Annotated in this window: 55 protein-coding genes (2 of these 55 running past the window's edge); 28 read left to right on the plus strand and 27 right to left on the minus strand. The window is 70.5% G+C overall.

All coding sequences use genetic code 11. The annotated features are described in order from the left end of the window. On the minus strand, positions 1-1,185 hold the 5' portion of the coding sequence (locus tag ACQEU1_RS43060) for a YbfB/YjiJ family MFS transporter (RefSeq protein ID WP_433215950.1). The gene continues 282 nt to the left of window position 1, outside the view; 1,185 of the gene's 1,467 nt are visible here — the first part of the coding sequence; its start codon is at positions 1,183-1,185; the stop codon falls past the left edge of the window. Next, positions 1,182-1,469: a muconolactone Delta-isomerase family protein gene (locus ACQEU1_RS43065; RefSeq protein ID WP_433215953.1), complete on the minus strand. Its 288-nt coding sequence runs from the start codon at positions 1,467-1,469 to the stop codon at positions 1,182-1,184. Before ACQEU1_RS43065 ends, ACQEU1_RS43060 begins: the two co-directional genes overlap by 4 nt. A gap of 85 nt (positions 1,470-1,554) precedes the next feature. Here ACQEU1_RS43065 and ACQEU1_RS43070 point away from each other — a divergent pair, with 85 nt between their 5' ends. The 3 genes from ACQEU1_RS43070 (at position 1,555) to ACQEU1_RS43080 (ending at position 3,605) form a co-directional block, all read left to right on the plus strand. Further along, complete coding sequence (locus tag ACQEU1_RS43070; RefSeq protein ID WP_433215956.1) at positions 1,555-2,466, plus strand: LysR family transcriptional regulator; 912 nt, start codon at positions 1,555-1,557, stop codon at positions 2,464-2,466. Between the two features lie 102 nt (positions 2,467-2,568). Continuing rightward, positions 2,569-3,267, plus strand: a complete 699-nt coding sequence (locus tag ACQEU1_RS43075; RefSeq protein WP_433215959.1) for an SDR family NAD(P)-dependent oxidoreductase — start codon at positions 2,569-2,571, stop codon at positions 3,265-3,267. Between the two features lie 2 nt (positions 3,268-3,269). Next, positions 3,270-3,605 (plus strand): SgcJ/EcaC family oxidoreductase, encoded by a 336-nt coding sequence (locus ACQEU1_RS43080; protein ID WP_433215962.1) that lies wholly within the window; start codon positions 3,270-3,272, stop codon positions 3,603-3,605. Here ACQEU1_RS43080 and ACQEU1_RS43085 read toward each other — a convergent pair. From ACQEU1_RS43085 to ACQEU1_RS43100, 4 genes are read right to left on the minus strand one after another with little or no spacing between them, the layout of a single operon-like run. Beyond that, positions 3,602-5,935: a glycoside hydrolase family 65 protein gene (locus ACQEU1_RS43085; RefSeq protein WP_433215965.1), complete on the minus strand. Its 2,334-nt coding sequence runs from the start codon at positions 5,933-5,935 to the stop codon at positions 3,602-3,604. The genes ACQEU1_RS43080 and ACQEU1_RS43085 overlap by 4 nt on opposite strands. Continuing rightward, the gene (locus ACQEU1_RS43090) at positions 5,932-6,609 is read right to left on the minus strand and encodes an HAD family hydrolase (RefSeq protein WP_433215968.1); all 678 of its coding nucleotides are present in this window, start codon (positions 6,607-6,609) and stop codon (positions 5,932-5,934) included. The genes ACQEU1_RS43085 and ACQEU1_RS43090 overlap by 4 nt, the downstream gene beginning before the upstream one ends. Before the next feature lie 7 nt (positions 6,610-6,616). After that, a complete protein-coding gene (locus ACQEU1_RS43095) occupies positions 6,617-6,835 on the minus strand; it encodes a hypothetical protein (RefSeq protein ID WP_433215971.1) in 219 nt (72 codons plus the stop codon). Between the two features lie 24 nt (positions 6,836-6,859). Next, entirely contained in the window at positions 6,860-7,561 is a 702-nt protein-coding gene (locus tag ACQEU1_RS43100; protein WP_433215974.1) for a VIT1/CCC1 transporter family protein, read from the minus strand. 177 nt (positions 7,562-7,738) lie between these two features. On the opposite strand from ACQEU1_RS43100, the gene ACQEU1_RS43105 reads away from it, so the two are divergent. Further along, positions 7,739-8,383, plus strand: a complete 645-nt coding sequence (locus ACQEU1_RS43105) for a hypothetical protein (RefSeq protein ID WP_433215977.1) — start codon at positions 7,739-7,741, stop codon at positions 8,381-8,383. Between the two features lie 591 nt (positions 8,384-8,974). Beyond that, a complete protein-coding gene (locus ACQEU1_RS43110; protein ID WP_433215980.1) occupies positions 8,975-9,277 on the plus strand; it encodes an iron-sulfur cluster biosynthesis protein in 303 nt (100 codons plus the stop codon). A gap of 80 nt (positions 9,278-9,357) precedes the next feature. On the opposite strand, the gene ACQEU1_RS43115 is transcribed toward ACQEU1_RS43110, so the two are convergent. The 8 genes from ACQEU1_RS43115 to ACQEU1_RS43150 form a co-directional block, all read right to left on the minus strand. Next, complete coding sequence (locus ACQEU1_RS43115; protein ID WP_433215983.1) at positions 9,358-9,921, minus strand: LysM peptidoglycan-binding domain-containing protein; 564 nt, start codon at positions 9,919-9,921, stop codon at positions 9,358-9,360. Between the two features lie 167 nt (positions 9,922-10,088). Beyond that, entirely contained in the window at positions 10,089-11,072 is a 984-nt protein-coding gene (locus ACQEU1_RS43120; RefSeq protein WP_433215985.1) for an NlpC/P60 family protein, read from the minus strand. A gap of 224 nt (positions 11,073-11,296) precedes the next feature. Further along, the gene (locus ACQEU1_RS43125; protein WP_433215988.1) at positions 11,297-12,265 is read right to left on the minus strand and encodes a C40 family peptidase; all 969 of its coding nucleotides are present in this window, start codon (positions 12,263-12,265) and stop codon (positions 11,297-11,299) included. Between the two features lie 63 nt (positions 12,266-12,328). Beyond that, complete coding sequence (locus tag ACQEU1_RS43130) at positions 12,329-12,481, minus strand: hypothetical protein (protein ID WP_433215991.1); 153 nt, start codon at positions 12,479-12,481, stop codon at positions 12,329-12,331. A 51-nt stretch (positions 12,482-12,532) separates the two neighbouring features. After that, positions 12,533-12,850, minus strand: coding sequence for a hypothetical protein (locus tag ACQEU1_RS43135; RefSeq protein WP_433215994.1), 318 nt, complete (start codon positions 12,848-12,850; stop codon positions 12,533-12,535). 28 nt (positions 12,851-12,878) lie between these two features. Then, positions 12,879-14,108 (minus strand): MFS transporter, encoded by a 1,230-nt coding sequence (locus tag ACQEU1_RS43140; RefSeq protein WP_433215997.1) that lies wholly within the window; start codon positions 14,106-14,108, stop codon positions 12,879-12,881. Continuing rightward, positions 14,060-15,100: a PLP-dependent cysteine synthase family protein gene (locus tag ACQEU1_RS43145; RefSeq protein WP_433216000.1), complete on the minus strand. Its 1,041-nt coding sequence runs from the start codon at positions 15,098-15,100 to the stop codon at positions 14,060-14,062. Before ACQEU1_RS43145 ends, ACQEU1_RS43140 begins: the two co-directional genes overlap by 49 nt. A 56-nt stretch (positions 15,101-15,156) precedes the next feature. Then, on the minus strand, positions 15,157-15,498 hold the full coding sequence (locus ACQEU1_RS43150) for a hypothetical protein (RefSeq protein WP_433216003.1): 342 nt from the start codon (positions 15,496-15,498) through the stop codon (positions 15,157-15,159). An 80-nt stretch (positions 15,499-15,578) separates the two neighbouring features. On the opposite strand from ACQEU1_RS43150, the gene ACQEU1_RS43155 reads away from it, so the two are divergent. The 5 genes from ACQEU1_RS43155 to ACQEU1_RS43175 all read left to right on the plus strand — a co-directional run bounded on the left by ACQEU1_RS43155 (position 15,579) and on the right by ACQEU1_RS43175 (position 20,132). Further along, complete coding sequence (locus ACQEU1_RS43155) at positions 15,579-16,571, plus strand: ABC transporter substrate-binding protein (protein WP_433216006.1); 993 nt, start codon at positions 15,579-15,581, stop codon at positions 16,569-16,571. A 4-nt stretch (positions 16,572-16,575) separates the two neighbouring features. After that, positions 16,576-17,775 (plus strand): MFS transporter, encoded by a 1,200-nt coding sequence (locus tag ACQEU1_RS43160; protein WP_433216009.1) that lies wholly within the window; start codon positions 16,576-16,578, stop codon positions 17,773-17,775. 63 nt (positions 17,776-17,838) lie between these two features. Next, the gene (locus ACQEU1_RS43165; RefSeq protein ID WP_433216012.1) at positions 17,839-18,792 is read left to right on the plus strand and encodes a hypothetical protein; all 954 of its coding nucleotides are present in this window, start codon (positions 17,839-17,841) and stop codon (positions 18,790-18,792) included. 18 nt (positions 18,793-18,810) lie between these two features. Then, a complete protein-coding gene (gene pip / locus ACQEU1_RS43170) occupies positions 18,811-19,728 on the plus strand; it encodes a prolyl aminopeptidase (protein ID WP_433216014.1) in 918 nt (305 codons plus the stop codon). Beyond that, positions 19,725-20,132: a DUF1992 domain-containing protein gene (locus ACQEU1_RS43175; protein WP_433216017.1), complete on the plus strand. Its 408-nt coding sequence runs from the start codon at positions 19,725-19,727 to the stop codon at positions 20,130-20,132. The genes pip and ACQEU1_RS43175 overlap by 4 nt, the downstream gene beginning before the upstream one ends. A 667-nt stretch (positions 20,133-20,799) precedes the next feature. On the opposite strand, the gene ACQEU1_RS43180 is transcribed toward ACQEU1_RS43175, so the two are convergent. After that, complete coding sequence (locus tag ACQEU1_RS43180) at positions 20,800-21,315, minus strand: lytic polysaccharide monooxygenase auxiliary activity family 9 protein (protein WP_433216020.1); 516 nt, start codon at positions 21,313-21,315, stop codon at positions 20,800-20,802. Positions 21,316-21,764: 449 nt separating this feature from the next. Between ACQEU1_RS43180 and ACQEU1_RS43185 the strand changes: the two genes are divergently transcribed. Then, positions 21,765-23,789 carry an ATP-binding protein gene (locus ACQEU1_RS43185; protein ID WP_433216023.1) on the plus strand — a complete coding sequence of 675 codons (2,025 nt, stop codon included), beginning with the start codon at positions 21,765-21,767 and terminating at the stop codon, positions 23,787-23,789. After that, positions 23,786-24,904, plus strand: coding sequence for a helix-turn-helix transcriptional regulator (locus tag ACQEU1_RS43190; protein ID WP_433216026.1), 1,119 nt, complete (start codon positions 23,786-23,788; stop codon positions 24,902-24,904). The genes ACQEU1_RS43185 and ACQEU1_RS43190 overlap by 4 nt, the downstream gene beginning before the upstream one ends. Here ACQEU1_RS43190 and ACQEU1_RS43195 read toward each other — a convergent pair. Beyond that, positions 24,891-25,523 carry a DedA family protein gene (locus tag ACQEU1_RS43195; protein ID WP_433216029.1) on the minus strand — a complete coding sequence of 211 codons (633 nt, stop codon included), beginning with the start codon at positions 25,521-25,523 and terminating at the stop codon, positions 24,891-24,893. The two genes, ACQEU1_RS43190 and ACQEU1_RS43195, sit on opposite strands and share 14 nt — an antisense overlap. A 56-nt stretch (positions 25,524-25,579) precedes the next feature. Here ACQEU1_RS43195 and ACQEU1_RS43200 point away from each other — a divergent pair, with 56 nt between their 5' ends. From ACQEU1_RS43200 to ACQEU1_RS43210, 3 genes are all read left to right on the plus strand, one after another. After that, a complete protein-coding gene (locus ACQEU1_RS43200) occupies positions 25,580-26,338 on the plus strand; it encodes a cytochrome c biogenesis CcdA family protein (protein ID WP_433217083.1) in 759 nt (252 codons plus the stop codon). Between the two features lie 8 nt (positions 26,339-26,346). Next, positions 26,347-26,820 (plus strand): redoxin domain-containing protein, encoded by a 474-nt coding sequence (locus ACQEU1_RS43205; protein WP_433216032.1) that lies wholly within the window; start codon positions 26,347-26,349, stop codon positions 26,818-26,820. A gap of 156 nt (positions 26,821-26,976) precedes the next feature. Beyond that, positions 26,977-27,267, plus strand: coding sequence for an HPF/RaiA family ribosome-associated protein (locus ACQEU1_RS43210; RefSeq protein WP_433216035.1), 291 nt, complete (start codon positions 26,977-26,979; stop codon positions 27,265-27,267). A gap of 46 nt (positions 27,268-27,313) precedes the next feature. Here the strand turns inward: ACQEU1_RS43210 and ACQEU1_RS43215 are convergent, their stop codons facing one another. Then, positions 27,314-29,542, minus strand: a complete 2,229-nt coding sequence (locus ACQEU1_RS43215; RefSeq protein WP_433216038.1) for a PEP/pyruvate-binding domain-containing protein — start codon at positions 29,540-29,542, stop codon at positions 27,314-27,316. Between ACQEU1_RS43215 and ACQEU1_RS43220 the strand changes: the two genes are divergently transcribed. Genes ACQEU1_RS43220 through ACQEU1_RS43230 form a run of 3 tightly spaced genes read left to right on the plus strand, consistent with a single transcriptional unit; the run spans position 29,541 to position 31,227 of the window. Further along, the gene (locus ACQEU1_RS43220; protein WP_433216041.1) at positions 29,541-29,693 is read left to right on the plus strand and encodes a hypothetical protein; all 153 of its coding nucleotides are present in this window, start codon (positions 29,541-29,543) and stop codon (positions 29,691-29,693) included. The two genes, ACQEU1_RS43215 and ACQEU1_RS43220, sit on opposite strands and share 2 nt — an antisense overlap. Beyond that, entirely contained in the window at positions 29,690-30,034 is a 345-nt protein-coding gene (locus tag ACQEU1_RS43225; protein ID WP_433216044.1) for a YciI family protein, read from the plus strand. The genes ACQEU1_RS43220 and ACQEU1_RS43225 overlap by 4 nt, the downstream gene beginning before the upstream one ends. Then, complete coding sequence (locus ACQEU1_RS43230) at positions 30,034-31,227, plus strand: RNA polymerase sigma factor (RefSeq protein ID WP_433216047.1); 1,194 nt, start codon at positions 30,034-30,036, stop codon at positions 31,225-31,227. The genes ACQEU1_RS43225 and ACQEU1_RS43230 overlap by 1 nt, the downstream gene beginning before the upstream one ends. On the opposite strand, the gene ACQEU1_RS43235 is transcribed toward ACQEU1_RS43230, so the two are convergent. Genes ACQEU1_RS43235 through ACQEU1_RS43245 form a run of 3 tightly spaced genes read right to left on the minus strand, consistent with a single transcriptional unit; the run spans position 31,168 to position 33,420 of the window. Beyond that, the gene (locus ACQEU1_RS43235; RefSeq protein ID WP_433216050.1) at positions 31,168-31,725 is read right to left on the minus strand and encodes a copper resistance CopC family protein; all 558 of its coding nucleotides are present in this window, start codon (positions 31,723-31,725) and stop codon (positions 31,168-31,170) included. The genes ACQEU1_RS43230 and ACQEU1_RS43235 overlap by 60 nt on opposite strands. A 25-nt stretch (positions 31,726-31,750) precedes the next feature. Further along, positions 31,751-32,251, minus strand: coding sequence for a 2'-5' RNA ligase family protein (locus ACQEU1_RS43240; RefSeq protein ID WP_433216053.1), 501 nt, complete (start codon positions 32,249-32,251; stop codon positions 31,751-31,753). Further along, entirely contained in the window at positions 32,248-33,420 is a 1,173-nt protein-coding gene (locus ACQEU1_RS43245; protein ID WP_433216056.1) for an MFS transporter, read from the minus strand. Before ACQEU1_RS43245 ends, ACQEU1_RS43240 begins: the two co-directional genes overlap by 4 nt. Positions 33,421-33,546: 126 nt before the next feature. On the opposite strand from ACQEU1_RS43245, the gene ACQEU1_RS43250 reads away from it, so the two are divergent. Together ACQEU1_RS43250 and ACQEU1_RS43255 are read left to right on the plus strand one after the other, a co-directional pair. After that, a complete protein-coding gene (locus tag ACQEU1_RS43250; protein WP_433216059.1) occupies positions 33,547-33,942 on the plus strand; it encodes an ATP-binding protein in 396 nt (131 codons plus the stop codon). Positions 33,943-34,024: 82 nt separating this feature from the next. Further along, positions 34,025-34,426 carry an ATP-binding protein gene (locus ACQEU1_RS43255; RefSeq protein WP_433216062.1) on the plus strand — a complete coding sequence of 134 codons (402 nt, stop codon included), beginning with the start codon at positions 34,025-34,027 and terminating at the stop codon, positions 34,424-34,426. Here the strand turns inward: ACQEU1_RS43255 and bla are convergent. Genes bla through ACQEU1_RS43280 form a run of 5 tightly spaced genes read right to left on the minus strand, consistent with a single transcriptional unit; the run spans position 34,419 to position 43,300 of the window. Further along, on the minus strand, positions 34,419-35,318 hold the full coding sequence (gene bla, locus ACQEU1_RS43260; RefSeq protein ID WP_433216065.1) for a class A beta-lactamase: 900 nt from the start codon (positions 35,316-35,318) through the stop codon (positions 34,419-34,421). The genes ACQEU1_RS43255 and bla overlap by 8 nt on opposite strands. Positions 35,319-35,327: 9 nt before the next feature. Next, complete coding sequence (locus ACQEU1_RS43265) at positions 35,328-38,018, minus strand: non-ribosomal peptide synthetase (RefSeq protein WP_433216068.1); 2,691 nt, start codon at positions 38,016-38,018, stop codon at positions 35,328-35,330. 32 nt (positions 38,019-38,050) lie between these two features. Next, complete coding sequence (locus ACQEU1_RS43270) at positions 38,051-38,644, minus strand: GntR family transcriptional regulator (RefSeq protein ID WP_433216071.1); 594 nt, start codon at positions 38,642-38,644, stop codon at positions 38,051-38,053. 11 nt (positions 38,645-38,655) lie between these two features. Then, positions 38,656-42,129 (minus strand): BTAD domain-containing putative transcriptional regulator, encoded by a 3,474-nt coding sequence (locus ACQEU1_RS43275; RefSeq protein WP_433216074.1) that lies wholly within the window; start codon positions 42,127-42,129, stop codon positions 38,656-38,658. Between the two features lie 40 nt (positions 42,130-42,169). Continuing rightward, positions 42,170-43,300 (minus strand): mandelate racemase/muconate lactonizing enzyme family protein, encoded by a 1,131-nt coding sequence (locus tag ACQEU1_RS43280; RefSeq protein WP_433216077.1) that lies wholly within the window; start codon positions 43,298-43,300, stop codon positions 42,170-42,172. A gap of 74 nt (positions 43,301-43,374) precedes the next feature. Between ACQEU1_RS43280 and ACQEU1_RS43285 the strand changes: the two genes are divergently transcribed. The 6 genes from ACQEU1_RS43285 to ACQEU1_RS43310 all read left to right on the plus strand — a co-directional run bounded on the left by ACQEU1_RS43285 (position 43,375) and on the right by ACQEU1_RS43310 (position 52,024). Next, a complete protein-coding gene (locus tag ACQEU1_RS43285; protein WP_433216080.1) occupies positions 43,375-44,190 on the plus strand; it encodes an ABC transporter permease in 816 nt (271 codons plus the stop codon). A 2-nt stretch (positions 44,191-44,192) separates the two neighbouring features. Continuing rightward, on the plus strand, positions 44,193-45,200 hold the full coding sequence (locus ACQEU1_RS43290; protein WP_433216083.1) for an ABC transporter substrate-binding protein: 1,008 nt from the start codon (positions 44,193-44,195) through the stop codon (positions 45,198-45,200). 11 nt (positions 45,201-45,211) lie between these two features. After that, on the plus strand, positions 45,212-46,009 hold the full coding sequence (locus ACQEU1_RS43295) for an ABC transporter ATP-binding protein (protein WP_433216086.1): 798 nt from the start codon (positions 45,212-45,214) through the stop codon (positions 46,007-46,009). 68 nt (positions 46,010-46,077) lie between these two features. Continuing rightward, entirely contained in the window at positions 46,078-48,945 is a 2,868-nt protein-coding gene (locus tag ACQEU1_RS43300) for a PQQ-dependent sugar dehydrogenase (RefSeq protein ID WP_433216089.1), read from the plus strand. Positions 48,946-49,070: 125 nt separating this feature from the next. Then, the gene (locus tag ACQEU1_RS43305; protein ID WP_433216092.1) at positions 49,071-51,104 is read left to right on the plus strand and encodes a PQQ-dependent sugar dehydrogenase; all 2,034 of its coding nucleotides are present in this window, start codon (positions 49,071-49,073) and stop codon (positions 51,102-51,104) included. After that, a complete protein-coding gene (locus ACQEU1_RS43310; RefSeq protein WP_433216095.1) occupies positions 51,104-52,024 on the plus strand; it encodes a LamG-like jellyroll fold domain-containing protein in 921 nt (306 codons plus the stop codon). The genes ACQEU1_RS43305 and ACQEU1_RS43310 overlap by 1 nt, the downstream gene beginning before the upstream one ends. On the opposite strand, the gene ACQEU1_RS43315 is transcribed toward ACQEU1_RS43310, so the two are convergent. Both ACQEU1_RS43315 and ACQEU1_RS43320 read right to left on the minus strand, forming a co-directional pair. After that, positions 52,021-52,584, minus strand: coding sequence for a DUF4232 domain-containing protein (locus ACQEU1_RS43315; protein ID WP_433216097.1), 564 nt, complete (start codon positions 52,582-52,584; stop codon positions 52,021-52,023). The two genes, ACQEU1_RS43310 and ACQEU1_RS43315, sit on opposite strands and share 4 nt — an antisense overlap. A gap of 89 nt (positions 52,585-52,673) precedes the next feature. Beyond that, entirely contained in the window at positions 52,674-53,849 is a 1,176-nt protein-coding gene (locus ACQEU1_RS43320) for an SGNH/GDSL hydrolase family protein (protein WP_433216100.1), read from the minus strand. A gap of 55 nt (positions 53,850-53,904) precedes the next feature. Here ACQEU1_RS43320 and ACQEU1_RS43325 point away from each other — a divergent pair, with 55 nt between their 5' ends. Both ACQEU1_RS43325 and ACQEU1_RS43330 read left to right on the plus strand, forming a co-directional pair. Next, positions 53,905-54,456, plus strand: coding sequence for a class I SAM-dependent methyltransferase (locus tag ACQEU1_RS43325; protein WP_433216103.1), 552 nt, complete (start codon positions 53,905-53,907; stop codon positions 54,454-54,456). Between the two features lie 61 nt (positions 54,457-54,517). Then, positions 54,518-55,737: the 5' portion of a hypothetical protein gene (locus ACQEU1_RS43330; RefSeq protein WP_433216106.1), read on the plus strand. 478 nt of this gene lie beyond the right edge of the window; only the first 1,220 of its 1,698 coding nucleotides appear in the window; its start codon is at positions 54,518-54,520; its stop codon lies off the right edge, out of view.

Genomic DNA, 55,737 nt, shown 5'->3' on the forward strand with positions numbered 1-55,737 from the left:
CAGGAGCGTGGCGAGGAGGGCGGAACCCGGTGCGAGGGCCGCCAGGGCGATGCCCGCTGCCTGGACGGCCAGTGCCGCGGGAAGGGCGTGGCGGCGTGGCTTGATCAGCACGGGGGAGAGGGCGGCGGACAGGCCGACGAGGACCCACGCGCTGGTGCCGTGCGGGCCGCTGATGGCGGCCACGAGGAAGGTGGCCGCGATGATGTAGCCGACGCCTTCGAGGGAGTAGGCGGCGAAGAGGAACCCGAACGCCCGTCGCGGTCCCCGGATCGATGCAGACTTACCGGCCCCCAGGGGGCGCCGGGTCCCCACTCCTATCGTCTCAGGCAGGTCTGACACCTTCGGCGCCTCGGCCAGGTCCGACGCCTTCGGCGCTTCCGGCCGCAGCCGCCAGGTGGCGACCCCGAGCGCCGCGGCGAGACCCGTTGCCATCCGCCAGGCCGCCTGCCACGAGCCGCGCAGCCTGCGCAACACCATCGAACTGCTCATCTCCGGCGGCTCAGCCGCGCCCGGCACTGTCGACGCTTCCGGCCGCCGCCCCCACACGGCGAGCCCCAGCATCGCGGCGAGGCCCGCTGCCGCCCGCCGGGCCGCCTGCCACGAGCCGCGCACGCCGTTCACCAGCCTGCGCAACACCATCGAACTGCTCGTCTCCGGCGGGTCCGACGCCTTCGGAGCCTCTGCCACGCCCGACGCCTTCGGCGGTTCCGGCCGCAGCCCCCACGCCGCGACCCCCAGCACCGCGGCCAGGCCCGCCGCCACCCACCAGGCCGCCTGCCACTGCCCCAACCCGAGCACCACCAGCCCGGCCAGCGCGATTCCCAAGCCGACGCCGCTCATGCCCCACCCCGGCCGCGCGTTCACCGCCGCCACGAACACCACCGCGCTCGCCACGCCGGCGACCAGCCTCAACGCGAACCACACCGCCATCGAGTGCGTGAGTGGCATTCCGGCGAGCGTCGCCACGAGCAGCACGAGTGCGACACGGTTCGCCAGCAGCGACGGCGCGCGCACGACTGTGGCGAGTGCACCGACGAAGTAGCCCAGGTAGTTGGCCGTGGCCAGGGACGCGGCAGAAGCAGCGGACAGGCCTGCCTGTGCCGTCATCAACGGCAGGATCGGGGTGTACGCGAACCGGCCGATGCCCATGCCCGCCGCCAGGGCCGCGGCGGCGCGGACGCTCACCTGCCCGGGTCGTTCGGGTGCGGGTCCAGAGCGGTGACGGCGATCGCGGTCATGTACGGGCGGAACGGGAGCGAGCCGAGCACGGTGTCCCTCAGGTCGTCCTCGTCGGTCGCGCTCCAGATGCCGACGCTGCGCTTCTCGCCGGTCGGGCGCCACAGGCGGACGAGGTTGCCGGAGGCCGCGAGTTCCGCGGCCCGCGCAGCTTCCAGAGCGCGTAGCGCGTCCACTTCGGACTCGGGGAGGCCGGGGAACGCCGTGGTGATCTCGACCAGGAACTCTCTCATGCCGTCCATCGTGCGACCGGCTCCGCCGCAGGGCCACGACCGGCTTGCTCCTGCGTGGGAGGCTGAGCCTCCTAAGATGCGTAGCGTGGAACTGCGTCAACTCAGGTACTTCCTCGCGGTCGCGGACGAGCTCCACTTCGGCAGGGCTGCGGCGCGGCTGCTGATCGCGGGGCCATCGTTGTCGCAGCAGATCAAGGCGCTCGAACGTGACCTCGGGGTGGCCCTGTTCGCCCGCGACCGGCGCACCGTGGCGCTCACGGCCGCCGGCGCCGCCCTGGTGCCCGAGGTGCGGGCGTTGCTGGAGCGGGCCGACGAGCTGCGGCGGCACGCCCGGCAGCTGTCCGGGTCGCGGCCGGTGCGGATCGGGTACGTCAACTGGCTGCCGCCGGACCTCACGACTCGGGTGGCGGGGGTCGCGCAGCTCTACGTCGACGCGTGGGTCGTGCCGTCGCACCAGCAGGCGGCGCGGGTGGCGGACGGGAGCCTGGACCTGGCCGTGTGCTGGATTCGCCGGGCGGACGCGGCTCAGCTCGGGTTGAAGGCGCAGCTACTGGGCGCCGACCGGCTGTACGCGGTAGGGGTCGGATCGGACGCGAGTCCTGTGCGGGCCGAGGACATCGCGGTGCTGGTGGACGACGACGTGACGTCGTGGCAGTCCTGGAACGACTACGCGGAGGAGTTCGCCCGCGACACCGGCTGCAAGGTGCGGCGCATCCACAACGGCGCGATCACCGGGCCCGCGTTCTTCGACCACGTGCGGGTGTGCACGACACCGGTGCTCAACTCGCCGAAGGGGCAGACCACGCCGTTGCCGCCGGACCTGGTGGCACGGCCGGTGATCGAGCCCGAGCCGCTGTGGACGTGGTCGCTGGTGCGGCGGGAGGACGAGGAACGCGCGGACGTCGTCGCGGCCGCCGACGCGATCGTGCGGGACGTGGGCGACCTCGGGCGCGGCTGGCTGCCCGCCGACGACCCCTACCGGGCCGTGGGAGGCTGAGCCTCTCACGAGGGAGGAAACGGGTCGCAATTCCGCGAAATCAACCGGGTTCGCGGGCGGTTGTGGCTGTCAGTTGCTTCTCCTCCCGAAAGTGAGCAGGAAATGTCCAGCAAGGTCGTCATCGTCACGGGTGCGTCGCAGGGAATCGGTGAGGCGCTCGTTCCCGCCTATCGCAAGCTCGGTTATTCGGTCGTCGCGGTGTCGCGTTCCGTTCAGGATTCGGACGACCCCGGTGTGCTGGCGATTCGCGCCGACCTCTCGCGGCCGGGCGAGGGTGCCCGGGTCGTCGAGGAGGCGCTGCGCCGGTTCGGCCGGGTCGACTCGCTCGTGAACAACGCCGGCATCTTCGTCGCCAAGCCGTTCACCGAGTACACCGACGAAGACTACGCCGCCGTCACCGGCACGAACCTGACCGGGTTCTTCGACATCACGCGCGCCGCCGTCGGTGCGATGACCGGGCCCGGTCACGTCGTCAGCGTGTCCACGACGCTGGTCGAGCACGCGCTGTCCGCCGTGCCGTCCGCGCTCGCGTCGCTGACCAAGGGCGGTCTGAACGCCGTCACGAAGTCGCTGGCCATCGAGTACGCGGCCCGCGGCATCCGCTTCAACACCGTCGCGCTCGGCATCGTCCGCACGCCGATGCACGCCCCGGAGACGCACGAGGCGCTGGCCGGGCTGCACCCCGTCGGCCGCATCGGCGAGATCTCCGACGTGGTCGACGCGATCACGTTCCTGGAGCAGGCGGGCTTCGTCACCGGCGAGATCCTGCACGTCGACGGCGGCCAGAGCGCGGGGCACTGACCATGGCCGTCGAAGAGGTCCTGGACCGCTGGAAGGCCGGAATCGCCGCGCACGCCCCCGAGGCCGTGGCCGCGAACTTCACCGAGGACGCCATTTTCCAGGGTCTCAAACCATATGGGGTGGGCAGAGCCGCGGTGGCCGCCTACTACGATTCCCAGCCCGCCGGAATGACGGTGGAATACGAGGTGCTCGAAACGCGGAAACTGGCCGAAGATCTGGTTCTCGTCTATTCGAAGGTCGATTTCTCGTTCGTCGACCGGCCGACGTTGACGTTGTACCTGAGCGTGCTGGTGAAGGGAGACCTGATAGCGCACTACCAGGTCTCCCGGCTCGCCTAGCGCCTGCGCGGCTCCCGCCCGAACGGTCCCTTCGGCCGTTCGAGGTCGGGGGCCTCCGGGATCGGCACGGTCACCGGTGCGTCCGCCGTGATCGTGATGGCCTCGCCGTGGTGCCTCGTGGACAGCTCGGTGCCGTCCACGATCCGGTAGGTGGCCTCGGTCGCGCTGACCTCGACGGAGATCCTGGTGCCCTGGAACGACATCCGGAACGAGAAGCGGGTCAGCGCGTCCGGCAGCCGCGGTGCGAACGTCAGCTCGCCGCCGTGGTCGCGCATGCCGCCGAACCCCGCCACCAACGCCGTCCACGCGCCCGCGAGCGACGCCATGTGCAGGCCGTTGTCGACGTTGTCGTGCAGGTCGTGCAGGTCGGTGAACGCGGCCTCGACCAGGTAGTCGTACGCCAGCCCGAGGTGCCCGACCTCGGCCGCCAGCACCGCCTGCGTGCCCGCCGACAACGACGAGTCACGGACCGTGCGTGCCTCGTAGTAGGCGAAGTTGCGTGCCTTCTCGTCGTCGGAGAACGCATCGCCACGGACGTGCATCGCCAGCACGAGGTCTGCCTGCTTCACGACCTGTTTGCGGTACAGGTCGAAGTAAGGGAAGTGCAGCAGCAGCGGGTACTTCTCCTCCGGTGTGTTCTCGAAGTCCCACTCGGCGTGCTTGGTGAAGTTGTCCGCCTGCGGGTGCACCTGCAGCATCTCGTCGTACGGCACGGACATCGCGTCGGCGGCCCTGCGCCACGTTGCGATCTCTTCTTCCGTTGCGTCACACGGGTTTCTTTCGGCCGCATCGGCCGCCGCCCACAGGTTCTGCTGCGCGATGAGGTTCGTGTAGACGTTGTTGTCGACGATCGCCGAGTACTCGTCCGGACCCGTCACGCCGTCGATGCGGAAACCGTTGTGCGGGTCGTGGTGGCCGAGTGACACCCACAGCCGTGCGGTCTCCACGAGGATCTCGGTCGCTTCGTCGCGGTCGAAGTCCTTGTCATTAGTGGCGTTCAGGTACTGCTGTGTGGCGTAGGCGACGTCACCGGAGACGTGGAACGCGGCCGTGCCCGCCGGCCAGTACGCGCTGCACTCGGCGCCGTTGATCGACCGCCATGGGAACGCGGCTCCCTTGAGCCCCAGCACCTTCGCGCGTTCGCGGGCCTTGTCCACAGTGGAGTGCCGCCAGCGCAGCGCGTCGCGGGCGGCGTCCGGCACGGTGTAGGTGAGCACCGGGAGGACGAACATCTCGGTGTCCCAGAAAGCGTGCCCGTCGTAGCCTGGGCCGGTGAGGCCCTTGCCGGGGATGGCCCTGGACTCGCCGCGGGCACCCGCCTGCAGGATGTGGAAGAGCGCGAACCGGATCGCCTGCTGGAGCTCGTCGTCGCCCTCGATCTCGATGTCGGCGACCTCCCAGAAGTCGTCCAGGAACGCCTTCTGCTCGGCGAGCAGCCCGTCCCAGCCCGTCTGGCACGCGCCCGCGAGCGCCGCCTCGACCTGGGCCCGCAGCGCCGGCGTCGACCGTTGCCCCGACCAGCCGTAGGCCAGGTACTTGGTGAGCTTCAGGCACCCGCCCGCGGGCACGTCGACCGCCACGGTGAAGCGCGCGAGGTCGTCCTCGGCGTGGATCTCCGTGCGCGGCTCGTCGTGCAGCTCGTTCTCCGACCGGCTGACCGCGACCTCGTGGTCCATCGCGGCGGCCATGCGCAGCCCGGACACCTTGGTGTGGTGGCACAGGACCGCGCGTGACTTCTCGGCCATCAGGAAGTCGTTGACCAGCGGAGAGTCCAGCGCGGCGGCGACGCGGGGGTCGTTGCTGCGGCTCTTGGTCGGCTCGTTGGCCAGCAGGTCCGACTGGACGACGAGCTGCAGGTCGTCCTCCGGCTCCACCTCGTACCGGATCGCCGCGACAGCGCGCTGTGTGAACGACACGAGCCGTTCGCTGCGCACGGTCACACGCCTGCCCGTCGGCGATTCCCACACCGTGCGGCGGCGGAGCGTGCCGGTGCGGAAGTCGAGCGTGCGTTCGTGCTCGATGGCGTTGCCGTAGCGCATGTCCAGCGGCTCGTCCTCGACCAGCAACCGGATGATCTTGCCGTCGGTGACGTTGACGACGGTCTGCCCCGCCTCGGGGTAGCCGTAGCCGCCCTCGCCGTACGGCAGCTGGTGCTCCTCGTAGAAGCCGTTGAGGTAGGTGCCGGGCAGCCCGCGCGGCTCACCCTCGTCGAGCGTGCCGCGGAAGCCGATGTGGCCGTTGGCCAGCGCGAACGTCGACTCGGTCTGGCGCAGGTGGTCGACGGACAGGCCCTGCCAGCGCAGCTGCCAGGGTTCGACGGCGTAGCTCATGACAGCAGCTCGTCGAGCTCGTCCACGACGACCGTGGCGCCGTGGGCGGTCAGTGCTTCCCGCTGGTGGCCGCGGTCGACGCCGACGACGAACCCGAAGCCGCCGTCGCGCCCTGCCTGCACGCCCGCCAGCGCGTCCTCGTAGACGGCGGCGTTCTCCGGTTTGGTCTTGAGTCTTCTCGCGCCCTCGATGAACGAGTCGGGCGCCGGTTTGCCCTTGAGGTTCGACGCGGTGATCACGTTGCCGTCCACCAGCGCGTCGACGTAGTCGAGGAGGTTGCCGGCGCGCAGGACGCGCATGGCGTTGGCGGAGGAGGTGACCACGCCGATGGGGATCCCCTGGTCGCGTGCGGCCTTGAGGTAGGTGACGGAGGCGGGGTACGGCGTGATGCCCTGCTCGTCGATGATGGCGTTGACCAGGTCGTTCTTCTGGTCGCCGATGCGGCGGACCTCGTCCTCCGCCGGCGTGAGGCCGCGCGAGGTGAGGAAGCTGCGGACGCCGTCGTAGCGCGGTTTGCCGTCGACGTAGGCGAGGTAGTCCTGCTCGCTGAACGGCTGGCCCATGGCCTCGAAGGTCTGCCGCCACGCCTGGCGGTGCAGCACGGCGGTGCTGGTGAGCACGCCGTCGAGGTCGAAGAGCAACGCCGTGATCTTCTCCGGGATGCCGAGGCTCATAGGTCGATCATGCACCCGTCTCGCCGACATCGCTCCGCTCTTCTTTGAGGCGTTCATCCAACGGTCGCGGGTGCGCCTGTTCGTACTCGGTCATCCCGTACTTGGTGGACTCCGCCCACCCCTCTTCCGGTTCGGTCTCCAGCGGGTCGTGCTTGAGGTTGTCCTCGTCGAGGGCCTCGAAGTCGTCGTTGTCGTCGGAGACGTAAGAGCCGCGTTCTTCACTCATGCCTTCGCTGTACCCCGTTCGGCGCTATCCGATGCTTTGGCCGACCAGCGAGCCGATGGCGTAGGTGACGCCCATCGCGATCAGGCCGCCGGCGATGTTGCGCACGACCGCTCGCCGCTGGTCCGCGCCGCTGAGCCTCGCGCTGATGAAGCCGGTCAGGGCGAGCGTGATGATCGCGGCGGCGACCGTGACCGGCACCCGCAGGCTCGTCGGGGTGAGCATGACGGCGGCGAGGGGCAGGAGGGCGCCGATGGTGAACGAGACGAAGCTCGCGATGGCCGCGCCCCACGGGTTCGTGAGCTCGTCCGGGTCGATGTGGAGCTCGGCCTCGGCGTGTGCGGCCAGTGCGTCGTGCTTCGTGAGCTGCTCGGCGACCTCTGCCGCGGTCTTCTCGTCGAGGCCCTTGCTCTCGTAGATCTCCTTGAGCTCTTCGAGCTCCTCGTCGGGCGTGTCCCTGAGCTCTCTCCTCTCCTGGGCGAGCAGGGCGCGTTCGGCGTCTCGCTGGCTGCTGACCGACACGTACTCGCCGCTCGCCATGGACATCGCGCCCGCGAACAGCCCGGCCAGCCCCGCGATGAGGATCTGCGCGCGGTCCGTCGTCGCCCCGGCCACACCGACCACCAGGCTGGCGGTCGACACGATGCCGTCGTTGGCCCCCAGCACCCCCGCGCGAAGCCAGTTCATCCGATCGCCGGTGACCTCGTCGTGAGGCTCGTGGTGGCTCATTTCCGCAGGTTAGCGGTGCTTTTCGGGTTTGGCCGCGCGACGACCGGGTGACCTGCGCCGTTGTGCTGAACGGGTGAGTTCTGCCTGGTCAGCGCCTGGAGGCTCATTTTTTGTCAGACCCCCGTGGCAGCATGTCGAACAGGTGTTCGTGTGCGAGCTAGAGGAGGTCAGTACCCGATGCAGATCGAACCCAGCCGCTGGCCAGGCCGCGTGGTGCCGTCCACCAACGCAGACGTGGACGTGGCAGTCGAGTCCCTGTGCGACCGAGCCTCCTGGCCGGACGCCGACCGCCGCTGGATCCGCCGAGTCCTGGAACCGTGGTTCCTCGCGGGCTGGAACGTCGACTCGCTCCTGGTGGCCGTCGACACCAGGCCGGACGGCACCCGCCAGGGCCGCCCCCGCTCGAGGTCCCAGGTGGCCCACGAGTTCCTGCGCGCCCGCCTCCGCGCCTGGACGGCGGACGGCACCGCCCTCGCCGACCCGCCGTTGTCCGGCATCACCCTGGGCCAGTGGTACCGGGTGAACCGCCGCAACGCGGCCCTGAACGCACCCCGCCGCGGCGCCGGCCTGACCGCCGAGGGCCGCCAGGCGCGGGCGGAGACCCGAGCGCTCGCCCACCGGCGCGACCCGGTCGAGCGCAGCCGGGAGAAGGGGCGCCGGCGCCAGGAGGTGCTGGACAGCCTGCTGACGCCGGGGCAGGAGGTGCCGTCGTTCGCCGACTCGTGGCGGCTGGTGGCGGAGCTGGTTCCGGTGCAGCGGGTGTGCTCGGCTTGCGGGCACGTGCGGAACGAGGTGTCGAGGCAGGCGCACCGGGTGGCGTGAGGGTGCGCTGGGCCCAGCCGCGCCGCGCCGCCGAGCCTGCCAAGCCGCGCCGCGCCGCCGAGCCGAGGCGAGCCGCCGCGCCGCCGAGCCGCCGAGCCGAGCCGCGCCGGTGGAGAGAGCGGCTGGGGGAGAAGCGCGCTGGTTGAGAGGTGTGCGGGGAGCGCCGCGCCTGGGGGAGAGGCGTGCCGCTGGGGAGGCGGCAGGCAGGCCAGGGTTCGCGCTGCGGGAAGCGGTGGGCGAGTCGTGTCAGCCGGCCATCCGTTCGCGCCTTACGACGCTCGCGCCGAGCTACCTGTCACGTCCACGCGTGCTCCTGGCCGAGCCACCCATTACTTCTGCGCATGCATGCGCCCGACTGGCCCATCCCATCCGCGCGTGCTCGTGCCGTGCCGGCCGTCACTTTCGTCGCGATCTTGCGCGACCTGCGGCTGATCCTTCCGATGTCGATGTACCGCCTCTGAACAGGGCGAACACCTCATTCGTCGTAGTCAGTCCGCGTCCCGGACCCGCCCCGACTCTGGTGAGCGGTGGTTGAAACCTGGTGAGGCGGGCACCCCTGACGAGTTTCTGTTTCCTGATGAAGGGGCCGACATGCTCGAAGTGACGCCGATGGCTGCCGAGGTCATCAACGAGCTCACGTCACAGTCAGCCGCCGCCAACGACGGTGTCGGCCTGCGTTTCGCCCTGACCGCCGAGCAGAACAGTCAGGCCGCCCTGGAGCTGTCGCTCAGCGAGGCCGCCGACGGTGACCAGGTGGTGACCGCCGACGCCGGGGCCAAGGTCATCATGGAGCCCGGGGCCGCGCAGTACCTGGAGGACAAGGTGCTCGACGTGCGCCAGGACGAGGAGGGCAACCCGGCCTTCGCGATCGCGCGCCAGGGCACGCCCGGCTGAGGCGAAGAAGCGAGCGGGCCGGGTCTCCCAAGTGAGGGAGACCCGGCCCGTTGCGTCTGAACCGCGTCTGAACTGCTAGATCACGGGATGGTCAGGACCTGACCGGGGTGGATGAGGTCCGGGTTCGCGATGCCGTTGGCGTTCGCGATCTCCATGTAGCGGTTGCCGTCGCCGTAGAAGCGCTCGGCGATCGCCCACAGCGAGTCACCGCCCGCGACCTCGTAGGTCTGCACGGCGGGGGCGGCGGGCGCGGCCGGGGCCTCCTCGACGACCGGGGCCGGGGCCTCGGCCTCGGGGGTGGCCTGCGGCGAGTCGGTATTGGTGTTGGTGGCCCACTTCGGGCTGCCGTCGCCGCCCACGACGACCAGGTTGCGGTCGTTCTGCAGGACGAGGTGCGAACCCGAGTTGCCCTGGGTGCCGGTGGACCACACGGCGTCGTTGCTGTCGGTGTAGAGGACGAAGTTGCCGTCGTCCTGGAACGACGCGCGCACGGCGCCCTTGCCGTCGGTGCCGCTCGCCCACACCGTGCCGGTGTTCTCCGAGAGCACCAGGTTCCCGTCGGACTGCAGGGTCAGCTGGTAGCCGTTGGCGCTGGTCAGCTGCTGGCCGCGGGTGAGTTCCTGACCGGCTTGCAAGGTGTCCACAAAAAGCTCCACTTCGGACGACGAGGACCGCTCGAACCGGCGGCGCCCGAAGCGGAACCTAGTCACAACGCGGCACTCCCGCGCGTCCACAGCGGAACGTGCACCCGAGGGAGTGAAACGACGAACGCCCCCTGCCCGGAGGCAAGGGGCGTTCACCAGGGAGAACGTCAGCCCTCGATGCGGCGGATGACGGAGATCGGGCCGATCGAGTCGATGTCGGCGATCTTCACCGGCACGCCCTCGGTGGACGCGTGCACGGCGCGGATGCCGTCGATCGCCAGCGCCACGTGCGACTGGCTGGAGTAGTACACGATGATGTCGCCGGCCTGGACCTGGCTGCGGCTGACCGAACGGCCGGCGGCCGCCTGCGCGTAGCTGGTGCGGCCGATGGACACGCCCGCCGAGCGGTACGCGGCCTGGATCAGCGACGAGCAGTCCCACGAGTTCGGGCCGTTCGAGCCGTAGACGTACGGCTTGCCGCGCTGCGCGAGGGCGAACGACACGGCCGCACCGGCGGTACCCGCGGGCACCGAGATGTTCGACATGTCGCCGGCGGCCGCGAGCTGGTTGCGGGTGGCCGCGCTGAAGCCGTCGTAGACCTTCTTGGCGTCGGCGAGCTGCTTGTCGAGCTCCGCCTTCTTCGTGTCCATCTCGGCGACGAGCTTCTTCGACGCTTCGGTGGCGTCGTTCGCGGTCTTCGTCGCCTGGTCGGCGGCGTTGACGGCGTCGGTGAGCTTCTGCAGCGCCTCGGCGTTGTCGGCCGCGAGGATGTTGATGGCCGACATGCGGTTGAGGAAGTCCTGCTGCGAGTCGCTCACAAGCAGCGCGGAGATCTGGCTGAAGTTCGCGCCGGAGTTCGTGGCCTCGGTGAGGAGGTCCACCTGTCCGCGCAGCGCCTCCTCGGCCTGCTGCGCGGTGGCCAGGTCACCCTTGGCCTTGTCCAGTTCACCCTGCTTGGCCTTCAGGTCGTCCTGGGCCTTGAGGTGGTCCTGGTTGAGCTTGGACGCCTGCTCCTGCAGCTCGTTGTACTTCTTGAGCGCGTCCGCGGCGTTGGGCTGAGCGGTGGCCGGCGCCGTCGGGAGTGCTGCCGCGACAACTGCTGCCGTCGCTACGAGAGCTCCACGCACGATGCGGCGTGAGGGTTGCGACACCACGTCGCGGGTCCTCCTTTTTTGTGGCGGCCGCCTCGCGAGAACTACTCCGCGTCAGGCGACAACCTTGGCGTGTGCCCCAAGCGGGTTAACTGCTGGGCCGAAGGTCTCGGACAGGTTACGGAATGACCTTGCCTTCGTCCAGCACCAGGGGCCGGCACCTTGCTGGCCCGCACGTTCTCACAGTCGTCTACGTCGCTTTATCGCGGGGTAGGAGAGACGCGTCACCCGACGACCCGGCGAATCACCGAAATGGGTCCGATGGAGTCGATGTTCGCAACCTTCACCGGCACGCCCTCGGTCGACGCGTGGACCGCGCGAGTGCCGTCCACGACCATCGCGACGTGCGACTGACCTGAGTAGTAGATGACGAGGTCGCCGGGAGCGACCTCACCGCGGCCCACCGCGCGGCCGACCTTCGCCTGGTCGTAGGTGACGCGGGGGATCGACACGCCCGCCGACGCGTAGGCCTTCTGCATGAGCGACGAGCAGTCCCACGAGTCCGGTCCGTTCGAACCGAACACGTACGGCTTGCCCTGCTGCGACAGGGCGAAGTTCAGCGCCGCGCCCGCCGCGCCGGCCGGCGCGTTCACCGTCACCTTCGGGCCGGTGCTCGCCAGCGTCTGCTGCTGCGGCCTGGTCAGCGACTGGTACTTGGAGCGGGCGGTCGACACCTGCTCGTCCATCGCGACCTTGCGGGTCGACACGTCCGCGGCGAACTTCTCGGCGGCACCGGCGGCCGTCGTCGCGTCCGTGCGCGCCTTCTGGGCCGTGGTCAGCGCCGCGTCCAGCCGGGCGACGGCCTCGTTCTGGTCGGACGCGAGGATGTTCATCGCCTGCATCCGCGCCAGGAAGTCCTGCTGGGACGTCGACGTGAGCAGCGCCGAGAGGTTGTTGAACCGCGCGCCCTCGAACGACGCCTCGGTCAGCACGTCGACCTGGCCGCGGAACTGCTCGGAGTCCGCGAGCGCCTTCTTCTCGGCGTCGGTCGCGGCGGCCACGATCGCGTTCGCCCGCTGGAGGTCGCTCTGCGCCTTGAGGTGGTCCTGGCTGAGCTTCTCGGCCTCGCGCGTGAGGTCGTTGTAGACCTTCAACGCGTCGTCGGCGGGTTGCGCGTGCGCCGCCGGCATCGACACCACCGTCGCGGCGATCACGGCGGCCAGGGCGGTGGTCCTTGCAGCACGGCCGGGCACGCGGCCTCCTCAAAAGTCGGAATCGGCTTCTGAGGAGGCGTACGGACTGACCCGTTCGGGGGTTCAGCCGAACTCGGCGAGCGGTCCGTCGACGACGACCAGGGGAGCGTCGACCTCGACGTCCACCAGCTCGTCGGCGAGCACGGGCGACGCGGTCACGAGCGCGACGCCCGCGGTGGCGGCCAGAACAGTTGCGATGCGTGAAGAAAGAGACACGCAGAGCAACCTAAGCCACTCAAACATCGCAAAACGGGCGGTCTCACCCGATCAGGCGGCCCGATGTGCCTCGATCGAGGCACGGCACGCGGCGATCAGCCGGGCCGTGGCCGCGCTGCCCCCGCACCCACAACGGGGACAGCGCATCGCGACGTCACCCGCGAGCTCGTCGACCACGACGCCCAGCGGTGAGTCGCAGCCACGGCACCAGCGGTGCCGCGTGACCGGGTTGACGTGCACGGGCGACGACACGCACTGGTGGATCCACCTCCCGTGCACGTGGCAGGTCAGCCGGTCGTCGGGCGCCAGGACGCCGTCGTCCTCCGCGTGATCCTCTTCGACCAGTGTGGCGATGAGCGTGGCGATCATGGCGACCCTCCGATCCGGAACCTGCCTTCTAACCAGACGTCGAAGGGGCGAGCTCCGAATCGACACGTGCCGTCAAGATCTTCAGCGCCCACGCGCAGCCGAGCCCCAAGGCGACAAGAACCAGCCACGGCACCCACAGCACACCCGCCCGCCGAGCGGCGTCGAACCCGACTCCGGTGAGCAGGTTGCCGAGCAGGATTCCGACGCCCACCACGGTGTTGTAGAGCCCGTAGTGCGTCGCCACGAGCCGGTCGCCGGACAGCGAGACGATCTTGTCCATTTCGAACGGGAACACCACCATCGTGCCCAGCGCGAGCAGCGCCGCGCACAGCACCAGCCCCGCCCAGCCGAACCCGGCGGGCAGGAAGGCCAGTCCCAGCACCGCCATCCCGGCCACCAGCGCCCGGTCGGGACCGAGCCGGGCCCGCGCCCACTCCGTCACCCGCAGCTGCCCCGCGACCGCCAGCACCCCCGACACCGCGAACAGCACGGCCGTCAGCGCCGCCGAGCCTGCGGCCAGCGGCAACGCCAGATATACCTGGAACGACAGCACGTACGACCCGGTCATCGCGAGCGCGAACAGCACGAACGCCCGGTTGGCGAACACCAGCCGCCAGTCCGCGAGCACCGAACCGCCGGACGACGACCCGGCCCGCGCGGGCAGCGACCGCCACTGCAGCACCGTCAGCACCAGGAACACCAGCGCCGCCACCAGGCACGTCAACCGGAAGTCCACAGTGGTCAGCGCGAGCCCGACCAAGGGCCCCACCAGGATCCCGGTCTGGTAGAAGACGTTGAACAACGCGAACGCCTCCACCCGCCGCGGCCCCGCGTCGGCGGCCACGTACGCGCGCACGGCCGGGTTGAACAACGCCCCGGCGAACCCGGTCGCCGCCGACGCGATCACCAGCGCCGGCACGCCGTCCACGAGCCCGAGCAACGCGAACCCGCCCGTGCGCAGCGCGCACCCGGCCACGATCAAGGGCTTGTACCCCAGGCGATCGGCCAGCGTGCCGCCGATCAGGAACATGCCCTGCTGCGCGAAGTTCCGCACGCCCAGGACCAACCCGACGGCCCACCCGGCGAGCGCGAGCGTCACCGACAGGTGCGCGGCGAGGTACGGCATCAGCATGTAGAAGCCCACGTTGATGCTGAACTGGTTGAGCAGCAACAACTGCACGCTGCGGTCGAACGAGCGGAACTTCGCGATCACGCCGTCACCGCCATCGGGTCCACAACGGACTCGCAGCGCGTCCACGAGAGCACCTCCCGCTCGCCCGGCGCCACTACGACGAGGGGTTCGGTGGGCACCACGCCCAGCAGTCCGTTCGCGGCGCAGAACTCGTCGTTGAACACCGTGTCGAAGTACCGCTGCGGGCCGTCCGGGAACACCGCGGCGATCCGCGTTCCCGGCGGCGAGGTCCGCGCCACCCAGGACGCCACCAGCGCCACCGCGCCCACGCTCCAGCCGCCGCTCGCGTAGTGCCGCGCGGCCAGCGTCCGGCACGCCCACACGGCCTCAGCGGGGTTCACCCAGTGCACCTCGGCGAACGCCGGGTAGTCGACGTTGCGCGGGAAGATGCTCGACCCGAGCCCGCGCATCAGCCGGGTCCTGGCGGGCTGGCCGAAGATCGTCGACCCGATCGTGTCGACGCCGACCAGCCGCAACGCCGGGAAGTGCTGCCGCAGCACGGAGGACACGCCCGCGCTGTGCCCGCCGGTGCCGACCGCGCAGACCAGCACGTCGACGTGCCCGAGCTGCTCGGCGAGCTCGTGGGCCAGCGGCGCGTAGCCCGCCACGTTGTCGGGGTTGTTGTACTGGTCGGGGCAGTACGCGCCGGGGAGCTCGGACAGCAGCTCCGCGACCCGCTGCCGGCGGGCCTCCTGCCAGCCGCCGGCCGGATGGGGTCGGTCGACCATCTCCACGGTCGCGCCGTACGCGCGCAGCATGCGCTGGATGATCGGCTCCAGCCCGGGATCGGTGACGAGCGTGACCGGGATGCCGTGCACGATGCCGGCGAGCGCGAGGCCGAGCCCGAGCGTGCCGCTGGTCGACTCGACGATGTGACCGCCGGGCTTGAGGTCGCCGCGGTCCAGCGCGCACCCGACCATGTGCAGGGCGGCGCGGTCCTTCATGCCGCCGCCGGGGTTGGCGCTCTCCAGCTTCGCCCAGAAACCGGCGGGCGAGGTCCGGGACAGCTCGTCGATCCAGAGCACGGGCGTGCTCCGGTCCAGCTTGGGGACAGACATGGGAATCCCTCGAAGAATGGGGTGTGCGAAAGGGGTGCAGGGGGCTGGGGCCCGGCCTACGTCCGAGAGATTCCGAGGTCGAGCAGCAACGCACGCCCCGAGGCGCCGGGATCGAGGCGTGCCGGGCACGGGTGCGGTCTGGCCGCGGGCCGTTCGGCCGGTTCCGCGTCCGGTGGGGGGAACGACAGGGCGCTGACCTGCACGGCGGCCTGTGACGATGGCGCTGGGGACGCCTGGTGGGTGTCGCCGTGGTGGCACAGCTCGCCCGAGATGCCGGGCACGAACGCGCCGTGGTGCGCGGGTTCCGGCGGGCACGCCGGGTGGAGCGCGAACACCGCGATCAACAGGAGCGCGACGGCCAGGAATCGGCCACGCCCCGTCGTCGATCGGTTTCGCACGGTGACCAATCTACCGCAATGTCTGAAAGCGCAGATTCGCCTGTTAAGTTAGGCAAGCCTAAACTCAGGAGGTGGACAGATTGCGCAGGACAGTCGCCGCGGTTCTGCTGCTCGGCCTAGTGGCCGGGTGCGGTGGAAACGCTCCCACGGAGCAAGCGGGTGGCCAGTGGTCGTTCAAGGACGACCGCGGCAAGGAGGTCACGGCGGAGAAGCGCCCGGAGCGCGTCGTCGCGCAGGTGTCCGCCGCGGGAGCCCTCAAGGACTACGGCATCAACGTCGTGGGCACCTTCGGTCCGCTCAAGCGCGCGGACGGCTCGACCGACCCGGAGGCGGGCAGCATCGACCCGAGCCAGGTCACCGACGTGACCGGTCCCGGCTACGGTGAGATCGACTTCGAGAAGTTCGCCGCGCTGAACGCCGACCTGGTCGTCGCGGGCTACTACCCCGAGGTCACCGGCCTGTGGCACCTCACGGCCGAGTTCGAGGAGAAGGTCGCCAAGATCGCCCCGACGGTCGGCATCGGCCAGTCGAAGATCCAGCTGCCGGACGGGATCAAGCGCTTCAAGGAGCTCGCCAAGTCGCTCGGCGCGGACGTCGACTCCGCCAAGGTGAAGGCCGACGAGGAGGCGTTCACCAAGGCCGCCGACCGGTTGAAGGCCATCGGCCAGAAGATGACGGCCGCGAACCAGAAGATCCAGGTGATCGGCGCGGACCCGAAGCTCTTCTACGTCGCCGTGCCCGCCCGCAACCCCGACCTCGACTGGTACGTCAAGGAACTGGGCCTGCCGCTGCTCACGCCCGAGAAGCCCGACACCGAGGGCGGTGGCTACTTCCAGTCGCTGTCGTGGGAGAACTCCGGCACGTACAAAGAGCACGTGATCATGTGGGACACCCGCCAGCACGTGCTGAACCCGGAGCAGATGAAGGAGGGCCACCCGGTCTTCCAGGGGCTGCCCGCCGTGCAGGCGGGCCGGTTCGTGGAGTGGAACGCGGTCGCGCCGCTGAGCTACTCCTCCTACGCCGGGATCATGAACAAATTGGCTGACCAGCTGGACCAGGTGTTGGCAAAGTAGCCATGTGCTGACGCTTTTGAAGACGAACGGCCCGTTGCGCGTGCTCAGCACCGCACGGGTCGTTTCTGTTGTGGGGGACGCGCTCAGCCTCGTCACGCTGATGGTGCACGTGCAGTCCGTGCTCGGCAAAGCCATCGCGGTGGCGGCGCTGCTGCTCGTGGGGGACTTCGCGCCGTCGTTGCTGAGCCCGCTGACCGGGGTCATCAGCGACCGGTTCGACCGGCGGACCGTGATGATCGTGTGCGAGGTCGCGCAGGGCGTGCTGCTGGCGGTCATCGCGTTCACGTTGCCGCCGTTGCCGGTCCTGCTCGTGCTGGTCGGGGTGCGGGCTGTGGTCGGGCAGGTCTTCATCCCGGCTTCGCGCGCGGCCGTGCCGAGTCTCGTGGCGCCTAAGGACCTCGCACAGGCGAACACGGCACTAGGGCTGGGTTCCAACAGTGCGGACGTCATCGGGCCGTTTCTCGCCGCCTTGCTGTTGCCGTTCCTCGGTGTTCGCGGTGTGTTGGTGGTGGACGCCGTTTCGTTCGGGTTGTCGGCGTTGTTGTTGCTGCGCCTGCCGAAGCTCGTGGTGCCGTCCGAGCCGGGGGAGACGGTGTTCACCGACGTGAAGGCCGGGGTCGGGGAGATCTGGCGCAACCGGGCGTTGCGGATCGTGTTCCTCGGGTTCTGCGGGGTCGTGGCGTGCACGGCGATCGACGACGTCGCGGTGCTGCAGCTGACGATGGGTGTGTTCGGGGAGTCGGAGAGCGCGGCCGGGCTCGTGCTCGGCGCGGTCGGCATCGGGCTGCTGCTCGGGTACGCCTTGCTGGCGCGCGGGTCGGCGGGGCTGAGCATGGTCGCGTTGCTCGTCGTGGGGTTCGTGATCAGCAGTGCCGGCAACCTGTTCACCGGGCTGGCGTGGGGAGTCGCGTCGGCGTTCGCGCTGCAGGCCGTGCGGGGACTGGGGATCGCGGCGATGGACGTCGCGCACAGCACCTTGATCCAGCGGCTGGTGCCCGCTGACCGGACGGGCAGGGTGTTCGGCAACTTCTACGGCGGAATCGGTGTGGCAGCGGCTGTTTCGTACGTTGTCGGTGGTCTGCTCATCGACGTGCTGGGTCCGCAGCTGCTGCTGGTGATCGCGGGCGGTGCCGGGGTTTTGGTGGCGTTGTGGGTTGTTGCCGCCGCGCGCTCGAGAGGTGTTGAGTGGGAACCAGCCTCTTGAGGGGAGAAGGCGATGTGGGGGAAACGCATTGCTGTTCTTGCTGTTTCGTTGTTGTTGACCGGATTGACCACTTCCGTCGCGCACGCGGGCGCTTCGGTCGTGCCCGCTTCGACGTCGTGGACGTCCGCTGACCGGGGTTTCGTGCTGGGCCTGGACACGCTGTGCCAGAACGCGAACTGCCCGCAGCTCGTCCGGACCGTCGACGGCGGGTCTACCTGGACGCGGGTGAAGACGCCGGCGTTGTCCGTGCCGGAGACCGACCGGCTGCGCGTGCTGTTCGCGAACGACGCCGCCGGGATGGTGACCGACGGCTCGCAGCTGTTCGTCACGAGCAACGGCGGCACGCGCTGGGAGGCGTCGGGGATCAAGGGCGCGGTCGGTGCGCTGGGGTTCGACTCCGGGTTCCTCGCGGTGATCTACGACGGCACGTCGACGCGGCTGTTCGAGCGCTCGTCGTGGTTCGGGTCGTGGCAGCCGGTGCCGGGCGTGGAGATCCCCGGTCAGGCTCGTGGGGAGATCGCGGCCGGACAGGTGTCGCTGGCGCGGTTCGGTGAGGAGAACCGGTACTGGGTGCGCTCTGCGTCGGGCTGGGTGTCGGAGGCGGCGCCGTGCGACCAGTTCGCAGCCACACGGCTCGGCACGGTCGGTAGCGCGCGCTATGCGTTGTGCAGCTTCGATCCCGGCTTCGGGAACATGTCGAAGGAGCTGCGTGTGTCCGACGGCGGGCCGTTCAAGACCGTCGGCGTGCCGCCGCGTGAGGGCATCACGACGGGTTTCGCGGTCTCTTCTTCTGGGGCCCTGGTGGCCGCGACCGGACGTGACTGGTCGTTCGTGCACCACAGCGCGGATTCGTCGAAGTGGGACACGCCTTTGACGTTGGGCGGTCCGGCCTTCGAGGACCTGGCGTTCTCGGACGCCCGCCACGCGACGCTCGTGCGCGGTGGCCCGGGGTCCGAGTTCGCCGAGGTGTACCGGTCGGATGACGCCGGACTGACGTGGAAGATCTTGTCGGTGTAGCTCGGTACGCTCGGATCCATGGAGCCCTACGACCACGGCCTGCTCGACGTCGGAGACGGCCACCACGTCTACTGGGAGACCGTCGGCAACCCTGACGGCAAGCCCGCCGTGTTCCTGCACGGCGGGCCCGGCAGCCCGTCGAAGGGCGCGCGGAGGTCGCTCGACCCCGCGAAGTACCGCATCGTGATCTTCCACCAGCGCGGCTGCGGCCTGAGCACCCCGCACGCGAGCGACCCGGCCGTGTCCATGAGCGCCAACACGACCGATGCGCTGATCGCGGACATGGAGCTGCTCCGCGCACATCTCGGCGTCGAGAAGTGGTTGCTGTACGGCGGTTCCTGGGGCACGACGCTCGCGGTGGCCTACGCGCAACGGCACCCCGACCGCGTCTCCGAGCTGATCCTCATCGCGCTGACCCTGTCGTCCGCGGGCGAGATCGACTGGCTGTACCGGGGCGTGGCGCGGTTCTTCCCGGAGGCGTGGGCCCGGTTCAGTGCTCACGCAGGCGACGCCGTGGACGTGGTGCGGGCGTACGCGAACCTGATGGAGAGCCCCGACCGCGCCGTGCGCGAACAGGCGGCGGCCGAGTGGTGCCGCTGGGAGGACACGGTCCTGTCGCTGGAGAACTTCGGCGAGCCCGAGGTGTTCTCCGGCCGCCCGTCCGACGACGTGGTCGCCCTGGTGCGGATCATCGCGCACTACTACGCGAACGGCGGCTTCGTCGACGATCTGCTCGGCGGCGCGGGGCGGCTGGCCGGCATCCCGGGCGCGATCATCCACGGCAGGCGCGACATGAGCTGCCCGGTCGGCACGGCGTACGCGCTGGCCCAGGCGTGGCCGGACGCCGAGCTGACCGTCGTGGACGACAGCGGCCACAAGGGCAGCCCCGCGTTCCGCGAGGCGATCGACGCCGCGGTGAGGAGGTTCTCCCCGTGACACAGCGCAAACCACCCGGCATGGACTTCGAGTCGTGGATCGACAGGCAGATCCGCGAGGCCCAGGAACGCGGCGAGTTCGACGACCTCCCCAGCGCGGGCAAACCGCTCCCGGACGCGGGCCGCGCGCTCGAGGAGGACTGGTGGATCAAGAGGAAGGTCCGCGAGGAGGAGGGCAGCGCGGGCTTGCCGCCTTCTCTCGTGCTGCGCAAGGAGGCCGAGACCGCGCGGGCCCGCGCGCTGGCGGCGCGGAGTGACGAGGAGGCGCGCGCGATCATCGGTGAGATGAACGCCCGGATCCTCGACGCGCTGCGGAAACCGTTGGCGGGTCCGCCTTTGACGCTGATGCCGTTCGACGTGGACGAGGTGTTGCGGGAGAGGAAGGGGGCGCCGGGCGGGCCGTGATCGGCTCGCGGTGGTGAGGGGCGCGGGGGCCGTGGCCGGCTTGCGGGGTTCGCGAGGTGGGTGCGGGCTGTGGTCGGCTTGCGGTGCCGAGGCCGCGGGGTGCGTGCGGGCTGTGGTCGGCTTGCGGTGCCGAGGCCGCGGGGTGCGTGCGGGCTGTGGTCGGCTTGCGGTGCCGAGGCCGCGGGGTGCGTGCGGGCTGTGGTCGGCTTGCGGTGCCGAGGCCGCGGGGTGCGTGCGGGCTGTGGTCGGCTTGCGGTGCCGAGGCCGCGAGGTGCGTGCGCCGGCACTCAGGCCGACTGCAGGGTTGCGTGCCGCCTGGCCGCGCACTCCCGGATGCGCCCTGTCGGCCGAGCCCGCCGGCTCCTGCCTGGCGCGGACCGTGGCGTTCGACCGTTCCAGGTCTTCGCTTCCGCCTGCTCCAGGCTGTCGCGCGGTGAGCCGGCCCTCGTGGACGTCGGTGGCCACAAGGGCGGCCCGCGGTCACCGAGTCGATCGGTGGCGCAAGTCGAGCGGAGAACGCCCGGCCGGCCGCGGAAGAGGGCAGGACAGGGGTGCCCTCTTCCGCGGTGCCGGGCACGCGGACTCAGGCCGCCGGAGTGCTCACCCCGGCGGCCGTGGCCCTGCGGGTGTCGCGTGAGAGGAAGGGGTCCTCACGCGGCTGGAGCGATCAGCTCACCTGGAGGTCGACGCAGGAGTAGAACGCCATCGCGGTGTCGGCGATGTTCCACACGGCCAGGACCTTGACGCGGCCGGACTTACCGACGTTGACGTCGTGGCTGACGACGGAGCCCGGCAGCTGGTTCTTGCCGTCGAAGTTCGCGACCTTGCGGCCGTCGACGTAGTAGTCGTAGTCACGCGTCTTGTGGCGGGCGGTGAACGTCCAGTTGAACTTCACGGTGCGGCCGGTGGAAGTGGCGCGCCAGCCCTTGCTGTCGTTGCTCAGCTCGGAGAACTGCGACAGGTTGGCGTGGCAGCTCTGCAGGCCCTTCGGGCCCTCGACCGACTGCGGTTCGTACTTGATGTTGCCGCAGGCGACGGTGCCCGAGGCGCACTGCGCCTGGCGGCTGGGCGGGGAGTTGATGTAGCCGTGCGCGAACGCCGTGCCGCTGGGGAGTGCCACGACGATCAACGGTGCAGCGAGAACGCCTGCCATGGCGGCAGTGACCCTGCGTCCAATCTTCATGTGACTTCCTTTGCCTTGATGTGTGCGTACTCCCGTTACATCGCGGCGGCGATTGAAGGTCTAGACCATACCGCGCGTAATCGCGGCGCCACAAGGTGTGTCCGATAGATCAGTCAGGCGCGCGACTAACGCTCAGGTTTGTACAACTGCGAAATTTCGGGCGTGAGTGCGCGAAGTCGTCGGGTCTTGTGCGGTTTCGTGTTCGATCTGGGTGCTTCACGCGTGGACTCGTCGGCTTGTGCGGGTTCCCGGCCGGCCTGGCGCAGACCGGGATGCGGACCGGAATCTCGTGACGGAACGACGGAGGGTGAGAAGCCGAGCGTCTCAGCCGGTGACCGGTTCCTGCCGCTGCGGGGCGGTGTCGTCGCAGTTCACGGCGGTTTCGGGAGTGGTACGGCAATTGTTGAGCGACATTTCTTCTTTTTGCATTAACTTCTAGAATCGCGCGCATGTGGTCGTCGGGGCTCTCGCGGACCCGCCTGGTGGGGCGGGAACGGGAGCTGACGACCCTGCGTCGCCTGTTGCGCAAGCACCGGCTGGTGACGCTCACCGGGCCCGGCGGTGCGGGCAAGTCGCGGCTGGCCGCCGAGCTGCGGCTCGGTGACGCCGTGGTGGAGCTGGAGCCCGTGCACCGGCCGGACCTGCTGTGGCACGTGATCGCGTTCGCGTTGAACGTCTGGGAAGAACCCGGTTCGTCGTTGCGTGAGACGGTCGTGCGCGCGTTGGCCGGCCATCGCGTGTTGGTGCTGGACAACTGCGAGCACCTCATCGACGAGGCCGCTGCCGCTGTGGCGGAGGTGCTGGCGGAGTGTCCACGGCTGCGTGTGTTGGTCACGAGCCGTGAACCCCTCGACCTCGCGGGCGAGATGTGCGTCGAGCTCGGCCCGTTGCCGCCTGCGGACGCCCGGCAGCTGTTCGTGGAGTGCGGTGGCGCGCCGGAGCTCGCTGACTCCGTGCGCGACCATCTGCCGTTGGCGATCGAGCTCGCGGCGGCTCGCACGGACGTGCCCGCGCGGCACCGCACGCTCGACGCGGTGATCCGGTGGAGCTACGAGCTGCTGACCCCGGCCGAACGGTCGGCGCTGCGCGCGCTGTCGGCGTTGATCGGCGACTTCGACCTCGGGCTGGCCGCCGCGGTGTGCGGTGTTCCCGCGGACGTCGTGGCGGTGATGGGATCGTTGCGCGCCAAGTCGCTGGTCGTGCGGTCGCCGTCGACGTCGGGCGCGCGGTTCCGGATGCTGGAGTCGATCCGGCTGTTCGGTCTGGCGCGGCTGGAGGAGCACGGCGAGGCGGAGCCGGCGTTCGACCGGCTCGTCACGCACCTCACCGAGACGATCCAGGCCGTCGGCGCCGCGCCGGTCGTCGCGAGCGAGATGAACGCGTGGCTGCTCAGCCAGGAACACCAGCTGCTGCACGTGATCAGCCGTGTTCCGCGCACCGACCCGCGGTACACGTGGCTCGTCGCCGGCGTTGTGCACGTTTGGTACGTGCAGGGGTCGTACAGCGAGGCGATGCGCCTGGCGTGCTCCACGTTGGCGCACGGGCCGTTGACGTCGCACGCGGAGTTGCTGCTCTTCCGCGCGGCCTGGCTCGCGGGCTTCACGGGCAACGAGGTGACGGCGTTGCGGTTCGCGGAGGCGTTGGTCGCGCACCCGGCGACGAGTGAACCGTCGTGGGACGCCCGCGCGTGGAACGCGCTGGGCTACGCACGGGGCATGAACTCCGACCTCGCCGGCGCGCGCGTGGCCAACGAACGATCGGTGGCGGCCGCACGCGCGATGAACAATCCTGCGTTGTTGATGACGTTCCTCAACAACCACGCGTGGCTGCTGATGCGCCTGAACGACCTGCCGGGCGCGCTCGCGGCCACGCTGGAATCGCTGTCCTTCGGTGTCCTGGACCCCTTCCACCTGATGGCGTCACGGCACACCGCGGGGGTGATCGCGCTGGCGTCCGGTGACGTCGACCAGGCCGAGCACCACTTCACGATCGCGTTGCGCGTGGGGGCCCCTGCGGCCGTGTCCGAAGCCGGTGTGCTGGAGGGGCTTGGTGTCGTGGCGGCCCGTCGCGGTGATGCCGACCGTGCGGTCGTGCTGCTCACGGCCGCCGAGGTCGCGCGCAGAAAACGTGGTTCGCGGAAGGAAGAACCGTGGAACCAGATGGTCGTGGACGCGCGTGAGCTCGCCGTGGAGTCGGCCGGTCCGCGCCGCGCCACGCACGCCCGGCAGCTCGGGGAACGGCTCGACCACGCCGGGATGATGGCGTTCGTGAGCGCGGGACGGCAGGACGAACCGCTGACCGCGCGGCAACGGGAGATCGCGGACCTGGTGGCGGACGGGCTGACCAACACGGAGATCGCGACGAGGCTCGGGATCTCCGCGGGGACCGTGCGGTCGCACGTGACCCAGATGCTGTCGCGGCTGGGGCTCACGTCCCGCACCCAGCTCGCGGCGCGGACGGCGAGGGCGCGGTGACCTGCGAGGACTGCGGGACGGCGCTGACCGCCCCCGGCAAGTACTGCTCCGGCGCGTGCCGGCAGCGCGCTTACCGGCGCCGTGCCCGCGACGTCGTGCCCACGTCGTTGCGGCTGGACTCCTTCGTCGGCCGTGCCGCCGAGCTGGCCGATCTCACGAAACTGCTGGCGCGCAACAGGATCGTCACAGTCACGGGACCGCCAGGGGTCGGCAAGTCACGGCTCGTGCACGAGGTGGTCGCGCATCGGCAGCACGTGCTGTTCGTCGAGCTCGCGGACGTCAGCCAGGTGCCGGACCTGATCGACACCGAACCCGCGTTGCTGGTGCTGGACGGTTGTGAGGGCGTCACGGACGATTGCGCCGCTCTGATCGCACGGCACCCATCGGTGCGTGTGCTGGCCACGAGCCATTCGCCGCTGGCCGTGCCGGGGGAGCAGCAGTACCGGCTGAAGCCGTTGAGCCGGCACGAGTCCAGGCGGTTGTTCAGCGACCGGGCGACGGCGCTCGACAGCGAGTTCGACGAGAAGGCCGCACTGCTCGACTTCGTGTGCGAGCAGCTCGACCGGCTGCCGCTGGCGCTCGAGCTCGCGGCACGGCTGGTGCGCGTGCTGACGCTGGAGGAGGTCGCGGGCCGGCTGGACGACAGGTTCGCCCTCCTCACCCACGCCCCGCGGGACGCCCCGTCCCACCACCGGTCGCTGCACGCGGCGTTCGACCGCGCCTACCAGCTGCTGACCGACGAGGAGAAGGTGGCGCTGCACCGGTTCGCGCTGATGCCGGGGACCATCGAGGACGGCCTCGCGGAGAACCTGCAGGCGCGCTCGTTGCTCGAACCCGACCTGACGATGCTGGAGTCCGTGCGGCAGTTCGCGTTGCCGGGGGTGTCCGTCGCGCCGCCGCGTCCGCAGGCCGAACCCGAGGAGACCGCGCTGTCGTGGCGCGACGAACGGCTGCTGCGCGTCGCGGCGATGGTCGCGGAGGGCCTGACCAACAAGCAGATCGCGGACGACCTGCACGTGTCGCTGCGGACCGTGGAGGCGGACGTCCGCGACCTCAAGACGGTGCTGGGCGTGCGGTCGCGCGCCCAGATCGCCGCGTGGACTACGCGGGCGTGACCTCGTCCTCTTTCTCGGCGGCTTTCGCGAGGCGCTTCTTCACGATGAAGACACCGGCGACACCGAACACCACCGCGATCGCGAGGCCCGCGTAGGAAAAGCCCTTCAACCACTTCTCGGCGACGACGCCGAGGTAGTAGACGGCCGCCGCCGTGCCACCGGCCCACACGATGCCGCCCGCCGCGTTCGCCACCAGGAACCGGCCGTACGGCATGTGCATCGACCCGGCCAGCGGCCCGGCGAGAATGCGCAGCAGGGCGACGAACCGGCCGAAGAACACGGCCCACGCGCCCCGTTTCTGGAACACCTTCCTGGCGTGGTCGAGCTGCGTTTCGCCGAAGTGCTTCGGGAATTTCCGCCCCATCCAGGCAAAGAGCCGCGGCCCGCCGCGCCGCCCGATGAGGTACCCGAAGTTGTCGCCGATGATGGCGCCCGCGCTCGCCCACACGCCGATCCACAACGGACTCAGCTCGTTGTGCTGCGACGCCAGCAGCGAAGCCGTGACCAGCACGATCTCGCCGGGCAACGGGATGCCGAGCGACTCGAAACCGATCACCAGGCCGACGATGACGTACACGAGCAGAGGTGGAATGGCTTCGAGCCACTGTTCGACCGGCACGGTCCGACTCTAGCCTCTGCCGCGTGAACGAGCTTGCCCTGGCGGTTCTCGCGGGAATGGTGGCCACGGTCAACCCGTGCGGTTTCGCGATGCTGCCCGCCTATTTGGCACTGGTGGCCCGCGACTCTCCTGCGCGTGCCTTTATGTCTGGTTTGGTGATGACAGCCGGATTCGTCACTTTCTTCGGCGCCTTCGGAATCCTGGTCAGCCCGGTGGCCGCGACGCTCAAGCGCTACCTGCCGTTCGTGACGGTCGTGATCGGGCTCGCGATGCTCGTCGTGGGGGTGCTCCTGCTGCTGGGCAAGGACCTCTACGTGCGGCTGCCGAAGCTGTCCGCCGCGCCGCGCAACCTGTGGTCCATGTACGGCTACGGCATCGCGTTCGCCATCGCCTCTCTCTCGTGCGCCATCGGCCCGTTCCTCGCCGTGGTGGGCGCATCGCTGCAAACGGGCGTGTTCGCGTTCCTGGCCTATGCGCTGGGCATGGGGCTCGTCGTGACCGTGCTGGCCGTGGCGGGCTCCGCACTCGCACCGCACATGCGTCGCCTGCTGCCACACGTCGGTCGCATCGGCGGTGTGGTGCTGCTCGTCGTCGGCGCGTACGTGACCTACTACGGCGTCTACGAGCTGCGGTTGTTCCTGGCTGACGGCAACGCCGTCGACCCGGTCGTGCTGGGCGCGGGACGGCTTCAGGGCGCGCTCGTGCAGTTCGTGTCAGCACTTGGGCCGTGGCCGTTCGTCGTGGCGTTGGTCGTCATCGGCGCGTGGTGGCTGAACCGGAGGAGGCGCAAGGCCGTACGTCCTGACGGGAGGTGAGGAGCCGAATGCGCATCCTCGGACTGCTGCTAGGGATCCTGCTGTTCGCCGGCTGCGCGGAGAAGACGCCGCCACCCGAGAAGTTCCAGTTCACGGCGAAGACGCTGGACGGGGCCGAGTTCCGCGGCGACAAGCTCGCCGGACAGCCCGCCGTGCTGTGGTTCTGGACGCCGTGGTGCCCGTCGTGCAACGCCGAGGCCGAGACGGTGGAGGCGTTGGCCAAGCGGCACGACGAGGTCCAGTTCGTCGGCGTCGCGGCCGAGGACCAGCTCGACGCGATGAAGAAGTTCGTGGCGGACCACCGGATGGGCGGCTTCCCGCACCTCGCCGACCTCGACGGCTCGGTGTGGAAGCGGTTCGGCGTCACCGCGCAGCCGACGTTCGCGTTCGTGGGTGCCGACGGCTCGGTCGAACTGCTGACCGGCTCGCCCACCGAGGAGCAGCTCGACGAGCGAGTTTCCTCTTTGGTGCCAAAGACTTGATCCCAGTGACATCACTAGGTCCGGCAGCCGCATCATCTTCTCAGTAGAAAGACCCTGCTCTGTCGGGACCAACGCCTGGTTCGGCGTTGCGATCGAATTCGTATCGTCGAACTCGCCGTGCGGCGCTGCCGCGCGGCCATGAGAAGGCAGGTGTCGATGGACTACATCCAGGTCTCGCTCGCGGAGGCCATTCCCGAGCAGGCCAGGGACTACGCGTCCGCGCGGATCGGGTCGCTGGACCGGTACGCGCCGGACCGCGTCGACTTCGCGTGGGTCAACCTGACCTCGGACAAGTCCGTGATCCACGCGCACGCGCGGCTCGACCTGAAGTGGGTCGAGGTGCAGGCGTACGCGGAGGGCGACACGGTGACCGAGGTGATCGACCTGGTGCGGGAACGCATGCGGCGCCAGCTGGTGTCGATGCGCGGCGTGCCCGTGCACAACTGATCTCGTCGCGCTGACCCTGCCACTCGCCGGCGGACGGGTGGTGGGTTCAGCGCACCTTCCGCACCGTGCCGCGGGTGCCGTCCACCCTCACGACGTCTCCGGTGACGATCCTGGTCGTGGCGTTCCCGCACCCCACGACGGCAGGGATGCCCAGCTCCCGCGCGACGATCGCCGCGTGCGACAGGGGCGCGCCCACGTCCGTCACCACCGCGGCGGCACGGGTGAAGAGCGGGGTCCAGCCGATGTTCGTCACCGTCGTCACGAGGATCTCGCCCTGCCGCAACGCTTCGCCGTCCTCGACGCGCGCGAGCACCCGTGCGACTCCTTCCGCGACGCCCGCCGAGCCCGCGAACCCCGTGACGTCGGACGGCATCGGCACGTCGGTGGTCGCGTCGTGGAGGTCGGCGCGGCGGTCGGGGGAGGCCGCCCACGACTCCGGGTCGAAGCGGCCGCGGATCAGCGCCGGGTACGGGGGCAGCGCCCGGTAGCGCTCGTAGGCCTGGCGTTGGGCGGGGACGCGGCCGAGCAGCGAGGTCTCGCCGGCCAGCACGCGCAGGACGTCGTCGATCGGCAGGAAGAACAGGTCGTCGCCGGACGACGTGAGCTCGCCCGCGCGCAGCACGAACGCCCGCATCACCCAGAACGCCCGCACCATCTCGGATCTGGCCCGCTCCCGCGCCCGCGCGCCCTCGCCGATGCGGTCGAGGCGCTTGCGGACGCGGGGCGCCTTGCCGGGGTGGGCGGCCACGAGCCGGTCCCACGCCGCTGACCGCGCGGAGGCCTGGCGGGCCAGCAGGGTCTCGGGGTCGGCCAGGGACTCGAGCTGGCGGGAGATCCAGGCCGGGTCCTCGGCGGGGCGAGGGGCGGAGAGCTCGAACTCGGCCGCGCACCGGTGACCCCAGGTCTGCGCGAAGGTGTCGCGGTCGACGGCGCCCGACCTGAGCCGGGAGAGGCCGATCAACGGCCCGAGGCTCGCGAGGCCCGCGCCGTCGTGGAAGCCGGTCAGCAACGTCGCCGCGTCCTGCTCGCCCACCAGCGCGGCCAGCGAGCGCCGGAACGCGGCCGGCCCGCCCGCGATCATGCGCGCCCCGGCGTCGAGCACCGGGCACACCACCCGCAGCAGGTCGTCCAGATCGCCGCGCCACACCTCCAGCAACGCGGCCGGCGTCGCACAGTCCGCGATCGCCCGGCGGGCCGCCGCACACCGCGCGGGGTTCGACCGGACCAGCCGCGCGATCCCCGTCCGGTACCGGAGCTGCTGCTTCACCGGCTCGCGCGCGCCTCTCAGCACGGCGCCGAGGATCGCGGCACGGGACATCGGCAGCGGCGGCACGGTCACGCCGGCGGGGATGCGCCCGAACGTCTCCGAGCCCGCCCGCAGCATCTGCTCCGCCCGCCCCACGGCCGTGCCGAGCGCGCTGTAGGTGCTGAGGTTGAGGTAGAAGCGGCCGCCGATGTTGCCGGAGATCCGGTGCGGCCCGATCGCCGCGCTCGACAGCACCCTGATCACCGACCACGTCACCGGCGTCATCACCTCGGGCACGGCCTCGCCGACGTTGCCGTTGGACCACAGGTAGTCGCCGTCGAGGCTGTCGTTCCACTCGACCCGCAACGACGTGATCGGCCGCGCCTGCAGGATCTGGAACCCGCCCCCGGCCCACGCCCACTCGACGTCCATCGGCGTGCCGTACAACGCCTCGATCCGCTCGCCCAACGCCACGAGCGACGCTTTTTGCCCGTCGGACAACAGGTCCGCGGCGTCGGCCTCCCCGCTGACGAGCGCCTCGCCGAGCCCGCGCACCGCGTTGATCACCGGCTCGGCCCGCCCGGTCACCGGGTCCGCCGTGAACAGCACCCCGGACACCTCCGCGGGCACCATCCGCTGCACCACGACCGCCATCTCGGCCGACGTCACGCCGTTGCGCGCGCGGTAGGCGACGGCGCGGTCGGAGCGCAGCGAGTCCCAGCACCGCAGGACCGCGTCGAACAGCCCGTCCTCGGTGACGTTCAGGACGGTGTCGTGCTGCCCGGCGAACGACAGGCCCGGCAGGTCCTCCGCCGTGGCCGACGACCGCACCGCCACCGGCCCGCCCAGCTCCCGGAACGCCTCCAGCACGCCCTCCATCGACCGCTCGCGGTAGGCGCGGGTGGTGAGGTGGAACCCGGCCGGCACCGGCAGGCCGGCCCTGACCAGCCGCGCGAGCGAGGCGCCCTTGCCGCCCACCACGGCCAGCGTCGCCTGCGGGTCGTCGAGGGGCAGGAGCAACGAGGACATGATCGCCATGGTCGCCGAGATGCGCGCCGGACGGGGCGGCAACGGGGAAAGCGGTCCGGCGGGCTTCGAGGGGCCGGTGGTCGCGTGGTGGACGATGCTGTCGAAACGGGCCCGCCGCGTTCGTGTCGAGGGGGAGAGGAGATCACGATGACGCAGCAGTACCTGCTCAGCATCTACCAGCCCGACGGTGAGGTCCCGCCGCCAGAGGTGCTCGACCCGATCATGGCGAACCTCGCCGCGCTCAACGAGGAGATGCAGGCCAAAGGCGCCTGGGTGTTCGCCGTCGGGCTGCACCCGCCGTCGACCGCGACCGTGCTCAAGGTGACCGACGACGTGCTGATGACCGACGGGCCGTTCACCGAGGGCAAGGAGCACATCGGCGGGTTCACCGTCATCCGGGCGGAGGACCTCGACGAGGCCCTCGGCTGGGGGCGGCGGCTGGCCGAGGTGCTCAGCCCGTTGTCGATCGAGGTCAGGCCGATCGCGTCCTGATGATCGAGCGGATCTTCCGGGCCGAGTACGGCCGCGCGGTGTCGGTGCTGACCCGCTTCCTCGGCGACCTCGACCTCGCCGAGGAGGCCGTGCAGGACGCGTTCGCCAAGGCCGTCCAGCGCTGGCCGGTCGACGGGGTCCCACCGGCGCCGGCGGGCTGGATCATCACCACCGCCCGCAACGGCGCGATCGACCGGCTGCGGCGGGAGACCAAGGGGCGCGAGAAGCACGCGCAGGCCGAACTGCTGCACCACGAGCCGGAGGAGGAGGTGGGGGACGTGCCCGACGAACGGTTGCGGCTGATCTTCACCTGCTGCCACCCGTCGCTCGCGCGGCAGGCGCAGGTCGCCCTCACGCTGAAGCTCCTGGGCGGGCTGAGCACGGCGGAGATCGCCAGGGCGTTCCTCGTGCCGGAAGCCACGATGGCGCAACGGATCGTGCGGGCGAAGGGCAAGATCCGCGCGGCCCGCGTCCCGTACCGGGTGCCGCGCGACGCCGACCTGCCCGGCCGGCTGAACGCCGTGCTGGCCGTCCTCTACCTGATCTTCAACGAGGGCTGGCTCGACAAGCACGACCTGGCCGACGAGGCGATCCGGCTCGCCCGCGTGCTCGCCGCGCTGATGCCGGACGAACCAGAGGTCCTGGGCCTGCTGGCGTTGATGCTGCTCGTCGCCTCACGCCGGGACGCCCGCCTGCGCGACGGCCGGATCGTGCTGCTGCAGGACCAGGACCGGGCGTTGTGGCGCGCGGACCTGATCGCCGAGGGGCAGGACCTCGTGCGGCAGTGCCTGCGCCGCAACCAGCCGGGCCCGTACCAGCTCCAGGCCGCGATCAACGCCGTGCACAGCGACCCGCCGACCGACTGGCACCAGGTCGTCGCCCTCTACGACCAGCTGATGGCCGTCGCGCCGAGCCCGGTCGTCGCCCTGCACCGGGCCGTCGCGCTCGCCGAGACGAAGGGTCCACGCCAGGCCCTCGACGAGATCGCCGCGCTGGACCTGGACCGCTACCACCTGTTCCACGCCGTGCGGGCGGACCTCCTGCACCGCCTGGGAGAAGACCCGTCCGAGGCGTTGCGGGCCGCGCTGGACCGGGCAGAGCACCCGGCCGAACGCGACCTGCTCGCCGAACGCCTACGCGTCCTCGGGCTTGCGCCGCCGGACCAGCAGGATCGCGCCGACGAGCACCACTAGCGCGACCAGGATCCACACCCACAGCGGCACGCCACCGGACTCCGCGGGCGCCGTCGACGAGGGAGCGTTCGACACCGGCGCGCTCATCGTCACCGAGGACGGCGGCGGCGCGCTGGACGACGTCTGCTCCGGCGCGGTCATCGTGAACGTGAACTTGCCGGTGATCGTGTCACCGTCGTCGGACTTGGCCGCCCAGTCGACGGTGTGCGCCCCCGACCTGGCGGCCTTGACGTCGAGGGTCGCCGTGATCGTGGCGTCGACGGCCTGCACCTTGGTGACGGGCACCTTGGCGCCGTCCGGCCCCGTGACGGTGACCGCGGCGCCGTCGGGCAGCTGGATCGACTCGTTGAACACCAGCTCGACGGTGCTCGGCGGCGCCGGAAGGGTCGCGCCGGACGCCGGGTTGCTGCTCTTGAGCTCGGCGTGGGCCTGTGCGGGGACGACCAGGGCCGTCGCGGCGAGCAGGGCCAGCACGAGAGCGCTGAAGTAACGCGTCACGAGCGCAGCGTAACGGCAGAGTCGATCAGTCCGGCAGCCTCAGTTCGTGCCGGAACAGCTCCTCGAACCGGGGCCTGCCCGCCGTGCTGCGATCGGCGACCAGCGCGATCCGGTCCGCGACCCACTCACCGGAGACCGCCTGACCGGCCAGCGCCGCTGGCACCCGGCCCCGCGCGATCACCACGTCGGCGCGGAACGGCTGCGGGTGCGTGACCGGCACGATCGGCGCGGTCGCGGCGAACACGGCCTCCGCGAGCTCGTCCAGCCCGGCCACCGGCACACCCAGCCACTGACCGATCGACCGCACCCGCGGTCCGAGCGCACAACGCACAGCGGGTGCGCCGTCGAGCTCGTCGGCCAGCGCCTCGGCGAGCGCGGGCACGAGCCGTTCGGGCACGGTGCCGAGCGGCCGGACCTTCACCAGCCACTGCGCGGGCACCGACCACTGCACGCCCGGCACGCGGTCGAGCGCGCCGAGCACCTCGACGATCTCCGGCGGCGGCCAGAGCGAGACCGACAACCTCACACGGCGGAGTGTGGGACACGCGGCCCTGCCGGCACGAACGCGAGCCCGGTCGCGAGCAGCGCGGCCGCCCCGGCGACGAGCGCCGGCGCGTTCGGCTCCACCTCGAACAGCAGGCCGGTCAGCATCGGCCCCACCACGAACGTCACGCCGCTCGTCAACGTCACGAGCCCGGCCACCAGTCCCTGCCGCCGCAGTCCCACCCCGAGCGAGGCCGTCGCGGCGAACCCGGTGACGCCGAGACCGACGCCCAGCGAGACCACCAGCACCGCCGCCGTGACCACCGCGGCCGACGGTGCGATCACCAGCAGCGCGTACCCGGCGGCCGCGACCGGCGCGCCGACCTTCAGCAGCCGGTCCGGCGCCCACCTCAGCACCGGCACCAGCAGACCCTGCGCCAGCACCAGCCCGAGCCCTGCCCCGAGCAGCACGCCCTCGATCGCGCCGGACCCGATCCGTTCGCGGTCGGCGGCGAGGAACACGACGACGACCTCGGCGATCGCGAACGACAGGTACAGCAACAGGCCGGCGCCGAACGCGGGCAGCAGCTCCACCGGCTGCGCCCGCACGGGTTCCTGCAGCACCGGCACCACCGGCTTGACCAGCACGAGGGCCACGACCGCCGCCACCGCCGCGAGCACCGGCGCCAGGTAGACCGGCAACGTCGTCGAGCCCGCCACCAGCACGCCCGCGATGACCGGGCCGGCCAGGACACCGAGGCTCTGGGCCGCGCCGACGAACCCGATGGCGCGCGTGCGGTCGCCGGTGCCCGCCGTCGTCAGGCCCGCGAGGGCGAGCGCGGCGACCAGCACCGCCGCGATGCCCACCCCGAACACCACCCCGCGGAAGAAGAGGATCAGCAGGAAGGCGAGGTCGGCCGGCAGCGTCTCGTCGAGCCCGAACGTCACCACGGCGGCGAACCCGGCGGGGCCCACCACGCACAGCACGAGCCCGGCGATCAGCACGGCGCGGGGACCGGTGGCGTCGAGCAGCAGGCCCCACAGCGGGCTCGCCACCGCCGTCGCCACGGCCGCCACCGAGAACAGCAGGCTCAGCTGGGAGGTCGGCAGCCCGAACGCCACGGCCAGCGGGCCGACGACGGAGGCCAGCTGCTGCTGCACCAGGTACATCAGGAAGACGGCGATCAGCACTGGCGTCAACGGTCTGGGCACGCGGTTCTCCCTGGCGTCGCGGCGGAACAGTGAGGGTAGTTGACGTTGGTGAACGGACGGGATGGTTTGGCTTTCGATGCAGTCGGGTAACCGGCCCGCGAACTGATCAACTGACCGAGGAGCGGTTTGGCTCGCGACCAGGCAGCGCGAACGGGCGAGGCGGCGCACCTGCCACTGGGCAGGCAACGGCCGTCACTCGCGGCGGTACGGCGCTGGGTGCGGCTGGAGCTCATGGGCGAGGACGCCGACGCGGTCGCGGACGTGTTGCTGGTGGTGAACGAACTGGTCAGCAACGCGTACCGGTACACGTCGGAACCGTCTTTCTTACGCGTCGTCGTGGATCACAAGAAGATCCGCGTCGAGATCGCGCACGACGCCCGGGCCCACCCGCCCCTGCGCAAGGTGTCCCGGCCCCAGCGCGGGTACGGCCTGGTCCTGGTGGCCCGGCTGTCCGACCGGTGGGGTGTGGACAGGGCTCACGGTGGCACCGTGGTCTGGGCGGACCTCCCGAGGTCGCCGTGATTCCAGTTCGGCGGGTTTCGTTGTGCGCGCTCTGGGGTATGAAGCCTGCTGCCTTGAACAAACAGGGCGCGGGGAGATGCTGATGGGTATTGCAGGACGGTCCGGCGAACGACTGGACCTCGTCCTACCGGAAGGTGTTCTGCCGCTCGCCGACGTGCGGGCGGAGGTCCGGCGCCTGCTGAGAGGTATGCACGAGAACGTCATCGTCGACGTGATGGTCGTGGCCACGGAGCTCGTGAGCAACGCCTACCACCACGCCGCCCCGCAGCGCCGGGCCAGGGTCTTCCGCCTGCCCGAGCGGGAGGTGGTGCGGGTCGAGGTCGACGACGGGACCCCCGGCCGCTTCCCCCAGCTGGGGCGGATGGGGTTCCTCGGGCGGCGGCAGCGGGGTTTGTTGCTGGTCAACGGACTCGCGCAGGTGTGGGGGCACAACCGGTTCCCCGACTCCAAGACCGTGTGGGCGGACGTGTCGTCCGTCAGGTGAGGGTCTTGACGACGTAGGCCGCGGCTTCGGCGACGAGAGCCTCGTCGTACCCGGCGTCCGCGGCCGCCTTACTTGACATGATCGCGATCAGGACCGGCTCGCGGTTCGGCGGCCACACGACGGCGATGTCGTTGACCGTGCCGTGGTCACCGGTGCCGGTCTTGCTCGCGACCCCGCTGCCCTGCGGCACCCCTGCCCGGACGCGCTTGGCGCCGGTGACGGACCGTTCCAGCAGGTCCTTCAGGAAGTCGCGCTTCTCGGGCTCAAGCGCGTCGCCGAGCACGATCCGCTGGTAGTCCGTGCCGAGCGAGCGCGGGGTGGCGGTGTCGCGCGGGTCGCCGGGCGTGGCCGAGGTGATGTCCGGCTCGATCCGGTCCATCCTGGTCTCCGTGTCGCCGATCCCGCGCAGGTACTTCGTGAGCTCCGCCGGTCCGCCGACCTCGCGCAGCAGCAGGTTGCCCGCCGTGCCGTCGCTGTAGCGGACGGCGGCGTCGCACAGGTCGCGCAGCTTCATGCCCGTTCGGACGTTCTGCTTCGTGATGGTGGAGCTCTTCATCAGGTCGGCTTCGGTGTAGGTGACCACCTTGTCCAGATACGACATCGGGTTGCGGTGCAGAACCGCCGCCGCGGCAAGGCCTTTGAACGTCGAGCAGAACGCGAACCGTTCATCCGCCCGGTGTTCGATCGTGCTTCCGTTGTCGCTCATCGCGTAGACACCCAGCCGTGCGTCGAACTTCTTCTCCAGCTCGAACAACGCTTCGTGCTTCACGGGTGCGGCGCTGGTCGTAGTTGTTGTCGTCGTGGGCGCTGCGCTTTGAGGTGACGGTGCGGCAGCGCAGCCGGCGAGCGGGAGCAGGGCGAAGGTTTTCAGGACGGTGCGTCGATCGGTCACCCGTTCACACTATTTGATCTCGGAGATCCGCAGCGACGCGTCCCGCGCGAGCCGCCGTGGCGTGCGCTGGTGGAACAACGCGGGCAACGGCAGGTCGGCGTCCAGCTCGGCGCGCACGCGGGTGATCACGCGCGTCGCGAGCAGGGAATGCCCGCCCAGCGCGAAGAAGTCGTCGGTCGCGCCCACGTCGTCGATGCCGAGCACGTCCGCGAACACCTGGCACAGCGCGAGCTCCTCGCTCGTGCGCGGCCGCACGTGCGGGGACCGCGGCGCGGGGGTGGGCAACGCCCAGCGGTCGACCTTCCCGTTGGCCAGCAACGGGAACCCGGGCACCTGCTGGAAGACCGACGGCACGAGCTGGACCGGAAGGTGCGCGGTGCAGTGCTCCAGCAGGTCGTCGGCGTCGCCGGTGTAGTACGCGATGAGGTGCTTGTCCCGCACCAGGACCACGGCTCGTCCGACCTCCGGGTGGGCGTTCAGCACGGCCTCGACCTCACCCGGTTCGACCCGCACGCCGCGGATCTTCACCTGGTCGTCGACACGGCCGTGGAACTGCAGCAGGCCGTCTTCGGTCCACGACGCGAGGTCGCCCGTCAGGTAGAGGTGCTCGCCGTTGTGCACGATGAACTTCTGCCGGCTCTGCTCGGGACGCCGGTGGTAGCCCGCCGCGACTCCCGCGCCCGCGACACACAACTGGCCCGAGACCCCGATGCCGACGGGCCGCAGATCGGCGTCGAGCAGGTGGATCCTGGTGTTGTCGACGGGCCTGCCGATCGGGGCGGTGGCGGGCCAGGCCGCGACGTCGGCCGGCAGCGAGTAGGACGTGACCACGTGCGACTCCGCGGGGCCGTAGTGGTTGTGCACGCGCAGCCACGGCCGCCGGGCGCAGAACTCGCGCAGCTTTCCGTCCAGCGTCAGCGGTTCGCCCGCCTGCGAGACGTGCCGCATCGCGGCGAACGCCGGCTCCTCGGCGAGCAGGGCCCGCAGCACCGAGTCCGGCGCGAACAGCCGGGTGATCCGTTCGGCGTCGAGCCAGGCGGCGAACGCGGCGGGGTCGCGGCGCACCTCGTCGGACGGGATCACCAGCGTGCCGCCGAACAGCAACGCCGAGAAGATCTCCTGCACCGACACGTCGAACGTGGGGGTGGTGAACTGGGCGGTGCGGCCGCCCGGTTCGCGGTCGAGCGCCTTCTCCTGCCAGCGCACCAGGTTCACCACGCAGCGGCTGGACACGAGCACGCCCTTGGGGCGGCCGGTCGAGCCGGACGTGTAGATCAGGCACGCGGGGGCGTCCTGGCTCGTCCGCGGCGACGGCGAGTCCGGCTGTCCATCCACTTCGGACGGATCCAGCGGCTGGTGGAACAGCACGCGGTTGCGACTGACCACGACGGACAGTCCCGCGTCGTCGACCAGGAACTGGATGCGGTCGAGCGGGTGCTCCGGGTCGATCGGCACGTAGGCGGCGCCCGCCTGCAGCACGCCCAGGACCGTGACGATCTGGTCGGCGCCCCGCGGCAGGCACAGGCCGACCAGGTCGCCGGCCCGGATCCCCTTCGACCGCAGCAGGTTCGCCATCCGGCGCGCCCGGCGGTCCAGCTCGGCGTACGTGAGGTGCTCGCCGCCGTGCTCGATCGCGACCGCGTCCGGGGTGGCGCGGACCTGCTCGGCGAACAGGTCGGGGATGCTCACGTCCGGCAGCGGTTCGGCGGTGTCGTTCCACGCGCCGAGCAACGCGGCGTCGGTGTCGTCGACCATCGAGATCCGCGAGAGGCGTTCGCCGGCCGGTGCCGCGAGCACCCTCGACAGGTGAGCGAGCAGCCGGGTGATCGTGGAACGGTCGAACAACGCCCGGTTGTAGAGCACGCGGCCGTTCTGGAACTCCAGGTCGAAGCTGGTGAACGCGACCTCGGGGTCGTGCAGGTCGCGGCGCGGCCGCAGGTCGACCAGCACCTGGGTGAGCGGGTGCCGCGACAGGTCCCGTTCGGGCCGCAGCAGGTCCACGACCTGGTCGAACCGGACCAGGTGCGTGGCCGCGGCGGTCAGCCGCCCCGCCGTCAGCGCGCACAGCTCGCCGAACGTCGGGTCGCCGGACAGGTCGCCGCGCAGCACCACGAGCTCGTCGGCGACGACGACGCCGACCGGCACGTCCGTCTGCCGCGCGTAGCGGCTCAGGACCACCTGCAGGGCCGCGAGCACGGCGTCCGATTCGGCGTCGGCCGACCACGGGAGGACGCCGGCCTCCGGCCTGTGCAGCGGTGGCCGCGGCCGGTCGGCGGGCAGTTCCAGCACCGGCAGGTCGCGCAGGTGGACGAGCCAGAAGTCCGGGTCGCCCTGGGGATCGGCAGGGCCGGGGCCGCCCAGCACGGTCTCCAGCACGCGGATGTCGCCGAGGACGCTGTGCATCGTCAGCACCAGCAACGACCCGTTGAGCTCCAACGCGCGCACGAGCGGGCCTGCGCTCAGGTCGAACGGCTGGGTGATCTCGGCCCGCACGGCCGCCCTGATGTCGTTGACGACCGCTTTGCGCACGACGACGGGCTCGCCGGACGGGACGGGGCGCGCGTCGTCGTCGAACCGGACCAGCAGGGCGTCCGGCACGTGCACGGCGGTGGGCGTCGTGACCAGCGTGACGTGGTGGCTGGGGTTGCCGGGGTCGAGCCGGTCGAGGAACCACATGCGGCGCCGGACGTGGTCGGTCATGGTTCCTCCTGCTGCGGAGTCGGGCGTCGACGCTAACCGGCGCGGAACTGGGCGGATCCCTGGACTTGCAGCGCGAGACGGGCCCTGTCGCCGCGCAGGACGACGCTGGACCTCTCCCTGGGCACGCCTTCCCGGTCGTGGCCGAGCCAAGCCACGGCCAGCAACGGGGTGGCGGCGCGGACGTTCAGCAGGCGCGCAACGCGAGGGGTGGCCAGGGTGGTGGTGCACCACGGTTCGCTCTGGCGGAGGCGGCACGCGGGTGCGCGCAGGAGCGTCCGGCGGACGCCGATCGGCTCGTCGAGGTGGAGCAGGACCGACTCGACGGTGGTCACGCCGTTCGTGGTCCTCGTCGTGGTGCGTTCGCGGGGGATCTGGTCCTGCAACAGGGCGTGCAGGGTGATGCGGAGGGGCTGTCGGCGCGGTGCGACCGTGGTGCCCTGGCGTCCGGTGCCGCGCAGGAGCCTGCCTTCCAGCACCAGTTCGTCCAGGGCTTTGCGGATCGTGCTCCTGGACATGCCGATGAGGTCGGAGAGCGCGCGTTCGGGTGGGAACGGGGTGTGACCCGGCAGGCCGTCCAGCAGGTCCAGCAGCCTGGCCTTGGCCTGGTAGTAGCGGGGGATGGGCACGTGTCCTGACGTTAGGGCCCGTCGATAACCAGCGACTCATCGTCGGCGTCGGGGGCGGAGCCGATCTCCTGGTAGATGCGTCTGGCCGTGGCCCTGTCGCCGTTCAGGTGGGCGACGGCGGCGTCTTTCCAGCGCGACCAGGACACGGTGGCGAGCGCGTCGGCGGTGTGGCCGGTGGCGGCCAGGACCACCGGCAGGTCCACGCCGGCCAGGCCCGTGATCTGGTGGCCCCGCAGCAACGGCAGCAGCTCGCTCGTGTCCGGCCTCTCGCCGGTGTGCAGGGCGATCCTGGCGGTGAGGGTGAGCGGGTGGTGCAGGTCGGTGGGGATGCCGGTGGTCCTCGCCAGTGCCAGTGCCGTGGCGGCGTCCTGCCGCGCGCCGCCGAGGTCGCCGGTCAGCAGCCGGATGCGGCCGCGGGCGGCGTGGAGGTGGGAGTGGGTGGGGTTCTCCAGGACCTGCAGGGCATCGGCGTACCTCTTGTCCCAGAACAGTTCGACGTAGCTGGACGCGGCCAGCCAGGCGAGCGTGTCCTGGTCGCCGTGGCGGTGGGCGGCTCGGCGCGCCTCGGCTCTCGCCCGCCGGCGTGCCTTCGCGTCGCCGATCGTGGTGTAGGCCGTGCTCGCGTTGAACAGGCAGAGGCCGGTGGAGATCCCCGCCCGCTCGCGTTCGGCGACGGCGTGGCGCAGGTCGTCGAAGCCGCCGGGGTCGCCCTGCTTGACCCTGGCCAGGCCCTTCGCCTCCAGCGCGATCGCCCGTTCGAGGTTCTCGGCCGTCTGCAGTGCGCTTTCTGCTGCTGTGATGGCCTCTTCGAGTCTGTCGGTGAGCGTCAGGGCGTGCGCGACGTACGCCTGCACGTCGGGCGCCGGTGCCACGGTGAGGAACTCGATCGCCTCGTCCAGGTGGTGCCGGGCCGCCTCGTGGTCGCCGCGGTGCCAGGCCGCGCGCCAGGACGACCTCGCCGCCCGTGCCGCGCCCGCGAAGTTCTTCGCCGTGCGGTGGAGGCCGGCCGCTCTCGCCAGCTCCTCCGCGCCGTCGCCGGTCTGGGCGAGGCAGGAGCCCAGGAGCGTGAGGAGCTCGGCGGTGTCCGGGTGGCCGTCCGGGCAGACGGCCAAAGCAGCGCGGTAGCACCGGATCGCCGCTTCCCTCGCGGCGAGGTTGGTGGCCCTCCTGCCCGCCTCGGTGAGGGCGGCCCTGGCCTTGGCGCCCATGATGTCGCACGGCCGTCCGGAGGCTTCGGCGATCCACACCGCCTCCTGGAAGTGGTGCGCCAGCAGGGGAACGTGCTCCAGCGGCAACGACCGCACCCACTCCGCCGCGTGGTAGTGCTTCATCGCCTTGGTGCCGCGCGGGACCCGGTCGTAGGCGACGTCGCGCACCAGCACGTGGCTGAACGCGTACTCGGCCTCCCCGGCCACCTTGCTGGTGCTGGTGCGGCGCAGGAAGTCCCGCTGCGCCAGGACCTCCAGGCACCGGGTGATCTCCGCCCGGTCGCGTTCGGCCACGGCCGCGACGACGCCGGGCCACACGGTCTCGCCGATCACCGCCGCGTCCTGCAACACCGATCTTTCGAGCTGCGGCAACGAGTCGAGCCGCGCGCCGATGACGGTCTGCACCGTCTCCGGCAGGGCTTGCGGCGCGCCGTCCCTGAGCATGCGCACGTACTCGCTCGCGAACAGCGGGTTGCCCTGCGCGCGTTTCCGCAACTGGGTGAGGTCGGCGTCGACGTGGTGGCGTTCCGCCAGTGCCGCCAGCAGCTCCGCTGTGTCCTCTTCGGACAGAGGGTGCAGCGGGATGCTGTCCGGGCCGATGAGCTGGTCCTGTCGGGTCGTGAGCAGGACCAGCAACGGGACGTTCGTCGTCGCCAGGTCGTGCAGGAAGTCCGTGAGCAGGTCGTCCGCCCAGTGGACGTCCTCGACGACCAGCGTGAGCGGCTCGTCGGCGAGGTGCTCGACGAGGCGCCGCCACGCCGCCAGCACGTCGTTGCCTTGCGGCCCGACACCCACCAGCGCCTTGAGCTGGGTCGCGAGCCACGGGTCCGTGCTGATCGCCTCGACCTTGGACGTGACGGTCCCGGCGTCGTCGGTGTCCAGGATTCCCGCGTGGGTCCTCACCACCTCGGCCAGCGGCGCGAACGTGTCGTTGCCTGCGAACGCGGGGGTGCGGCCGGTCAGCGTGCGCCTGCCCGTCGTGAACTCCTTGACGAGCCTGGTCTTCCCGGTACCCGGCTCGCCGTGCAGGGTGACCACCCTCGGGCGGCCGGTGCTGCTCACCTCGTCGTGGGCGCGGTGGAGCGCGGCCAGTTCGGCGGTCCTGCCGACGAACGGGGTGTCGTCCCCGGTCGGCGTGGTCGCCCTGGTGGTCACCGGGCAGGTCCTGACTTCTCCTCTGGCCGTGCGGGTGAGGAGGTTCGTGGCGGCGTCCAGCACCGTGCCGCTGACCGTCACCTGGTCGCCCGACGTGACCAGGGCGGGGCCGGTGGCCACCGCGGCCGCGGCGGGGTGGGTGCCGGTGATCTCCAGGGCCGCCCTGGTGGCTCTGCGTGCGTCGTCCTCGCGGTTTCTCGGTGCGCCGAACGCCGCGCAGACCGTCGAGCCCAGCGTGGTGATGGTGGTGCCGCCCAGGGCTTCGGCCAGGCTGCTGACCTCGGCCACCGCGGTGGCCAGGCGTTCGTCCGCCGCCTCGTCCGTGCCCGGCAGGTCCAGGCGGACCGCGAGGACGCTGATCCTCTTGCGCTCGTGGACGGTCAGGGCCTCCGGGTGGTGCGTGGCCAGGGCGGGGTCCTGGGTGAGGATCGCGTGTTCCAGGCGGACGAGGTCCGGGCCGGGGTCCACACCCAGTTCGGCGGCCAGGTGGCGGCGGGTCGTCCTCGCGGCCGCCAGCGCGTCCGCCTGCCGCCCTGAGCGGTAGAGGGCCAGCATCAGCAGGGTCTGGACGCGTTCTCTCGACGGGTGGGCCTGCGCCAGGGCCTCCAGGTCCGCGGTGATCTCGCGGTGGCGGCCGTTGGCCAGTTCGGCGTCGTACAGGTCCTCCACCGCGTGGTCGCGCCGCTCGGTGATCCTGGTGAGGGCCGGCCAGGTGACGCCCTCCGCCACCAGGTCCGCCAGGACCGGGCCGCGCCACAGGGCCAGGGCGCCGCGCAGGATCCGCGCCGCCTGCTCCGGGGTGGCGGCGGTGGCCTGGTCCAGCGCGGTGCGGAACCTGTGCAGGTCCAGGCGGTCGGTGTGCAGGAGATAACCGGGTTTGCGGGTGGTGATCTCCACGCCCGCTTTGCGCAGGGCCGAGACCGCGTTGAGCAGGATGCCCCTGGCGGTCGGAGGGTGGTCGGCAGGCCACAGGGCCCCGGTCAGGTCGCTGATCGAGACCACGTGGTTCGCGTGGAGCAGGAGGTAGGCCAGGGTGGCCCGGCGGGTGAAGCCGCCGAGGTGGTGCTCGTGGCCGTCCACGCGCACCTGCAGGGGACCGAGTACCGCGAACTCGATGGGCATGTCGTTCGGACCATACCGTTGTGCGCCGGTCGTTCGGGCCCTACAGCTCGACCGAGAGCTCCCGCACCACCGACTCGTCCACCTCGACACCCAGCCCCGGCCCGGACGGCACCTGCGCCACGCCGTCCCGCACGGTCAGGCCGGAGGCGTAGGGCGACGCGATGAACTGACGGCCGTTCAGGTCGGCCGGGCCGCCGATGCCGTGCGCGCTGAACAGGTGCAGCGACGCGGCCAGGCCGATGTCCGAGTCGGTCAGGCCCGACCCCAGCAGCCGGACGCCGCAGTCCTCGGCCAGCTGGCACAGGCGGTGCGAGAGGGTGAGGCCGCCGGAGCGCTGCACCTTGGCGACCGCCACGTCGATCGCGTCGAGCTTGACGAACGTCGCGAGGTCCGTGGGATGCCTCAGGCTTTCGTCCAGCGCCACGGGCAGGGGAGAGGCGGCGCGGAGACGGCGCTGGCCCGCCACGTCGTTGGCCGGCAGGGGCTGCTCGAACGCGAAGACGTTGCAGGGCTTGAGCTCCGCGGCCACGCGGAGGGCCTCGTCGACGGTGTAGGCCTGGTTCGCGTCCACCCACAGGGGTGCGTCCGGGGCGGCCTCGCGGACGGCGCGGACGACGTCGAGGTCCGCGTCGCCGTGCAGGCCGATCTTCACCTTGAACGAGCGGTAGCCGTGCTCGAAACCCTCCGCCACCGACTCGGCCACCTCGCCCGGCGTCTGACCGGAGATGATCCACGCGAGCTCGACCTCCTCGAGCCGGCGCTGGCCCCACAGCACGCCGATCGGGACGTTCAGCGCCCGGCCGACCAGGTCGTGCAGGGCCACGTCGAGCGCGCACTTGGCCAGCGGGGCGCCGATCGAGAAGCCGCGGTTGATCGTGCGGTCGAAGATCCGGCTGATGCCGTCCAGCTGCCACACCGGCCTGCCGATGATCGCAGGTGCCAGATACCGCTCGACGGTCCAATAAATCGATTCAGCGGTCTCGTAGGTCCAGGCGGGAATCGGAGTGGCCTCGCCCCAGCCGTGCACGCCACCCGCGCTGATCTTCACGAGGATGCGAATGCTCGGATGACCTGCGACGGCGACCGTTCCGCCGGACACGCCGAACGAGCGCGACGTCGGCAGCGCGACGGCGTGGACGCTGACTTCTTCGACGGTCAGGCCGAGCTGCATCGATCCTCCATCTTGACCGGTCAGTGGACCGGACATAGCGTACGGGAAAGCGCTTTCCAATCCGAGGGAGCTCCGTGAGCACAGTTCCGGCAGACCGCTGGCGAGGTGTCGTCGAACGGACGTGGCGTCCGGCCGCGCTGCTCGCCGCGTGCCTCGTGATCTGGCACCTCGTCACCGCCACCGGGCTGGTCGAGGCCTACCTGGTGCCGTCGCCCGCCAAGACGTTCGGCCTGTTGGTGGACAAGTGGTCCTACCTCTCGGGCCACACGTGGGTGACCACGTACGAGACGATCCTCGGGTTCGTGATCGCGGGTCTTCTCGGCGTGCTGGTGGCCGTCGCGATGGTCTACTCGCGGACGATCGAGAGCACCGCGTACCCGATCCTGCTGTTCGCGCAGGTCATCCCGAAGATCGCGATCGCGCCGCTGTTCGTGGTGTGGCTCGGGTTCGGCTTCGAGCCCAAGGTGATCGTGGCCGTGCTGATGGCGTTCTTCCCCGTCGTGATCTCCACGGTGACCGGCCTGAAGTCGGTCGACACCGAGATGCTCGAGCTGGCCGCGACGATGGGCGGCGGCCCGGTCAAGACGTTCGTGAAGATCCGCTTCCCGGCCGCGCTGCCGCACCTGTTCGCGGGGTTGAAGGTCGCCGTCACGCTCGCCGTGACCGGTGCCGTGGTCGGCGAGTTCGTGGGCTCCAACGAGGGCCTCGGCTACGTGATCCTGCAGGCCAACGGCAACATGGACACGCCGATGCTGTTCGCCGGCCTGATCGTCATCTCCGTGGTCGGCGTCGTGCTCTTCCTGCTGCTCGACCTCGCCGAAAAGCTGATGCTGCCCTGGCACGCCAGCAGGCGTGGCGCCGCCGTCACAACCCTTCTCGCGAAAGGCTGATCGTGAAGAAAGTGCTTGCAGGCCTGTTGCCCGCGATGCTGCTGATCACCGCCTGCGGTGGGGGAGGCGGCTCGACGTCGAGCTCGGGCGGTGAGGCGAAAGAGGTCACGCTGACCCTCAACTGGTACCCGTACGGCGAGCACGCGCCGTTCTACTACGGGGTCAAGGAAGGCATCTACGAGAAGCACGGCATCAAGCTCAAGATCCAGGCGGGCCAGGGTTCCGGCAAGACGGTCACCGCGACCGGCGCCGGGCAGACGGACTTCGGCTGGGCCGACACGTCCGCGCTGGCCACGGCCGTCGAGCAGGGCGTGCCCGCCAAGAGCATCGGCGTGTTCCTGCAGACCACGCCCGCGTCCGTGCAGTTCTTCACGGACAAGAACATCAAGAAGCCCGAGGACCTGAAGGGCAGGTCCGTCGCCACGACGGCGGGGGACGCGCTGACGAAGACGTTCCCGGCGTTCCTGAAGCAGAACGGCATGCAGGAGTCGGACGTCTCCATCCAGAACATCGACCCCGCGGGCAAGATGGCCGCGGTCATCTCGAACCGCACGGACGTGCTGCTCGGGTTCGCGTCCGACCAGGGACCGACGATCAAGGAGAAGTCCGGCAAGGACGTCGGCTACCTCCGGTTCTCCGAGTTCGGCCTGAACTACTTCAGCAACGGGCTGCTGACCTCGAAGTCCATGCTGCAGAAGGATCCCGAGCTGGTGAAGAAGATGGTCGCGGCGACGCAGGAGGCGTGGACGGCGGCGCAGAAGGCGCCGGAGGCCGCTGCCGAGTCGATGAAGGGCGCCGCCGAGCAGCTGCCGTCGCCGACGGTGGTGCTGGAGCAGTTCAAGACCACGCTCACGTTGCTGCACACCGACGCCACGAAGGACAAGGCGCCGGGCGTGAACTCCGTGGACGACTGGAAGAAGACCATCGACACCTTCAAGCAGACCGGCATCATCAAGGAAGCGTCGGAGCCTTCGGCGTACTGGGAAGAAAGCGTTGCCCCGAAAGGATGAGCGCAGCAGGGATGAGCATTGACGTGACAGCCACCACCACCTCCGCTGTCGAGATCAGCGACGTCTCCGTGCGCTTCCAGTCGAAGCGCGCGGAGGTGACCGCGATCGACCGGGTCTCGCTCGACGTCGCGCCGGGTGAGTTCGTGTCCATCGTCGGCCCGTCCGGCTGCGGCAAGTCGACGTTGCTGAAGCTCGTCTCGGGGCTGCTGAAGCCGTCCGCGGGCTCGGTGACGCTGCTCGGCGAGCAGGTGCGCGGGCCGCGGCACGACATCGGGTTCGTGTTCCAGCGCGCCGCCCTGCTGGAGTGGCGGTCGGCGCGCAGGAACATCCTGTTGCAGGCCGAGATGCGCGGGATGAACGCGGCCGAGGCGGCGCGGCGGGCGGACGAGCTCATCGAGATGACCGGGTTGTCCGGGTTCGAGAACGCACTGCCGCACGAGTTGTCCGGCGGCATGCAGCAGCGCGTGGCGTTGTGCCGGGCGTTGCTGCACCAGCCGCGCGTGTTGCTGATGGACGAACCGTTCGGCGCACTCGACGCGTTGACCCGCGAGCAGATGAACGTCGAGCTGCACCGGGTGTGGCGGGAGACCGGCACGACCGTGCTGCTCGTGACGCACTCGATCGCGGAGTCGGTGTACCTGGCGAACCGGGTGATCGTGCTGACCCGCAGGCCCGCCGTCGTGCACGAGGTCATCGACGTCGGCCTGCCGGCCGAACGCGACTACTCGGCGACGATGGCCCGTCCCGAGTTCGCGTCGGCCACCGCTCGCATCCGCGACCTGCTCGGAGCCGTGACAGGTCAGGACTGAGCGCGTAGAGTCTGGCTCGCCGCCGCGTGGTAAGCGCTTTCCCAAGCCGATCCACGAGGTGGTGCGCGATGAAACGCTCGCTCTCGGTCCTGGCCGCGCTGGCCGTGGCGGCGGCCACCCTGGTACCCCAGGCGGCCGCCCAGCCCGGTCCCGTCACGGATCCACTCCCGGCCCCCGCGCCGTCCGGCACGGGCGTGCGGCTGCAGGAGATCGCCCGGCTGCCGCAGTCGTCGACCACTCCCGCCGCCGGGGACAGCAGGCTCAAGCAGTACAACCGGATCAACTACCTCGGCGAAATTCCGGACGGCTCCGGCAGGTTCTTCGTGCCGGACATGAACGGGAAGCTGTACACGCTGAGCGGGGGCGAGCAGCGCACGTACCTCGACGTGCGCGCGACCATCGGCGCGAACTTCCACAACCACCAGGGACTCGGCAGCGGGTTCGGGTTCGTCGCGTTCCACCCGAAGTTCGCGACGAACGGCAAGTTCTACACCGCGCACACCGAGGCCAAGGACGCGCTGAAGAACCGCAGGCCCGACCTGCCGTCGCCGAACTCCGTGGTGCACGGCGTGATCACCGAGTGGACCGCCTCCAACCCCCGCGCGGCGACCTTCTCGGGCACGCGCCGCGAGCTGCTGCGCGTCGGGTTCGCCCAGTACCTGCACGGGTTCCAGGAGATCGGCTTCGGCCCGGACGAGCTGCTGTACCTGGCCGTGGGCGACGGCGGCATCGGCTACCGGTCGGACGTGCCGCAGGACGTGAAGGTGCCGCAGGGCAAGATCCTGCGCATCGACCCGGCCGGGTCCGACAGCGGCAACGGGAAGTACGGCATCCCGCCGTCGAACCCGTTCCTGGGCAGGCCGGGCGCGCTGGCCGAGCTGTACGCGATCGGCATGCGCGACCCGTACCGCTTCAGCTGGGACACCGGCGGCACGCGCAAGATGCTGCTCGGCCACATCGGCGAGAAGGTCGTCGAGTCGGTGTACGAGGTCAAGCCCGGTGCGAACCTCGGCTGGGGGCAACGGGAAGGCCATCTCACCTACCGCCGCGACGACCCGAAGTGCCAGCTCTACCCGTTGCCCGCGGACGACGCGAAGTACGGCTACACCTACCCGGTCGCGGGCTTCGACCACAACCGGCCCGGCGGCGGCTGCGGGGACAGCGGGAACGCGCTGATCGGCGGGTTCGTCTACCGGGGCAGCGCGATCCCCTCCTTGCAGGGCAAGTACGTCTACGGCGAGGGCGTGAAGGGACTGCTGTACTACGCCGACGAACGCGACATGCGGGCCGGTGCGCCGATCGCCCGGACGTTCGAGCTCGCCGTGTACGACGCGGCGGGCAACCGGACGACGCTGAAGTCGTTGACCGGCAAGAGCCGCGTCGACCTGCGGTTCGGCACGGACGCGGCCGGTGAGCTCTACGTGCTGGCCAAGGCGAACGGCAGGATCTGGAAGGTCACCGGCACCGTCCAGACCGCGCAGGCCTGTGCGACCGGCGGCGAGGTCGTCAGCGACGTGACCCGCGCGGCCGACTGGAAGCCCGTCACGCCGTCGCGCTGGCGGTTCCCCGGCAACGAGGTCGTGCTGTCCAAGGCCGGTGGCGTGCGGCCCGGACCGCGGCGCCCCAACGAGTACGCGGTCGTCACGAAGGGGCCGTCGTTCGGCAACGTCGTCGTGGACGCCCAGGTGCGGCTGGACACGCCGGTCACGCGGGCCGAACGCGACGTCGTGATCGTGTTCGGGTACCAGTCCGACACGCGCTTCTACTACGCGCACCTGTCGTCGGACAACAAGATCTACCCGCACAACGGGATCTTCCTGGTGGACAACGCCGACCGGGTGCGCATCGACGACCAGTGGAACGGGTCGGTCGGCGCCGCACCCGCGATCTCCGACATGAAGTGGCATCGGGTGCGGGTGACGCACTGCGCGGACACCGGGGCGATCGCGGTGTACGTGGACGGGTCGTCGCAGCCGCTGATGACCGCCACCGACACGAAACTCCGCTCCGGACGCGTCGGGTTCGGGTCGTTCGACAACATCGGACGCGTCGCCGACCTGCGGATCACCGGTTCGCCGGTGTCGGCGCTGACTGCTTCGGAGGTGTCGCCGGGCATCGCCGCCTCGGTCGTGAACCACTACGACTTCGAGCACCCCGCCGCGGACGCGAAGAAGGAGGACGACATCGGGCGGGCCGGCTCGCGCACGCCGATCACGCTGGTCAACGGCGGCGCGGCGATGCGCGTGCAGGACGGGGCGTTCCCGGCCTCTCAGACCTCGCTGCAGCTCCGCCAGGTGCGGCCGGGGGTGAAGAGCAACGACGACTGGAAGGCGGGCGTCTACGGCTCGTCCGGGGTCGCGTCGATGAAGGCGTTCAGCAAGGCGCGCGGCATGTCGGTCATGACGTGGGTGAAGATCACCGGTGAGGCGCCCGCGCGGAGCACGTCCGGGTTCTACGGCGCGATCGGGTTCGCCGGGGTGCTCTCGGGTGACTCGGACGGCCACGCCGCGCGGGCGTTGCTGGAGGCGGAGAACCACGACGGGGCGATGCGGCTGATCGCCCTGGGACGCCGGCTGGACGGCGGGGACAAGCAGTTCTTCGTGGCCAAGGCCGACTGGAGGACGTTGCTGCCGCCGGGGAAGTGGGTGTTCCTCGCCGGGACGTTCGACTTCGACAACGGCACGATCGGGCTGTACGTCGACGGTGTACCGGTGGAGGGGTCGTACGCGGTGCCCGGTGATCCGTGGAAGATCGTCGGCGGTGCCGAGCCGGACGTGACGTCCGCCGCGCTCTCGCGTGGTCTGAAGGTCGGCGGCAGCCACCCGCAGAACAACCGCGAGGCCAACGCGTGCAACTGCCGGCTCGACGGGCTGATGTTCCTGGACCGCGCGGTGACGGCGGATGAGGTGCGCGCGCAGTACGAGTGGGTGCGTTAGAGGGTTGTAACCACTTTATTAGCTGGGTAGATTCCGGGTGCCGCCGCGTTGGAAAGCGCTTTCCGCTGCCGTGCTGCACGGCCTGGCCCACAGGGTGGTGGGGGATGTACAGACGCTTATCTCGTTTGGCTGTCACAACATTCGTGCTCTCGGCGTTGTTCGTGCCGATCGCCTCGGCGCAGTCCGACGTGCCGATCGCCGACCCGTTGCCGACACCGGGTGCCTCCGGTGTCGGCCTGGAGCTGACCGAGGTGGCGCAGCTGCCGAAGTCGCAGCCCGTGCCACCGCCGACCGACGCCAGGCTGGTGCGCTACAACAGGATCAACTACCTGGGCGAGGTGCCGGACGGCTCCGGCCGGATGTTCGTGCCCGACATGAACGGCAAGCTCTACCTGCTGGACCAGGGCGTGCAGCACCCGTACCTCGACCTCGGCGCGGCGGTCGGTCCCGACTTCCACACGCACCGCGGCCTGGGCAGCGGGTTCGGGTTCGCCGCGTTCCACCCGGACTTCAAGCGCAACGGCAAGTTCTACACCGTGCACACCGAGACCGGTTCCGCGCTGACGGACAAGAAGCCCGACCTGCCGTCGCCCGGTGCCGTGGTGCACGGCGTGGTCACCGAGTGGACTGCCTCCGATCCGCGTGCGGACGTGTTCGCCGGCACCCGTCGTGAACTGCTGCGCGTCGGGTTCGCGTCGTACATCCACGGCTTCCAGGAGATCGGCTTCAACCCGACCGCGCGCTGGTGGGACGAGGACTACCGGCTGCTGTACATCGCTTCCGGCGACGGCGGAATCGGTGTGTCCTCGACGGTGCCGCAGGACCTTTCGGTGCCGCAGGGCAAGATCCTGCGCATCGACCCTGCTCGTCGTGATGGGGTCAACGGCCAGTACGGCGTGCCGCGCGCGAACCCGTTCGTGCGCACCGCCGGGGCGTTGGGCGAGATCTACGCGTACGGCATGCGCGACCCGTACCGCTTCAGCTGGGACCCGGTCGGTGGCCGCATGTACATGGGCCACATCGGGGAGAAGGCCGTCGACTCCGTCTACGAGGTCCGCAAGGGCGCCAACCTGGGGTGGAGTGAACGCGAGGGCATCTGGGAGTACCGGCGCGGCGACCCGTCGTGCGGCGTGTTCCCGTTGCCCGCGGACGACGCCCGGTTCGGCTTCACCTACCCGGTGGCGGCGTTCGACCACAACCGCCTCTCCACCCAACGTCCTTGCGCGGACAGCGGGAACGCGTTGATGGGCGGGTTCGTCTACCGCGGCTCGAAGATCCCATCGTTGCGGGGCAAGTACATCTACGGCGAGGGCGTGAAGGGCCTGCTCTATAACGCCGACGCACGCGAGATGCGTGCCGGTCGTCCGATGGCCGTGTCGCGCGAGCTGATGGTGTACTCCGGCGGTCAGCTGACCACGATGAAGGACCTGGTGGGGGACCCGAACCGGGTCGACCTGCGGTTCGGCGCGGACGCCGCCGGGGAGCTCTACGTGCTGGCCAAGGCGAACGGCAAGATCTGGAAGGTGACAGGTGCGCGCACCTTCGCCTCCTGCCGCTCGGGCCACGACTACGTCACCGGTTCCGGCGGCGCCCGTTCGTGGCAGCCGGTGACGCCCGCGTTGTGGCAGTTCCCCGGCCGTGAGGTGGTGCTGGCCCAGGCCGGCGTCGCCCGTCCCGGCCCGCGCCGCCCGTTCGAGTACGCCGTGCTGAGCAAGGGGCCCGCGTTCGGTTCGGTGCAGGTCGACGCGTCGGTGCGGCTCGACACCCCGGTCTCGGTGTCCAACCGGGACGTGATCATCGTCTTCGGCTACCGGTCCGACACCGAGTTCTACTACGCGCACCTCTCGCAGGACAACAAGATCTACCCGCACAACGGCATCTTCGTCGTGAACAACGCCGACCGCCTACGTCTTGACCACCAGTGGGACGCCGTGCGTTCCGTCGGCGCGGCACCGGCCGTCTCCGACGAGGCCTGGCATCGCGTGCGGGTCAAGCATTGCGCTGATTCCGGCGAGATCGCTGTGTACGTGGACGGGTCGCCTCATCCGCTGATGACCGCTGTGGACAAGACGTTCTCGTCGGGGCGCGTCGGCTTCGGCTCGTTCGACAACATCGGCCGCGTGCGCGACCTGCGCGTGCAGGGCAAGGGGGTCCGCTGATGCGGGTGATCCTGCTCGTGGCCGCCCTGCTCGTGGGCATGGCCGTGCCTGCTCAGGCGACGTTCGGCACCGTGCTGCCCACGCTGTCGCGCAACCTGGTGTCTTACTACGACTTCGAACACCCGGTGCGCGGTGACCTGTCGTTGGAACGCGACAGCGGCCGTTCCGGCACGTCGTTGCAGCTGATCAACGGCGGTTCGGACATGCGGGTGCGCGACGGCGCGTTCCGTTCGAGCCGAACCTCGTTGCAGCTCAAGCAGATCAACCCAGCTGCTGCCGGCAACGACGACTGGAAGGCGGGCCTGTACAGCGAAACCGGCGTGCCGACGCTCAAGGCGTTCAACGGCGCCCGCCAGGCGTCGATCATGGGCTGGGTGAAGATGACGGGCCAGAACCCGGCCCCGAACTCCAACTCCGCCGACCCGGCCGACCTGTACGGCGCGATCGGCCTGGCCGGCGTGCTGTCCGGCGACTCCAACGGCCACGCGGTCCGCGCACTGCTGGAGCTGATCCAGGTGGACGGCTCCTTGAAGCTCGTCGCCCTGGCCAGGCGGTTCGACGGAGGCGAGTCCCAGACCTTTGCGGCTTCGGAGGACTGGCACAAGCTGCTGCCGCAGAACGAATGGGTGTTCCTGGCGGCCACCTTCGACTTCGACACCGGCGCCATGGCGTTGTACCGCAACGGAAAGCCGTTGACCGGTAGGTACGTCGTGGCCGGCGACCCGTGGCTGCTGGAAGGCGAACCGGAACCCGACCTCGCCTCCGCCACCGACCCGCGCGGCCTCAAGATAGGCGGCAGCTACCCGCAGAACACCCGCGAGGGCAACGCCTGCAACTGCCGAATGGACAGCCTGATGTTCCTCGACCGGGCCGCGCGGCCGTGGGAGGTGGCACTACAACACCGCTGGATGAAGGGTTAGTCGAACACCGTGACGCCCTGGGCGGCCGGCTGCATCGTCCCGACCTTGGCCTCGCTCACCTTGAGCTTGGACATGTCGGCGATCGGCTGGCCGTCCGTCCCGATGAACGTCACCTTCGCCGGCACCATCCCTGGCAGCTCGGCCGTCATCTCGTTGATGGCGAACGAGTTGCTGTCGTCCATGTCGAACAGCACCCCGGCGAACGCCGTCTGCCCGGGCTGCAACGTGATCGACGGCCCCTCACCCGGCACCAGCTTCTGCTCCACCGGAATGGCCGCGGGCTCGTTCGCGGCGTTGGTGAAGGCGAGCTTCGGCCAGCCCTGGAACGTGATGGGCGCGCTGCCCTGGTTCGTGGCCGTGAGCAGCCCCAGCCCCGGCTTGCCCTGCATGGTCAGCTCGGCCTTCACCGCGGGCTGCTGCTTGTCGCTGGTTCCGGACGCGGGGGTGCTCGCGGAGGACGGCGGGTCCGTCGCCTGGGTCTGCTGGGCCGCCGGTGCGGACGACCCGCAGGCCGTGGTGGCGGCGGCCGCGAGGACGGCGGCGACGATCGTGAGACGCATGCGGGAACCCCTTACCGGTGGAACGTGTTGATCTCCATCGAATAGCCCGAGCACAGGGTCCCGCAAACCTCGATCGCCCGTTCGTGTGGTCACAGGGTCGTGAGCTTCACCGCCTTCGCCATCGCCTCGAACCCCTTGTCCCCGGGGTGCAGGTGATCGCCCTGGTCGTAGTCGGGCCGGATCCGCTGCGGATCCGCGGGATCCCGGATCACGCGGTCGAAGTCCACCACCGCGTCGAAGTCAGAACCGGTGCGGATGAACGAGTTCACGGCCTGCCGCGTCGCCTCCAGCTCCTCGGTGTAGCTGTTCCAGCCCTTGAACGGCGTGATCGTGGCCCCGACCACCCGCAGCCCGCGGTCGTGCGCCCGCGCGGCGATCTGCTTCAGCGCCGCGATGATCGGCGCCGGGTCGGTCTGGTGCGGGGTCTGCTGGATGTCGTTGATGCCCTCGAACACGATCACCGTGCGCACTCCGGTCTGGGTCAGCACGTCGCGGTTCAGGCGGGCCAGGGCGTTCGGGCCGGCCGAACCGCCGTCCAGCAGCAACCGGTTGCCGCTGATGCCCGCGTTCAGGATGCCCAGGCGAGTGTTCACGCGGTCGGCGAGCTGGTCGGGCCAGCGGAGGTTGGCGCCCCAGGTGGAGTTCGCGCCGTCGGTGATCGAGTCGCCCAGGGCCACGACGCTGCCCTGCAACGTCGACGAGCGGACGTCCACGCCGGAGACGTAGTGCCAGGCCGTGGTGCGTTCGGGGAAGAAGGCGGCGGACTCCTCGGCGGTGACGTTGCCGGTGCGGTTGAAGTACGAGTTCTGCATGGTGAGCGAGTGGTGGGTGACCGGGCCGCCGGGCGTGGGCGTGAAGGTGCTGATCAGCAGGTCGGAGTCGGCCGGGATCGCGAGCGGCACGCCGTCGCTCACCACGTCGGCGCCGGGCGGGGCCGTGACGGACTGGGCGCCGCCGAACGTCAGGGTGCGCATGGTGCCGGGCAGGGCGAGCGGGGTGTCGGGGCCCGCCGCGCGAGCCACGGTGACCTGGCCGAACGTGATCGGGGTGCGGCCGTAGGCGTTGGAGAGGCGGACGCGGATCTCCTTGCCGCCCGCGCTGACGTGCACGATGTTGCGGATCGTGAAGTTCGGATAGCCGTTGTCGGTGCCGGGGACCGCGGACGACGGCGCGGTGGCCCACGTGCCGACCCACCGCGGGGCCGCGGCCTGGGCGGGGGAGGCCGCCGCCACGAGCAACGCCACTGCCAGCAGAAAGCGCGTCATGCCCTCGACCTTGGCAGCGCTCCCACACGGGCGGTATCCGCCGATCTTCGGTTCTATGCTGGTGGACGTGTGGAACGGGGCGGAGTACCAGCGCAGATTCGACGCACTCGCCGAGTCGGGGATGGACGTGCACGGAGAGGCAACGTTCGTGCGCGCGTTCGGGCCGAGTTCGGTGCTGGACGCCGGATGCGGCACCGGGCGGGTCGCGATCGAGCTCGCGCGGCACGGCGTCGAGGTGGTCGGGGCCGACCTCGACGAGTCCATGCTGGCCCACGCGCGCGAGCAGGCGCCGCACCTCACGTGGGTGCGGTCCGACCTGGCCGAACTCGACCTGGGACGCACGTTCGACGTCGTCGTGATGGCGGGCAACGTGCCGCTGTTCACCCCGCCCGGAACGCAGGGCGCGCTCGTCGCGGGCGTCGCCAGACATGTCGGGAACGTGTTGATCGCCGGGTTCGGTCTCGGACGTGGTTACAGCGTCGAGGAGTACGACGCCCACTGCGCGCAGGCAGGGCTCACGCTGGTCGAACGCTTCGCGACGTGGGACCGGAAACCCTTTGAGGGCGGCGATTACGCCGTTACGGTGAGCCGTCTCAACAGGATCTGAGGCCTGGTCCTCGCAGCACTCCTCGCGGTAGATCTGGAACATCTACTAGCAGGGGGAGCACATGCGTTTAGCAGCAGCGATCGCCGCCACCGCACTGGTGATGAGCGGTCAGGGTGTCGTCGCCTCGGCGGCGGCACCGATCCAGCCGGACCCGTTGCTGTCGTGGTCCGAGAAGCCCGGCCAGGCCGACGCGGGCACGCTCGCGCGGACGGCCAGGTCCCGGGCGCGGATCCTCGCCACGACCACACCCGGCCAGGTCTACGCGGAACGGGAGCCGGCGTCGGCGCGCGGCCGCAACGACGTGCCGGCCTCCGCCGAGGTCACGGGGTTCCGCAGCAGCCCCAACGCGTCGATCACCGGGTCCCTGCTCGCGGACCCGACGCTGGCGGTCCTGCCCGAGTTCGCCGAGCCCAACGACTCGATGGCGACCGCGAGCAACACCGGCGTCGGCGCGCCCGCCCGCCGCGCGATGCGCACGACGGGCAGCATCACCGGCGCCGACCAGGACTTCTACCGCCTGCGCGGCTCGGGCCGCACCCGGATCGCCACGCTCACGCCCGGCAGCGACCTCGACACCGCGCTGGCGGTGTTCGACGCGGCGGGTCAAGAGATCGCGTCCGCCGACAACATCGGCGCGACCTACGACGCGAGCCTGGAGGCCGACCTCACCGCGGGGGCCGAGTACTTCGTGCGCGTGACGGGCGGCCCCGGCGGTGCGTCCGGCACCTACGAGCTGACCATCGCCGCTGGAGAAGGCTTGGGAGACAAGGACTTCTACGCCGTTCAGCTCAGGGCGGGCGACGTGCTCGGCGCGTCCGTCACGGGCTCCGCGCGCAAGCTGGTCGTGCACGACACCGCCGGTCGTGAGGTGCAGGGTTCGCGGCAGGACTTCTCGGTCGCCTACCCGCCGGCCAGCCCGCTTCCCGGCGGTGGCAACGCCGTCGTCGACTTCGTCGCGCCTTCTGCCGGTCGCTACTACCTCGGCGTCGAGGACGGCGAGGGCCGGTACGACGTGACCGTGAAGGCGCTGCGGCCCGGGGTGGAGTCGGCCGGCCCGCAGACCGTGTTCGTGGACTTCAACGGTGCTTTGGTGGACACCGTGCCTTACGGCGGCGACGGCGTGAAGTCGTTGTCCCCCATGGCGAACTTCCTGGCGGCCTGGGGTCTTGGCGCGTCCGACGAGGACGCCGTGATCACGGCCGCGGTCGACACGTTGCGCGAGAACCTGGCGCTGGGCGGGAACGTGCGGATCCGCAACAGCCGCGACCACGCCGACCCGTG

Source organism: Lentzea sp. CA-135723 (genome assembly GCF_050936595.1).
Classification (GTDB): Bacteria; Actinomycetota; Actinomycetes; order Mycobacteriales; family Pseudonocardiaceae; genus Lentzea.

Bases quoted from the DNA above. Each gene is read 5' to 3' on its own strand.
- ACQEU1_RS43065 (WP_433215953.1), bottom strand. From the start codon at position 1,469: ATGAGAGAGTTCCTGGTCGAGATCACCACGGCGTTCCCCGGCCTCCCC.
- ACQEU1_RS43075 (WP_433215959.1), top strand. From the start codon at position 2,569: ATGTCCAGCAAGGTCGTCATCGTCACGGGTGCGTCGCAGGGAATCGGT.
- ACQEU1_RS43080 (WP_433215962.1), top strand. From the start codon at position 3,270: ATGGCCGTCGAAGAGGTCCTGGACCGCTGGAAGGCCGGAATCGCCGCG.
- ACQEU1_RS43085 (WP_433215965.1), bottom strand. From the start codon at position 5,935: ATGAGCTACGCCGTCGAACCCTGGCAGCTGCGCTGGCAGGGCCTGTCC.
- ACQEU1_RS43090 (WP_433215968.1), bottom strand. From the start codon at position 6,609: ATGAGCCTCGGCATCCCGGAGAAGATCACGGCGTTGCTCTTCGACCTC.
- ACQEU1_RS43095 (WP_433215971.1), bottom strand. From the start codon at position 6,835: ATGAGTGAAGAACGCGGCTCTTACGTCTCCGACGACAACGACGACTTC.
- ACQEU1_RS43100 (WP_433215974.1), bottom strand. From the start codon at position 7,561: ATGAGCCACCACGAGCCTCACGACGAGGTCACCGGCGATCGGATGAAC.
- ACQEU1_RS43105 (WP_433215977.1), top strand. From the start codon at position 7,739: ATGCAGATCGAACCCAGCCGCTGGCCAGGCCGCGTGGTGCCGTCCACC.
- ACQEU1_RS43110 (WP_433215980.1), top strand. From the start codon at position 8,975: ATGCTCGAAGTGACGCCGATGGCTGCCGAGGTCATCAACGAGCTCACG.
- ACQEU1_RS43135 (WP_433215994.1), bottom strand. From the start codon at position 12,850: ATGATCGCCACGCTCATCGCCACACTGGTCGAAGAGGATCACGCGGAG.
- ACQEU1_RS43145 (WP_433216000.1), bottom strand. From the start codon at position 15,100: ATGTCTGTCCCCAAGCTGGACCGGAGCACGCCCGTGCTCTGGATCGAC.
- pip (WP_433216014.1), top strand. From the start codon at position 18,811: ATGGAGCCCTACGACCACGGCCTGCTCGACGTCGGAGACGGCCACCAC.
- ACQEU1_RS43180 (WP_433216020.1), bottom strand. From the start codon at position 21,315: ATGAAGATTGGACGCAGGGTCACTGCCGCCATGGCAGGCGTTCTCGCT.
- ACQEU1_RS43185 (WP_433216023.1), top strand. From the start codon at position 21,765: ATGTGGTCGTCGGGGCTCTCGCGGACCCGCCTGGTGGGGCGGGAACGG.
- ACQEU1_RS43200 (WP_433217083.1), top strand. From the start codon at position 25,580: ATGGTGGCCACGGTCAACCCGTGCGGTTTCGCGATGCTGCCCGCCTAT.
- ACQEU1_RS43205 (WP_433216032.1), top strand. From the start codon at position 26,347: ATGCGCATCCTCGGACTGCTGCTAGGGATCCTGCTGTTCGCCGGCTGC.
- ACQEU1_RS43210 (WP_433216035.1), top strand. From the start codon at position 26,977: ATGGACTACATCCAGGTCTCGCTCGCGGAGGCCATTCCCGAGCAGGCC.
- ACQEU1_RS43220 (WP_433216041.1), top strand. From the start codon at position 29,541: ATGATCGCCATGGTCGCCGAGATGCGCGCCGGACGGGGCGGCAACGGG.
- ACQEU1_RS43215 (WP_433216038.1), bottom strand. From the start codon at position 29,542: ATGTCCTCGTTGCTCCTGCCCCTCGACGACCCGCAGGCGACGCTGGCC.
- ACQEU1_RS43225 (WP_433216044.1), top strand. From the start codon at position 29,690: ATGACGCAGCAGTACCTGCTCAGCATCTACCAGCCCGACGGTGAGGTC.
- ACQEU1_RS43230 (WP_433216047.1), top strand. From the start codon at position 30,034: ATGATCGAGCGGATCTTCCGGGCCGAGTACGGCCGCGCGGTGTCGGTG.
- ACQEU1_RS43255 (WP_433216062.1), top strand. From the start codon at position 34,025: ATGGGTATTGCAGGACGGTCCGGCGAACGACTGGACCTCGTCCTACCG.
- ACQEU1_RS43265 (WP_433216068.1), bottom strand. From the start codon at position 38,018: ATGACCGACCACGTCCGGCGCCGCATGTGGTTCCTCGACCGGCTCGAC.
- ACQEU1_RS43275 (WP_433216074.1), bottom strand. From the start codon at position 42,129: ATGCCCATCGAGTTCGCGGTACTCGGTCCCCTGCAGGTGCGCGTGGAC.
- ACQEU1_RS43280 (WP_433216077.1), bottom strand. From the start codon at position 43,300: ATGCAGCTCGGCCTGACCGTCGAAGAAGTCAGCGTCCACGCCGTCGCG.
- ACQEU1_RS43295 (WP_433216086.1), top strand. From the start codon at position 45,212: ATGAGCATTGACGTGACAGCCACCACCACCTCCGCTGTCGAGATCAGC.
- ACQEU1_RS43300 (WP_433216089.1), top strand. From the start codon at position 46,078: ATGAAACGCTCGCTCTCGGTCCTGGCCGCGCTGGCCGTGGCGGCGGCC.
- ACQEU1_RS43310 (WP_433216095.1), top strand. From the start codon at position 51,104: ATGCGGGTGATCCTGCTCGTGGCCGCCCTGCTCGTGGGCATGGCCGTG.
- ACQEU1_RS43315 (WP_433216097.1), bottom strand. From the start codon at position 52,584: ATGCGTCTCACGATCGTCGCCGCCGTCCTCGCGGCCGCCGCCACCACG.
- ACQEU1_RS43320 (WP_433216100.1), bottom strand. From the start codon at position 53,849: ATGACGCGCTTTCTGCTGGCAGTGGCGTTGCTCGTGGCGGCGGCCTCC.
- ACQEU1_RS43325 (WP_433216103.1), top strand. From the start codon at position 53,905: ATGCTGGTGGACGTGTGGAACGGGGCGGAGTACCAGCGCAGATTCGAC.